Below are 57671 nucleotides of genomic sequence, written 5' to 3'. Positions count from 1 at the left end.
TCGTCGGGACCGATCCGCGCTCCCATCGCGGAGCCGACACCGACGACGAAACCGAGCTCGGCCTCGATGTCGAGGCGAACAGTCGGCCCGAACACGGGCGCGGCATCGTTCGGTCCCTTGCGCTGCCCGCAGGGACGCACCACATCGACTCCGGATACGACGACCGTCCCGGATCGCCCGTGATATCCGACGGGCAGATGCTTCCAGTTCGGCAGTAGCGGTTCGGGGTTCTGCGGCCGGAACAGGCGTCCGAGATTCGCGGCGTGGTGCTCGGAGGCATAGAAGTCGACGTAATCGGCGACCTCGATCGGCAGGTGCAGCCGCACCTCCGGCACCGGAAACACCGCGTCGTCGGCGACCCCGCGGCGCACGAGTTCGACCAGGGCCGAACGGGTCTCGTCCCAGCGGGGCCGTCCCTGCGCCATGAAGGCGTTGAGCGACGGCGCGGCGAATACGTCATCGCCCGGGAAGATCCGGCTCAGATCGACGACCGAGTCGCCGACCCGCACGCCCACCCGGGGTGCACTGTCCGGGGTGGAGAAGACGCCGTAGGGAAGGTTGTCGACCCCGAACAGCGAGCCCGCCGGGATGGGGATACTACTCACGGGCGCACGCCTCGGTTGCGATGCCAACTTCCGGCGTAACTCGGGTCCTCACAGGCGAAGGCCGCGGCACCGAGTTCGAGCGGACGAAACGTGTCGATCATGACGGCGAGTTCGTCGAAGGCTTCGACCCCGATGCTGCGCTCGTACGCGCCGGGCTGCGGTCCGTGCGCGTGGCCGCCGGGATGGACCGAGACCGAGCCCGGGCCGATACCGGCCCCTTTACGCGCCTCGTAGTCTCCGCCGCAGTAGAACATGATCTCGTCGGAGTCGACGTTCGAATGGTAATAGGGCACCGGGATCGACAGCGGGTGGTAGTCGACCTTGCGCGGCACGAAGTTACAGAGGACGAAGTTGTCCGCCTCGAACACCTGGTGCACCGGCGGCGGCTGATGGACCCGGCCGGTGAGGGGCTCGAAATCGTGCACGGAGAACCGGTACGGGTAGAGGCAGCCGTCCCAGCCGACCACATCGAACGGGTGCGTGGGCACGGTGTACCGGGTGCCGACGATGCCGGCCGAGGTCCGATGCTTGACCAGTATCTCTGCCTCGGTGTCGTCGTCGAGTCGGACGAGGTCGGTTGGTCCGTGCAGGTCACGCTCGCAGTACGGCGAGTTCTCCAGGAACTGACCGAACCGCGACCGGTACCGCTGCGGTGCCACGATGTGACTGTTCGCCTCGACGACGTAGCCGCGCAACGGCTCGCCACCCGCGGGGAGCCAGCGGTGCGTGGTGGCCATCGGCAACAGCACATAATCGCCCGCGCCGACCTCGAGGGTGCCGAAGACGGTTTCCACCGTGGCGGCACCGGATTCGAGATAGACGATCTCGTCGCCGACCGCATTGCGGTAGAGCGGTGACTCCCGCAGCGCGACCACATAGCTGATCCGTACGTCCGCATTGCCGAGCACCAGCCGGCGACCGGTCACGACATCGGTCTGCCCCCACACCTGTTCCGGGAACAGCTCGTGCAACTTCAGATGCCGGGGGCGCAGCGGGTGATTCGGGCTGGTCGTCTGATCGGGCAGCGTCCATACGGTCGCGTCCACGATCGCGGACGGGATGTGGCGGTGGTAGAGCAGCGACGAGTCGGAGGAGAATCCCTCCGCGCCCATCAGTTCCTCGTAATACAGGGTGCCGTGCTCGTCGCGGTGCTGGGTGTGGCGCTTCGGCGGAATGTCGCCGAGCCGGCGGTAGAACGCCATGATTCAGCTCCTCGCAGGTCCGCAGGTCGCTCGGAGTGTGCACACACCCCGACCTCCATGGTGCGCCTGCGGACCCGCCGATGCCGGTAACCGGGCCGGTTCCGGCTACCGCAGCACCTCCCGCAGCAGTGCGCCGAGGGTGTCCACCACACCGGGGTCGAGCATGCCGGAGTGCGTCGACGGCAGGTGGTGCTCGGTGACGGTGCCGCTCACGTAGTCGAACCATTCGGACGGGCCGTCACCGTCGGGCTCGGGCTCCAGTTCCGGGGTCACATAGACGAGGTCACCGTCGAAGATGCCGGGCCGGTAGTCGCGTTCGATCGAGGCGACGGCCGCCAGGTACATCCGGCGCACCTGATCCGGCGTCAGCGAGACCATCTCCCGCGGCACGAAATCGAGGAGCAGCGCGAACTGCTCGTCGCTCAGTGCGGCCAGTTCGTCGTCGGCGCCGAGTTCGATACCGACCTCACGCAACGTGTCGGTGAGGAAGGCCCGGAACCGGGCCGGATCGGTGCGCCTGGTGCTGTCGAGCATCACCAGTGTCGGCACCGATTCACCTTCGGCCTGCAACCGGGTGGCGATGGCGTGGGCGAATACACCACCTCGCGACCACCCGAGCAGCTGGTACGGGCCGTGCGGTTGTACCTGGCGAATCGCGGCCACATACCGGGTGACCAGTTCTTCGACGGTGCCCGCGGGTGTGTCCGGCTCACTGATCACCGGCGACTGCAATCCGTAGAGCGGCCGGTCCGGGACCTGTTCGGTCAGCGCCGCATAACTCCAGGACAGGCCGATCATCGGATGCACGCACAGCAGCGGCGACGCGCTCCCCTCGGTTCGCAGCGGTAGCAGCACCCCCAGACCGTCACCGTCGGTATCCGGCCCGGCGGCGTCGATCAGCTGCTCGGCCAGCCCCGCCACGGTGGGTGCGGCGAAGATCCACTGCACCCGTGGCCGGATCCGCAGCCGCTCACCCAGCAGTGTCAGCACGCGGCCGGCGATCAGGCTGGTGCCGCCCAACTCGAAGAAGTTGTCTCCCAGCCCGACTCGCTCGACACCCAGCACCTCGCCGAACACCTCGGCGACCGCCCGCTGCACCGCGGTGACGGGCTCCTGGTAGACCGCGGCCTCGAACACCGGTGCGGGGAGCGCCTTTCGATCCAGCTTGCCGTTCGCGGTCAGTGGCATCGCCGCCAGCTCCATGATCGTGGCGGGAACCATCGCGGCGGGCAGCCGGGCGGACAGGTGTGCACGCAGCGCTTCCACATCCAGCTCGGCACCGGCCACGGCAGGCACCGCATAGGCCACCAACCGATCGCCGGCCTGCGCATCCGAACGCACCACCGCGACCGCCCGCTGCACCGACTCGTGGCCGGCGAGTACGGACTCGACCTCCCCCAGCTCGATCCGGACGCCACGCAGCTTCACCTGGAAGTCGGTGCGGCCGAGATAGGTGAGCTGCCCGTCGGCGCCCCGCCGCACCAGATCACCGGTGCGATACATCCGGGAACCGTTGGCCGCATACGGGTTCGCCACGAACGCCGCCGCGGTCGAATCAGCGCGGCCCAGATATCCGCGGGCCGCCTGAGCACCGGCCAGATACAGCTCGCCGGGGACACCCACCGGAACCGGATGCAGGCGTGAGTCCAGTACCCAGGCCTCGGTGCCGGTCACCGGACGACCGATCGGCACCGCGCCCGCGACATCGGTGCCGACCCTGGCGTGGGTGGCGTGCACCGTGAACTCCGTCGGACCGTACAGGTTGAACAACTCGGCGGTCCCGACCCGGCGGAACGCCGCGACGGTATCGGCAGTGAGCGCCTCACCCGCCACCAGCACCGACCGCAACGACGCGATCGCTGCGGGGGCGACACTGCCGGCGAACACCGTCAGCATGGAGGGCACGAACGACGTCATCGTGACCTGCTCGGCAGATATCACTTCCGCGAGATACTGCGGGTCGCGATGCCCGTCGGGTGCGGCGACGATCATTCGGGCACCGACCGCGAGTGGCCCGAACAGCTCCCACACCGACACATCGAATGTCGCCGGCGTCTTGAACAACACGACGTCGTCGGCATCGATACCGTATTCGCCGGTGAGCCAGCGGATCTGATCGTGCACCGCCGCATGCGGTACCACGACCCCCTTGGGGCGTCCGGTCGAACCGGAGGTGAACAGCACGTAGGCGGTATTCGACGACCGCAGCGGTGCCACCCGCTCCGCGTCGGTCAGCGGTCCGCCCGGGTTGTCCTGCGGGCCGGTCGAATCGAGCTCCGCGAGGGGCACGATCGGCACGCCACCGACCGGGAACTCACCGGCCGTGTCGATGAGCACGCATGCCGGAGCCGCGGTCTCGAGTATGTAGCGGATGCGCTCGGCGGGCTGGTCGAGGTCCAGCGGGACGTATCCGGCACCCGCCTCGAGGACCGCATAGGCGGCCACCACGAAATCCAGCGACCGCTGCATGCCCAGCGCCACCAGGCGTTCAGCACCAATGCCCCGGGCCACGAGACCACGGGCCGAGCGGTGGACACGCGTCGCGAGCTCGGCATAGGTCAGCTGCTGCCCGGTCACGTGGTCCACCACCGCCACCGCATCGGGATCGGTCGCCACCCGAGCGTGGAACAGATCGAGCACGGTGCCCTGATCACCGCGTACCTGGTCCGGCCCACGCAGCACCGTTGCCTGCCGTTCACCGTCGGTGCGGACGTCGATATCCCCGACTACCCGATGCGGATCGGCGCCGACGGCAGCGAGAATGCGCTCGTAGCGTCCGGCCAGCGCGACCATGGTGCCGTGGTCGAACAGGTCGGTGGCGTAGGTCAATTCGCCGATGATGCCGACCGGGTCGCCGGCAGCGTCGAACTGTTCGGTCAACGTGAGTGACAGGTCGAACGGAGACACCCCGGTGTCGGCGGGCAACAGTTCGATCGACAGGCCGTCCAGATCCAGTCGCGGCTGTTGCTGATTCTGCAGGACCAGCATGTTCTGGAACAGCGGGCTGTGCGCCTGCGTCCGGGGCGGATCCAGGATCTCGACCAGCCGCTCGAACGGGAGGTCGGCATGGTCGAAGGCCGCGAGGTCGGTCCCGGTCACCGCGGTCAGCAGATCGGCGAACGACGCATCGGGTGCCACCGCGGCGCGCAGTACGAGCGTGTTGACGAACATGCCGACCAGATCGTCGAGTTCGGCCGCACCACGCCCCGCGATCGGGGTGCCCACCACCACGTCCTCGGTCCCCGACAGCCGCGCCAACAACACCGCGAAAGCGGCGTGCACGACGGCGAACGTGGTCGAATGCCGCTCGGCAGCCAGTGTTTTCACATCGCGATGCGATTCCGGCGACAACACGAACCGGTGCACGGCCCCACCCTGAGATGCCACCGCCGGCCGTGGCCGGTCGGCGGGCAGCTCGAGCTGGTCCGGAATTCCGGCCAGCGCCTCGGTCCAGTAGGCGATCTGGCGGGCAGCGAGGCTGTCCGGATCGTCCTCGTCGCCGAGCACCTCCCGCTGCCACAGCGTGTAATCGGCGTACTGCACGGGCAGCGGCGCCCACGTGGGCGTGTCCCCGGTGGCCCGGGCCGCGTAACGCAGCGCCAGGTCGCGCGCCAACGGCCCCATCGAGTAGCCGTCCGCGTTGATGTGATGCACGACCAGCACCAGCACATGGTCGTCGGGTGCGAGACGCAGCAGTGCGGTGCGCAGTGGCACCTCCGCCGTCACATCGAAACCGGCGCCGGCGATCTCGGCGATCCGTGTCGGCACCTGCTCGGGCTCGACGTTCTCGGGCTCCAGCGTCAACGGCACCCGAGCCGCGGCGACGATATCCTGATACGGGCCCTCGGCACCGGAGGGATACCGGGTTCGCAACGCCTCGTGCCGGTCCAGCACATCCACGGCTGCGGCGGCCAATGCCGCACCGTCCATCGTCCCACTCAATCGCACCGCCAACGGGATGCTGTAGGCGGCCGATCCGGGAGCCAACCGGTTCAGGAACCACATCCGCCGTTGCGCGAAGGACAGTGGAAGATGTTGCGGCCGAGTGATCGTCGCCAATTGCGGCCGGACCGGTGCGGGCACCGTGCAGTCGGCCCGGGCACCCAGCAAGGCAGCCGTCGGCGCCTCGAACAGGTCCCGCACTCCGAATCCGGTGCCCTGCGCGGCGTTCACCCGCGCCACTACCCGCATCCCGATCAGCGAGTTGCCGCCCAGCTCGAAGAAGTCGTCGTCCGCCCCGACCTGCTCGACACCGAGCAACTCCGCGAACACCGCGGTGATCGTGTGTTCGGCCGCCGTGACGGGCGCACGGTATCGCGGAGTCCCGATGGCCGCCTCGATCACCGGCAGCGCCCGGCGGTCCAGTTTGCCGCTCGGGGTGAGCGGAAGCCGCTCCAGCACCACGATATGATGCGGAATCATGTACTCCGGCAGTGTTTTACGTGCCCGCTCGATCAGGTCGAGGGTATCGATCGTGGCACCCGTCTCGGGCACCACATAGGCGGCGAGCAACTCGCCCGTCCGCTCCGGTCGCTGCACGGTGACCACCGCGCGCGCCACCGCCGGGTGACGCACCAGCGCCGCCTCGATCTCGCCGAGTTCGATCCGCAGGCCACGCAGTTTCACCTGGAAATCGGTGCGGCCCAGGAACTCCAGGGTGCCATCGCGGCGCATCCGCACCAGATCACCGGTCCGGTACCTGCGGGCCCCCGGCCTGCCGGACGGGTCGGCGACGAATCGTGCCGCCGTCTGCGCGCTCGCACCCTCGTATCCTCGCGCCAGCTGCACGCCGGACAGATACAGCTCTCCCGGTACCCCTGGTGGCACCGGATGCAATCGCGAATCCAGCACGGCAGCACCGGTATTGCGGATCGGTCGACCGATCGGCACCCGCCCGTCCACAACACCGGCACATCGGAACACCGTCGATGTCACGGTGGCCTCGGTCGGCCCGTAGGTGTTGTCCACCACGGCGGGATGCCGCTGCCGTACCCGGTCCAGTAGGCCGACCGGCAATTCCTCGCCACCGAGTGAGAAGTATCGAAGCGCGTCCGGGAATTCCGTTGCCTCGTCATCGAGCAGCAGCGCCAGCATCGACGGAACGAACTCGACCATCGCCACCCGGTACCGGTGCATGGTGTCCACCAGATAGGCCGGGTCCAGATGACCGTCGTGCGGAGCGATGACCAACCGCGCACCGACCGCCAACGGCAGCAACAACTCCCACACCGAGGCATCGAACGTCACCGGCGTCTTGTGCAACAGGGTGTCGGCCGGGCCGAGATCGTACTGTTCACGCATCCACGCGAGCTGATTCACGACCGAGCGGTGGGTGACCACCACTCCCTTCGGCCGGCCGGTGGACCCCGAGGTGAACAGCGTGTACGCGGCATTCGACGGTCGCAGCGGGCGCCGCCGTTCCGCATCGGTCACCGGTTCGGGCGAGTACCGCGAGAGGTCGAGTTCGTCGCACCGCACCGCATCACCGGAGGTCGTCGAGTCACCCGTGGTCAGCACGGCGGCGGGCCGCACCACATCGAGGATGTAGTCGGTGCGCTGCGCAGGATGATCGGGATCGAGCGGCACGTACGCACCACCGGCGACCAGCACCGCGTAGATCGCTGCCAGCATGTCCGGGGACCGCCGCATCGCGACCGCCACCCGCACCTCCGGGCCGACGCCGAGCGACAGCAGATGTCGCGCCAGCCGATTCACCCAGCCGGCGAATTCACCGTAGCTCCAATGCTGTTCACCGAAGACCACGGCGGGTGCATGCGGTGTCCGCGACACCTGAGCGAGAAAGCCGTCCAGCACGGTGCCGGATGTGGGCTGCGGTCCGGCCAGCGCGGCCAGCAGGGCATGTTCGTCCGCGGTGAGCAGTGCGATATCGCCGACGGCGACCGTCTCGTCGCGGCCGATCTCGCTCGCAATCGCGACGAAACGACGTGCCATCGCGGCCACGGTGGCGTGGTCGAACAGGTCTGTGGCGTAATCGATCACCCCGGCCACCTGCCCGTCGGGCTGTTCGGTGAGCGTCACCGAGAGATCGAGTTTGGCGACAGCGACATCGAGCTGCAACTGCTCGATCGACACCTGCGGCAGGTCGATCCGCGGCTGCTCGAAGTTCTGCAGCATCAACAACACCTGGAACAGCGGCGCCCGGTTGCTGCCGCGCCGGACCAGGTCCACCACCCGATCTATGTTGAGTTCCGCGTGCTCCATCGCGGCCAGATCGGTCTCGCGGACGCCGTCCAGGAATGCGCCGAACGGTTGAGCGCCGTCGACGTCCGTGCGCAGCACGAGCGTGTTGCCGAACATGCCCACCACGTCGTCGAGTTCGGCGGCGCCACGTCCGGAGATCTGTGTCCCGATCGCGATATCGGCACTGCCCGACAGCCGGGCCAGCAGCACGGCCAACGCCGCGTGTACCACCATGAACAGCGAGGCGTCGTGCTCATCGGCGACTCGGCGCAGACCCGCGGTGACCTCGGCGTTCAGCTCGAAGTCGACGGTGGCACCCCGGCCGGACCAGACAGGGGGGCGGGGGCGGTCCAGCGGCAACTCCAGTCCGTCGGGGACTGCCGCCAACTGCTGCTGCCAATACCGGGCCTGGGTCGCGGCGAGCGAATCCTCGTCCGTCTCGGGCCCCAGCACCTCACGTTCCCACAGCACGTAGTCCGCGTAGGTGACCGTCAACGGGCGCCACTCGGGAGCGGCGCCGGTAGTCCTGGCCTGATAGGCCGCCACCACGTCACGGGCCAACGGCGCGAAGGAGGTGCCGTCGCAGGCGATGTGGTGCATCACCAGGGCGAGGACGTACTCGTTGTCGGCCGGCTGGAACAGGCTCGCCCGTACCGGCAGGTCCGAGCGGAGATCGAACCCGGCGGCGGCGATGGCCGTGAGGCGTTCCGGGATCTGTTCGGCAGCAACGGTTTCCACGACCAGTTCGGGCATGGCGTCGGGGACCGGCAGGACCACCTGGACCGGTTCACCGTCGTGATCGGAATACAGCGTGCGCAGCGGCTCGTGCCGCTCGATCACATCCGCTACCGCCGCCCGCAACGCCTGCACATCGACCGCACCGGTCAGGCGCAGCGCGAACGGGATGTTGTATGCCGCCGAGGCGGTGTCGAACTGGTTGGTCAACCACAACCGCTGCTGTGCCGCCGAGACCGGCATCGGGTCCGGCCGCGACCGTGCGATCAGCCGTGGTCGTTCCGCCACCGTCAGCCGGCTCATCGCGTCCGCCAGCTCGGCCACGGTATCGGCGGTGAAGAAGGTGCGTGGCGGCACCCGCACTCCGAGTTCACCGCCGATCCACGCGGCGGCGCGCACCGCCAGCAGTGAATTGCCGCCCAACGCGAAGAAGTCGTCGTCGAGGCCGACCCGCTCGAGACCGAGCAGTCCCGCAATCGCCGTTGCGACGACCTGTTCGGTGCCTGTCTCCGGTGCACGGTACTCCTGTACCTCCAGTGGCGGTTCCGGTAGCGCCGTGCGATCGAGCTTGCCGACCGGAGTCAGCGGAAGTTGCTCCAGCAGCATGATCACCGGCGGCACCATGTGGACCGGCAGCGTGCGCGCCGCGAACTCGCGCAATTGTTCCGGGTCCGGCGCGGCACCCGGTTCGGGCACCACATAGCCGACCAGCAGCGTTTCGCCCGACGGCATCCGGCGGCCGATGGTGACCGCGAAGTGAATCTCCGGATGGGCGACCAAAGCACTGTCGATCTCGCCGAGTTCGATTCGGAAACCACGGATCTTGACCTGGAAATCGTTGCGGCCCAGATATTCCCACAGGCCGTCCGCTGTGGTGCGGGCGAGATCTCCGGTGCGGTACATGCGGCTGCCCGGCGGGCCGTACGGGTCCGCGACGAACCGGTCCGCGCTCAGATCCGGTCGGCGCAGATATCCGCGCGCCAGCCCCGGCCCGGCCAGATACAGTTCGCCGTCCTGTCCCGGCGCCGTCTGCGCCAGCCGGTCGTCCAGAATCCGCGAGGTCATGCCCCGGACCGGACGGCCGATGGTGACCGGCGCGCCCGGGGCCAGCGGGTCGCCGACATGGGTGACGATCGTGGCCTCGGTGGGCCCGTAGGTGTTGTAGAACTCGCGGCGGCCGCCGGGAATCTCGGTCGCCCACCGGGTGACCAGCTCGGGTGGGCACGCCTCGCCGATCACGCCGATCACACGCAACTCGTCCAGGCCGGTGGGGTCGACCGTGGTGAGCGCGGCGGGGGTCATCGTGACATGGGTGACCCGCTCCCGCCGCAGCAGTTCGGCGAGCTCGGCGCCGCCGAATACGTCGGCGGGGGCGATCACCATCGTCGCGGCTGCACCGAAGGCGAGCAGGAATTCACCGACCGACACGTCGAAACTGGGCGACGCGATGTGCAGGGTGCGCGACCGATCCGTCACGGCGAACTGGTCACGTTGTTCGACACAGTAATTCGCGAGCCCGGCATGGGTGACGACGACGCCCTTCGGCCGCCCGGTCGACCCGGAGGTGTACATGACGTACGCCGGATGCGCACCGTGCAGCCGCCGCACCCGATCCGCGAAGTTCACCGGTTCGGCCGACCAGTGCGACAAGTCCGCCTCGAACTGGTCGGTGTCGACGGTCAGCCAATCCGGCTCCCCGGCCATACTTTCCGCACTGCCGGTGACGGTCAGTCCCAATACGGCCCGGGAGTCGGAGAGCAGGTAGGCGATCCGGTCGCTCGGGTATCGCGGATCCACCGGCACGAACGCGGCACCGGTCTTGGTCACCGCCCAGGCCGCCGCCACCGACCAGCGCGACCGCGGAATCCCCACCGCGACCATATCTTCCGGACCGATCCCGCGATCGATCAGCAACCGCGCCACCCGGGACGACCACCGATCGAGCTCGCGATAGGTCATCGACACCGCGCCGTCGACCACGGCCACGCCGTCCGGATTCTGCGCTGCGGCCGCCGACAGCAGAGTGGGCAAGGTCCGGACGGGCGCCGTTCGGGACGGGCGCGCGCGGCGGGGACTCCTTCGGCCCGAGCGCGCGCTATCCGGATTTTCGCCAAAGGACACTACAACTCCTGCCAAACATATGGACGGCACCGACCATCTACCGTCTACATCTCCAGCGAGAGCGGCGAGGCCACAGAACCTTCCTTACTATCATCTGTCGGCCGGACTCCCGGAAATGAGGACAACATCTCCCACTGACCGGAAACACCTTGCGAACCCGGGCACAGGTAGGGAGCATGCGCCGTCGCGGGCGCACGCCGCTGTGTGCTCCGATGGCCGACCATGACAGCCGTTCTACCGGAATCGGCGAGTACCCGCCGAACCCTCAGGCAGCGTCGGGGCGCGGGGTCACACCGGGAGGCCGTACGGTCCCGAATCCGGGCCCGCCCCCGACAGGCATCGAGGCGGACCCGGTCCGGCGGCAGCGAGGACCGGTCTGCGGGTTCAGTCCTCGCCACCCCTTCCCACCGCCAGCGCCGTCGTAACGACCCTCGATAGTGGTGGAAGTTCCCGGCCCGGCGCGGGCGCCACGATCCAGTGACAGCCTTCGCGGGTCCGGCGACCCAGGCCGGTGGGCATCATGATTTCGCCACCGGGCGACGGAATGCCGATCTTCAGGCGGCTCAGCAACTCCGAGACCTGTGCACCCGGCCGGATATCGGGAGCGACCAGGAAGCTCCAGCGCGCCCGGCGGGCCAGGACCGGACCACAGGCACCGTGCTCGGTGAGCGACCGGTACACCGATTCCGACTGTTCGGTGGGCACATTCAGCACACCTACGGTGCCGGTAATCGGCAGCGTGACGAATCCACCACGCTGAATACATGTCAGACCAGCTCGATGGCGGTAGAACATCACCCAGTCGTCGGCGGTCCTGAGCTTCTCGACATTCACGGCTTCACTGCCCCACGGCATTCGGCGTCACTGCCCCAATGGCATTCACGTTTCAAGGGTCCCGCCGCTGTGCGGTCCTGGAAATGCCCCCACACGCGCTCTTCACTGCCCTTTCACTGCCCCTGTGGCCGGGACCAGCGCCTTTCCCGATACCAGCTCGATTTCGGTTGTGGCTGCGATCACGGTCCGCTCGTACTCTGGAGAACAGTTCGCGCGGAAGGGATGACATCGTGGTCAGGCAGTGGTCAGGTAGAGAAGCCCGCGCCCTTCGCGATGCCAAAAGGATGAGCATCAGGGAATTCGCGGCCCATTTGGGTGTCCACGAACGCCTGGTGTCCAAATGGGAGGCCGGGGGCGCGAAAGTGCATCCCCGGCCGGTCAACCAGGCCGCGCTGGACACGTCACTCGCCAGGTCCGACGACGTCGTGCGGGCACGGTTCGCGGTCATGATCGATCAACCCGTCATCGATCGGCCGGAACCGGATTCAGAGGTGCGCTACCACCATTCGGCGCACAGCAAGTATTCGAGCGACGCTGAACTCTTGGCACTCGTAGACGCCGGTGCGATGCGAGGTGATGCGTTGGCCGAAATTTCGGAGAGGGATCTCATCATGGCGGCTGCCCACGAAGCCAGCGAGCACGCCGGTCGCGCCGAGGCAAGTAATGTCGGCGCCTCCGCATTGGAACAACTCGACGCCGATGCCACCCGCATCGCCAGGGAATACGTTCACGTGCCGCCGGTTCCGATGATGGTCGAGATGCTGCGGGTGCGCCGGCGCGTATATCGCCTGCTCGAGGGGCAGCAGAAGCCCGCGGATACCAGCCATCTGTATCTGCTGGCAGGAACGTTGTCGGGCCTGCTGGCCAATGCCAGTACCGATCTCGGCCATCTGGATGCCGCGGGCGAACAGGCGCGTGCTGCCTGGGCCTATGCGGAGTTATGCGGGCACAACGGTTTACGGGCGTGGACCCGGGGTATGCAGGCGCTGATCGAATACTGGTCCGAACATCCGCGGCACGCGGTGGAGCTGGCACAGAACGGGCATCTCTATGCGGATTCGGTGACGGCCAAGGTGCGGCTGCACAATATCGAGGCGCGTATCTGGTCCAAGCTGGGCAGCGCCACCGACGCCGCGCGCTGCATCGAGGCCGCACATACCGCCCGCGCCGAATCGGGCACCGATGTCCTGCACGACGAGACCGGTGGTGTCTTCGGCTTCCCGGAGGCCAAGAGCCACTACTACGCCGGTGCCACCTATATCCATCTGGGCCAGGCCGAATCGGCGCTCGCCGAGACCGCCCGCACCATCGAGTTGTACAGCGCCGGCCCGGTGGAACAGCGTTCCTACGGCGCCGAGGCGCTGGCCCGGGTCGACAACGCGGCCGCTCAGCTCATCAACGGCAGCCTCGACGGCGCCGGGGACGCCCTGCGCCCGGTGCTCGAGCTCTCCGAGAATTGGCGGATCGCACAGCTCGGGGAGCGGCTGACGGGTCTGCGGCGCCGCATCGCCACGCCGCGATTCCAGGGTGCGGTCGAAGCCCGCCACCTCGACGAGCGGATCGAGGAATTCTGCGGAACCACCGCCTCGACCGGCATGCTGCCCGGCCCCGGCCCCGCCTGAGCTGGTGTGACGGCCGCAACTTCGCAGCAAGGACGGTATGGGCCACGAATATCGTCTTGCGGTGCGGTGGCACCATTGAACAGGTGAGCCCTACCAGTCAGTCACCGCATCAGCCCCCACGGGTTCTGGAACAGTCACGCAAGCTCCAGAACGTGCTCTACGAGATCCGCGGGCCGGTACACGCACATGCGGCACGACTGGAGGCCGAGGGCCACCGCATCCTCAAACTGAATATCGGCAACCCGGCGCCGTTCGGCTTCGACGCCCCGGATGTGATCATGCGCGACATGATCGCCGCGCTGCCGGTCGCGCAGGGCTACTCCGAATCGAAGGGCATCCTGCCGGCACGGCGTGCGATCGTGACCCGTTACGAGCTGGTCTCCGGCTTCCCGGAGTTCGATGTGGACGACGTCTATCTGGGCAACGGCGTCTCCGAGCTGATCACCATCACCATGCAGGCTCTGCTCGACAGCGGGGACGAGGTGCTGATCCCGGCGCCGGACTATCCGCTGTGGACGGCGATGACCAGCCTGGCCGGTGGCACTCCGGTGCACTATCTGTGCGACGAGTCCAACGGCTGGCAGCCCGATGTGGCCGATATCGAATCCAAGATCACCGACAAGACCAAGGCTCTGCTGGTGATCAATCCGAACAACCCCACCGGCGCGGTGTACTCCGCGGAGGTGTTGCAGCAGCTGGTGGACCTGGCGCGCAAACACAACCTGTTGCTGTTGGCCGACGAGATCTACGACAAGATCCTCTACGACGACACCAAGCACACCTCGCTCGCGACCCTGGCCCCCGACCTGCTGTGCTTGACGTTCAACGGGCTGTCCAAGGCCTACCGGGTGGCGGGATATCGCTCCGGCTGGCTCGTGATCACCGGCCCCAAGGAGCATGCTGCCGGATTCCTCGAGGGTATCGATCTCCTCGCCTCCACCCGTCTGTGCCCGAATGTGCCCGCGCAGCATGCGATCCAGGTGGCACTCGGTGGGTATCAGAGCATCGAGGATCTGATCCTGCCCGGTGGGCGACTGCTCGAGCAGCGCGATGTGGCGTGGGAGAAGCTGAACATGATCCCCGGCGTCTCCTGTGTGAAACCGAAGGGTGCGCTGTACGCGTTCCCGCGCCTGGACCCCGAGGTCTACGACATCCACGACGACGCCAAGCTGGTACTGGATCTGCTACTGCAGGAAAAGATCCTGATGGTGCAGGGCACCGGCTTCAATTGGCCGCAGCACGACCATCTGCGGATCGTGACACTGCCGTGGGCGCGGGATCTGTCCGTGGCGATCGAACGGTTCGGCAACTTCCTCGCGAGTTACCGGCAGTAATGACCCGTCCGACTAGGTAAAACAGACCAGAAGTTCGGAAAACAAGACTTTTGAAGACTTTACTGGCGCAAACTTCGAACTTTTGTGTACAGTAGTCCTCGGCACTCACAGTGCCCGGTCGAGCCGCCTACCCCCCCTGGGCCGCTCGGCCCTCGGATTCGGCCGCCTACCCCCCTGGGCCGCCGGATCCCTCCGGGCGGCGGAGACATCCCCCTGCTCTCCGCCGCCCCTCCCCCCTCGAAGCCCCCGAGCCCGACACCGGTTCGTGCACGTCGGGCCGGCAGGTCGGCGACTACACCTCTTCCACCAATTCCGCTGCCAGTACTGCCGCCACACGCACGGCGTAGTCGACGACCATCGCCGGGTCGTCCCCGGCATCGACTCGACGCACGCACGCGTCGGCCACCGCCTGGAACGACTCCGCCACCAGGGCGGCATTGTCGACGGCCGCGGCATTCAGCAGCCCACTCAGAATGTCGGACAGTTCGGTGTGCAGCGCGGCCACCCGCTTGCGCGCGGACGGCGACAGATTCATCCGCGACAGCGAGGTCCGCCAGGCGTGATCCCCGCCGACAGCCTGCTCGACATTGGCACGAACGTAGGCGACGACACCTGCGGACGGCGTCGACTCGGCCTCGACAGCCGCACGAACCGCGCTCGTCCAGCGCGGAAACCCCCTGGTGACCACCATCTCGATCAGATCGTCGACGGAGTCGACATAGCGGTAGATGCTGTTGCGCGCGATCCCCGCCTGCGCCGCCACCGCACCGGCGGTCAGCGTGGTGACACCCGAGGTCAACAAGAACTCGGCGCCGTCGACCAGCGCCGCGAGCACCCGCGCCCGGTGCTCACGAACACTGTCCGCCTTGATCTTCGGCATGCCCCCAGTCTGCTCCGCGGCACCTGATTGTCCCCGCCCAGGCCCGTGTTATGGTCTGCGTCGACTTCTTGGAGACACCCTGTCTCCAAAATGTGACTCGGCCGGTACGCAACATCCGGACGCCGCAGCACAAGTCGACGACTTTCAAGGCATGAGTACGAGGGCGATGAACGGATACAGCGGAATCGACGGCTTCCTGGGCACGAGGGCATCGTTGGCCATGGACACGATGGTGACGTTGATGGTGCTGGTGGTGCTCGCCCTCGCATGGAGCGTGTATCAGGTCAGGGTCGGCCGGCGCTTTCAGCTGCATCGCGCCTTCCAACTGGGTCTGAGCTGTGCACTTCTGGTCGCCATCGTGTTGTTCGAGATGGACGTCCGCTTCAACGGATGGGAAGAACGCTCGGCCGGTGCTGTGGATGGCACCGCGTCCACCGCGGTATGGACGGCGCTCGGCATTCATTTGATCTTCGCGGTCTTTTCCGTGCTGTTGTGGCCGGTCGTGATCGTGCGGGCGATGCGTAACTTCGGCAGGTCGCCGCGCCCGGGCGCACACAGCGCGTGGCACCGGCGCTGGGCTCCGATCGGGGCGATCGGCATGACACTGACCGCGGTGTCGTGCTGGGTCTTCTACTGGCTCGCCTTCGTCGTCTGAGTCTCGGGCCGATCGCGCTCGCCACAACCTGATGTTGAAAATGACATCCGTTAGGCTCGGCGCGGTGAGCGACCACCACCATCACCACCACGATCATTCGGGGCCTCTGGCAATCGGGGCGACCGCGGCTCGGGTTGTCGTGGGGGTGTTGGTTGCTGTCGGGGTGATCGTGCTCGGGGCCATGATCTGGCTGTGGCCCAGTAATCAGCATGTCGATATCCCCTTACCCATGCAGAACGCCGGCGGCGGGGCGATGGTGACGGAGTCGGGGACCGTGACCATGCAGGACATCGGGGCGTGTGGAAGTGCTTCCAACGGGAAGGTATTCGCCGACCAGCCGACCCTGCCGCCGACCGATGCCTACACCTGCCAGCGCAGCATCGTCGCCATCGAATCGGGACCCGACGAGGGCGGCAGCACCCTGCTCGAGCTGGCACCGGGGCCGGGGCAGCCCGATCTACATGCCGGCGATCACATCCGGCTGGTGCGCCAGGCCGATCCCAGCGGCACCACCATCTATTCGTTCGACGACTACTCGCGCGGCATGCCGCTGCTGATCCTCACGCTCATCTTCGTGGTCGTGATCGCGGCGGTGGCACGCTGGCGCGGATTGCGAGCGGTGCTGGGGCTGGTCTTCGCCTTCGGGGTACTCGTGGTGTTCCTGCTGCCCGCGCTGCTGGACGGGAAACCGGCGATCCCCGTGGCCATGGTCGCGGGATCGCTGATTCTGTATGCCGTGCTGTATCTGGCGCACGGGGTCAATCTGAGAACCAGTTCCGCACTGCTCGGCACCCTCACTTCGATGGTGCTGGCCGCGGTCCTGTCCTGGGTGGCGCTGGAAGTCACGCATGTGACCGGACTGTCGGAAGAACAGAACACCAATGTCGCGACCTACCTCGACCATGTCAGTATCACCGGGCTACTGCTGGCGGGTTTCATCATCGGCTCACTCGGTGTCCTCAACGATGTGACGATCACCCAGGCCGCGGCCGCCTTCGAACTCGCCGCCCTGGATGAAGACGCCACCCGCCGCGAGATCTTCGCCGCCACCATGCGGGTCGGCCGCGACCACATCGCCAGCACTGTGTACACCCTGGTCCTCGCTTACGCGGGCGGTGCACTCCCGCTGCTGCTGATGTTCTCGGTGGCCGGACGCTCCATCACCAACGTCCTCACCGGTGACGCGGTAGCCATCGAAATCACCCGCTCCGTGGTCGGCGGTATCTGCCTGGCGCTGTCGGTTCCACTCACCACCGCAATCGCCGTCATGCTGGCCCGGCCGTTCAGCCGGCGCGCCGAGATCGAACCGGAGCCGCCGCGCCGCACGAAGACAGCGGCAGCGCGCCGCGAACCCGCCACCGCAGGTGCCCGGCGCCGCACCCCCGCACGCGCCGAAAATGCGGGCGCGGGCCGGGCTTCCGAGCGGAACGGCACACCAGAACGCGGGGCCGACGACGAGCAACCGAACGGGCCCGGCAACGGACCGCGCACCAGGCCCGCGAGCGGGCCGCGCACCGGCGGCGAGCGCATGCGCCCCCGGGACGGACAACGCACCCGACCTCGGGACGGACAAGGCATCCAACCCGGCGACAGGCAGCGCGCCCGACCGACCACCGGCAGCCAACCACGCATTCCGGACCGAGCCGACACCGGGGAGCGCCGCCGGGGCGACCGCCGAAATGCCGGAACCACCGGCGGACAACGCCGCCTACCCCCGCACCCGGAAGCCGGTCGGCCGAACGGCAACTGGCCCACCCGTGCTCCCGGCACCGAAACCAACCCCGGGATGCGACCCCGCCCGCGGCCGACCAGCGGGACATCCTGGCCGACAAAGGGTTACGACGAGTAATGCGGTGCGGATCAGCCCCCGCTGGGCTTGGACCGCCGTGTCGGGCGGGTGACAGGTACGGACTACGCCACCTCGAGGCGGACGTCATAGCTTGGTGATAGCTCGAGATGTCGCCCCCAGCCCATCGGGCCCTTCGCCACCAACCCTGCGCGACTTGCGTGGACCGGGTTGTCGTCCCGGTGGTAGGGCCGCTACAGTTCGTGCATTCCACCGTCACGGTGGCGGTGGGGTTCTGACAACGGGGGTGGGCCGAATGGCAATCCGTAAAGCAACGATTCAGAAGCAGATGGCCGAGAAGCTGGGCGAATTCGCCCCGCCCGGCGAGCAGATCCAGGTCGCGTTCCAGGCGATCACCGGACCGAGCCCGTGGGTGGACAGTATCCCCTACGTCCGCTTCGCCACCATCTTCATCCGCAAGTTCTACTGCATCGTGCTGACCAACACGTCGGTCGTCATCGTCGAATGCAGCAGATGGACCGGCAGGCCCCAGACCTTCGTCTGCGCCGAACATCTCAGCACGGCCTTCTTCACCGACATGCAGCTGAACACCCTGTGGTCCAAGGTGTTCTACCGAATGCCCACCACCGGAACCGCGGAACGGCTGAACGTACACCGCCAGTGGCGCGAGGAGCTCGACGCGCTCGTGTCACGGTTGCCGCAGCAGCCCGCCATGGTGGGGTGAGGGTCAGCGCCGGCATCGTCGCGAATTCGGCTGGAGGACCACAACTGTGGATTCTCCCGCCGAATTCTCGCGGGTGCTCGGTTGTTCTGGTCGTGGGAGCTCGCAGTACCCCTCGCGTACCCAGAACGGAACCACGTGCGGGTGGTGATCCGGGGATATCGTGGTGACAAGGTATTCCGCCTCACGGCGCGTGTAGGGCCCCCACACCGCGGACGGACAAGCATGGGAATGCTTTTCACAGGAATCCCCAATTGTCACTATCGCCCAGTATGAGAACAATTCCGCATTCTTCATCGGCTGTTCTCCGGAGCAACATCAGGGGCAGATGAGCCCGGCGTGGACGCATACCCGTCCCAGAAGTCACGCCGAACCCGGTCCCACAACACGGCAAGATCCGGTCGAATCTCTCGCGCGCCGACCAGATCCACACCCGACGGCAACTCCTCGTCGAAAGTGCGAGACAGATTGTGCACGTTGAGTATTGCAATCCCATCGCGTTGCCGAACCCACGTCGCGCGCAATCCTCCCACCTGCGTCATATGCACCGTCATGCCACACCACACCGATCACGGCACCACCGCAAACCGAGATCCTCGAGATCGAGCCGCTCCCGAATACGATCCACCCCGATCGGCGCCGGCACATCCACACCGTGCAGCATCGGCAACGGAACCCGGCGCGGACAGGACTGAGGTAATGCGGCACCAACCCCAGCCCGGACGAGAATGATAATTCCGGCACACAGGGCAACCAAGACAAAGAGATTCATCTTCCCAACTCCTTTGTATAGCAGTTGATTTCATGGAGGTGATGCATGCCTGGGACCGCGCTTGCGAGTTCGAATACCGACTCAACCGGCTAACGACCGCTATCGGAGAAGAACTTCCGCCCCAGCGAACACGCCCCCATGACACACCCTGCGAGCGAGCACGGCACTCCGAAACGGAGTCTCCGAATCAAGTTCTCTGAATCCCCTGCACGTCCTCCGCCGCAGGTGGGAGAATTTCTCCGAAACGGGGAATCTGCCATCACCGAAACGGGGTCACCATGGCTGATGCACAACGCACTGCAGGCTCAACGCTCCCCAGAAGGCAACTGGGTCGGTACCTCGTCGAATGGCGAACCAGGGCCGGGTACACCCAGGTGCGCGCGGCGCAGCTTCTGGAGATGGGTGCGACAAGCCTGAATCGTCTGGAGAAGGGAGAGGTGGGCCGGATCAAGTCGATTGTCATTCAAGCTATTTGTGAGCTTTACGGCGTCCCGCCGGACCTCACGGAGGCATTGAAGGGGCTCGCACAGCAAGCCAATGTGAAGTCTTGGTGGCACCAGTACGGAGACCTGATCCCCGATAATTTCAATGTCTACGTAGGCCTCGAGACTGCTGCCACTCGAATAGTCACCTATCAACCGGACCTGATCCCTGGTCTGCTCCAAACCCCGGACTACAACCGCGCTCTCGTCCAGTTGATCTGGCCGGACGAAACTCCTGAGCAGTGGCAGCAACGGGTACAGATCAAGTCTCAGCGGCAGGCCATCGTGACCCGTAAGACGCAACCAGTGTCGCTCGATGTCGTCATCGGTGAAGCAGCCCTCCGCCGCGTCTCCGGAAACCACCCGATTATGAGCGCACAACTTCGACATCTCGCAGACCTCAGCACGCGCGACAACGTCAACGTACGGGTACTCGGATACGACGCAGGCTTTCCCGGCGGCATGTCTATGCCTCCATTCGTCGTTCTCACCTTCGGCGAGACACATATCGGTGAGCACACTGAGCCTCCTGTGGTCTTCCTCGAAGGCACCGTTGGAGACATGTACCTTGAGAAGGAGGATGACGTGCAGCTTTACTATCGGCGGTACGAGAGCATCAGGGCTGCGGCCCTGGACGAGACGATGAGCAGAAGCCTGCTTCGGCGGGTAGCAAGGGAGCATGAGCAACGTGAGCGTTGACCTGTCTGGCGCAAACTGGTTCAAGAGCAGCCGTAGCCAAGGCGGCAAGGAGTGCGTCGAAGTCGCCTTTCTCGACGAAGGCATGGTCGGCGTCCGTGACAGCAAGAACCCTTCGGGACCGGCACTGGTCTTCACCCCGAACGAGTGGAACGCCTTCATCTCCGGTACCGAAGAGGGCACATTCGACAGGGCGTAACCTCGAGCTGAGCCGCAGACCTCGATGCGTGAGGAGCACCGTATGTCCGAAAACCCTTCCAATGCACCGTGGTTCAAGAGTAGTCGAAGCGCCTCCGAGGTCAGTGCGTAGAGGTCGCATTCCTTCGCAACCGCACCGTCGGAGTGCAGGATTCAAAAGCCCCGTCCGGCCGGCTTTGGTGTTCAGCCCGGACGAGTGGGATGCGTTCACCGCGAACGTGATGCGTGGCAGGCTCGACACCCAGGTGTAACCGCTTCCGATTGGTGCGGCGACTACAACCCTGATTGTGCTGACGCCCACCGCCCGAGCGCGGTAGGCGTCACTGGTCGATCGACAGCTGGCGAGCACCGCATCGATTCGGTGCGTCCGGCGCGCCACCCGACCGATCAAACCCATGATCTGGGCCCACATTCGAGCGGAATCGTCTCTCCAACCTCGCGCACTACCAGCAACGCTGCCTTACGCTGGAACGAGGGTGGCGAGGAGGTTGACGAAGTGCAGCGTCGAGAGCTTATGAGAGCCATCGCCGTCATTACGGCAGCAGCGCCGGCCATTACTGCGGCGCTCAATATCGACGAGGTCGAACGTACGATCCGCGCAGTCGCGACACCGCGCCGTGCCGATGCGGCAGTCTTGGACAATGTCGAGGCGATGCTGAATCAGGCGCGGTTGCAGGATGACCTGCTTGGCCCGCAGGCAGCGATACGGACGACCCTTACCCAAGTTGATGTCGCGGAAGCCCTGTTGGCGGGACCGCGTGATCCGCTGGAGCGGCGTTTGAAGTCGCTGCGGAGCAAGATCTCGACGTCTGCTGGATGGCAGTTGTTCGATCTCGGACGGACCAGCTTGGCGGAGGAGCATTTCGAGACTGCGCGGGACGTAGCCGACGAAATCGGCGACGATGCCGCGGGAGCAATGGCCATGGCGGAATGGTCAGGAATGACCGAGGAGATCGGAAAGCCCGCGGTAGCTGCCGACCAGGCGGCAGCGGCCGAAACGCGGGCGGCGCGTTCCGGCGATCCGCTGTTGCAGGCGCACACGGCAGGTATCGCCGCGCTCGCGCAGGCGAAAGCAGGCCACCGGACCGACACGCGGCAGGCACTCACACGGGCGGAGCGTTACGACGTCGACACTCCGCGCACGCCCGCCGAGTCACTGGCATATTTCTGCACTGCGGGTCACCTCGCTCGAATGCGAGCCAAAGCGCTGCACCAGATCGGGGACATCGGCGCAGCGATCGACGCCGCGCACGAGTCATTGAAGTTGCAGGCGGTTCGCGACCGGGCTGCCTCGCACATCCTGCTCGGAACCATCTACGTCGACGCCGGTGATCTGGATGCCGGACTCGGTGCGATCCTCCACGGCGTGGAGGCTGAGGCGGCGAACGGATCAGCTCGGGTGTCGAGCCAGTTGCAGAATGCGCGCACATTGGTTCATATTCGGGCGCCGGGATCGGAAGCGGCTCGAAAGTTGGACGCGCGCATGGCCGAACTTCAGTTGCTCTGATGAGAGCTGTAGTCAACGTTCGCACGAAAGGTGCACTCGCTCGGCGTTACCGGGTCCAACGCGGAGCCTACGACACCAGATAGGCGCGCACCGCGTCGGCGATCAGAACGATGCCGAAGATGAGAAACAGTATCCGAATGGTTTTCGGGCCGAAGCGGCTGAGTAGTCGCACCAGGGCGCGGTAGAAACGCTGTGCTCGTGGGGATCTTCTGGTGGCGGTGAACAGTACCAACGCCGGTGGGATCAGGGCGATGGCGCAGTAGACGACCACGATCACCGGCCACCAGTGCGGGCGCGGGTCCCGGGTCGTAATCATGGCCAGCGCAGCGAGATACGGCACCGCGGTGGGTGCCTGTCCGAGCCCGATTCCGACGCCCATCAAGCCGAGTAGCCAGGGCCTGCGGCGCGCTTGCACAGCCCACGGTGGCGGCTGCGGGCCCCCACCCGACAAACTCACCGTCCCCAGCAACACGAGCACGATCCCGATCGCCAGCTCACCCCAGAACCGCATGGTCGGCGTGAATTCGAAATCGATCAGAGAACCGATGAAATTCAACCCCAGCACGGTGCAGATTCCGAAGGTCGTCGTCACGACGAAAACCCCGGCGATGAAACTCACCCCGCCGGGCACGGGCGATCGCCGCCCCAGCCGACTGTCGAGCACCACCGCGGTCGTAATCCCGACCAGCAACACATCCAGCGAATCGAGGAGCGCAAACCCCGCCAGCGCCAACAGAAAGATCATCATCTCGCCGACGAATTTACGGGAGGCCCGTGGGCCGGGATTTCTGTGGGTCGAAGCGGCTCAGCAGGCCACCGCTCGGCGCGGGGTGATGCGCTCCAGGGCGTCGAGGTCTTCCCGTTCTCGCACCAGGTCGTAGTGGGTCTGCAGGTTTATCCAGAACTCCGGAGTCGTGCCGAAATAGCGGGCGAACAGGAGCGCCGTTCGCGGTGTGATCGCCCTGTTGGCGTGCACGATCTGGTTGATCTGACGCGGTGGGACCCCAATCGCCCGCGCAAGTGCATTCTGACTGAGCTGCAACGGCACCAGAAACTCTTCGGCAAGAATCTCGCCAGGAGAGGTAGGGGGCAGCGGTGTTGTATCAGCCATGAGACTCTCCTTTCAGTGGTAGTCGACGATCTCGACGTCGCGCGGTCCGGCCACATCCCAAACAAAGCAAATCCGCCATTGGTTACTCAGGCGCGGCCTGGGCGGGGAATCCCGGCAGTAGGGGCGGCAGTGTCGGGACCACCAGGGGTGGCAGGCCGGGGACCACGATCATCGGCGGGGGTGGGGTGGGCGCGGGTGCCTCGGTGTCCGGGGGCTGCCATGCGGGTGGTGGGGGCGCGACGGCGGCGTTGGTCGGTTCCGGCGGTTTGGCGCTGGAGGGGGCGGAGACGGGGCGATCGGCCGGGACCGGAGCCGAGGTGGAGACCGAGGTGTTGCTCTGCGAGCTGCCGCCCACGACCGACTGTCCCCAGCCCAGACCGATCCCGAGAGCTGCGACGACAGCCAGGGCGCCCACCGCGATGCCGGCGCCGCTGAGCTGACGACGGCGGCCCTCGGGCGACGCGGGCCTACGCACCTTGTCGCCCAGCGACTTCGCTATACCGCGCCGCGGATTCTTCGACAACCAGACCGGGGCCAGCTGAACGGTGTCGTCACCGGCCTTCAGGTCGGTGGGCGAGGGCGAGGGGGCCGCATTGGCCATCCGGCTGGGGCGGGCGAGCAGTGCGGCACCACGCACGATCACGGTGTCCGGGTCCGCGGGGACCTGCACGGGCATCCCCATCCAGCGCTCCAGAATCCGCGCGATGAGGGGGATGCGGGCACAGCCGCCGATGACGAACACGGCCTGCACGGCCTGTTCGGAGCGGGTGATCACATCGCGGGTCATGCGGGCCGAGGATTCGACGGCCAGCATGATCAGCGCTTCGAAGTTCTCCTGCGACAGCAGCACCAGGCCGTGTTCGGAGGGCACCGCCACCGCACCGGTCTGCGACAGCTTCTCCTTGGCCTGCCGGCACACGTTGTCCAATGCCGCCAGGCCCTGCGCGTTCGCGGGATGTTCGATACGTCCCGAGGCGATCTGCTGTTCGCGAATCAGCGAGTCCAGATAGTCACCACTGATGTCACTGGTGCGTTCACTATGGCTGACCTGGCCCGATTCGACATCGACCACGCTCACGGTGAGACCGGAGCTGCCCAGGTCGTAGAGCGCGACAGTGCGGTAGTTGTGCAGTTCGCCGGTGCGGAGCAGGAATTCCCGGGCCGCCGCGACCTCGGGGATCGCCTCGTAGTCGACCAGCTGCCGGCGGGCCAGGGCCCCGCGCAAGGTGTGTGCGTGCGGTTCGTTGCGGTAAGTGATGGCGGTGGCGGTGATGCCGGCGGTGGATCCGTGTACCGCGCCGACGGTTTCGGCGGCGGCATCGTCCATCGACTGCTGCTCGCCGACCGGCACGGTCTGCACATCGAATCCGGTGGGTGCGAAACGCTCGGCGGAATTACCGGGATGTGGAATCGCAACGCGAACGGCGCCGGCCCCCACCGAAACTCCCAGAACCGAACTCATCTTCCGCCCATCTCGTTCCACGCTCTCCATCCGGTACTGCCCAGCCGTCCTCCCGGCGACCTTCGCGGATGTCGTTCGAGGGTACTCGGACCACCGTGAACCGGTCTTGCACTCCTCCCGCAGGGTGGTGTCACTCTACCGAAACCACCGGCCAGCAGCACATCTACGATCGCAGAGTGCGGAAACGGTGGGTTCGTGGCGCGGCCGGTGTGCTGGTTGTGCTCGCCGTGGCCGTCGCGGCCCTGTGGCCGGTGTATGTGCGGCCGCGCACCGACCGCCCGCAGCCCGCCGACGCGATCGTGGTGCTCGGCGGCGCACACGACGGACGTGAAGAACTCGCGCTGCGGCTGGCCCGCGACGGGTACGCACCGCAGGTGGTCTTCTCCGACCCCTATGAGCATTCGCCGCTGATCAATCGGATCTGTCACGGCGGTTACAGCTTCCGGGTCAGCTGCTTCGACCCCGATCCGCGAACGACCAGGGGCGAAGGCCGAGAGCTGGCCGCCCGCGCCGAGGCCGAAGGCTGGCACCGCGTCATCGTGGTGACTTTCACCCCGCATATCTCCCGTGCCCGGTACATCCTCGGAAAATGCTGGAGCGGAGAAATTCTCCTGCTCGATGCCCGGCCGTCGATCGGTATCGGCCGGTGGGCCTATCAGTACCTGTATCAGACAGCGGCATATGTCGAAGCGGCATTCGAGAACTGTTGACCCCGTCCACAGCGCACGAATCCGCATCCGTGGGCGGGTATCTCACCCCGGCGCGCCACCGCCGCCCGGCACACCACCTCCCGGCAGCGGCGGCCCCGGCACCCGGCCGATCCGGGCCAGTTCGTCCAGCCGATCGCGCAGGTGACGAATGCGTTCCGCCACCGAGACACGCGGTGCCCACGCCGACACCGACAGCCTGTACAGGGCCGCGGACTCCGGATCAGTCGGCCGATCCCGCAACGCGACGATGAGCTGGGAGCTGTACCCCAGGTCCACTGCCGCCCGGTCGGCCCGGAACTCGATCCGGCGCACGATCGGCACCAGCAGATACGCCGCAACCTCCGGCGCCAGGCGCAGCGCCAGGGCCGCCGGAAGCCCGACGATCACGGTCGAGGCGGCGATCACCGGGCAAGCCACGAGTACCCGGCTGATCGCATCCCAGCCGATGCCGAAGACGCGGGCCGCCGGTGGCGCCAGCCGCGCGGTGATCCAGCTGCCCACCGCCGCCGGACCGGACATGAAGACACTTTCCAACCAGGTCAGCGGGAGGTTGTACAGCCACAGCACGAATTGCAGCAGTGAGGTGCGGCCCTGAGTGCGATGGCCCAATTTCTGGGCGAGCACCGCCTCCAGTTCCGGCCCCGGCATGGCGAGGGAATCCGGTGTCACCGCGATCATGCGGTTGGGTAGCGCGAACTGACGCTCGGCGACGCGAATCCACAGCGAGTAGCTTTCGGCGCTTATCCCCGCGCGGCGGGCGACCCGCCCCCAGTCGGCCTGTAGGACGGGACGCTCCGCCTGGCTCGGCGCCCGCACCCCCAACAATGCCGCCGACCAGCCCCGTCCCGCACCGAGGAAGCAGCCGAGGCCGACCAGGACGCAGACCACCAGCCAGGCGATGGCGATAACGCCGATCGTCGCGAAACCCATCGCGAGTCCCAGCCCGTAGAGCAGTACCGTCAGCACCGCCGCCGAAGGCAGGGCGGCCAGCAGTAGTCCGCCCCAGGAGCGGAGTCGATCGCCCGGTGAGCATCGCACAGCGGCGCTCGGACCGGGTCCGTTCACCTTCGCGGTCACGTCGGAGGTCATGCACTACGGTAAACGGAGCCGACGTAAGACCACGTCACCGGGTGTTACTCAGCAGTAACAGGTGATGCTTGCGCGTCGTCGGGCCGCGGGAAGTTCAGATACGCCCGCGAGGGTGTGGGCCCGCGCTGACCCTGATATTTCGAGCCCGCGGCCGCGCTACCGTACGGATTCTCCGACGGGCTGCTCAGCCGGAACAGGCACAGCTGGCCGATCTTCATTCCCGGCCACAGGATGATCGGCAGATTCGCCACATTCGACAATTCCAGGGTGATGTGACCGCTGAATCCCGGGTCGATGAATCCGGCCGTGGAATGGGTGAGCAGCCCCAGCCGGCCCAGGCTCGATTTACCTTCCAGGCGCCCGGCCAGATCGTCGGGCAGGCTGCACACCTCGAGCGTGGAACCGAGTACGAATTCGCCCGGATGCAGCACGAACGGCTCGTTCTCCCCCGGTTCGACCAGGCTGGTCAGCTCGTCCTGCCGCTCGGCGGGGTCGATATGGGTGTAACGGGTGTTGTTGAACACCCGGAACATCCGATCCAGCCGCACATCGATACTCGACGGCTGCACCAGTTTCTCGTCGAACGGTTCCAAGCCCAGCCGCCCGGCGGTGAGCTCGGCACGAATATCGCGATCGGAAAGCAGCACGGCGGTCAGCCTAGTAAGCGCGTCGCGGGCATCCGCATCCGCACAGCATCCCGGAATGGGTTCGTTCCATCCGCGGCGGGGAGCAAGGCGAATTCCGTACCGCGAACAACGAGCCGCACGACCGCGAGGTCGTCGGAGAGGGAATGGATGCAACCGATGAAAAGTATGAAGCGCACCGTGGTGGCCGCAGCCCTGCTGTCGACCACGGCCCTGCTGGGAGTGTCGGCGTGTTCCTCCGACGACAACTCCGGCTCCGATTCGTCGACCAGCATGTCGGCCGGAATGACGTCGAGCATGACGACCGGCGGGGAGATGGCGCCAGAAAACTCCGGGGATGCGATGGCGGGCCTGGTCGGCCCCGGCTGTAAGGCCTATGCCGAGCAGGTGCCCTCGGGCTCCGGTTCGGTCGAGGGAATGGCGCAGGATCCGGTGGCGACCGCCGCATCGCACAACCCCATGCTGACCACGCTCACCTCCGCGGTGTCGGGGCAGCTCAATCCCCAGGTCAACCTGGTCGATACGCTCAACGGCGGGCAGTTCACCGTCTTCGCCCCCACCGACGACGCCTTCGCGAAGCTGCCGCCGGAGACGATCGACAAGCTGAAGACCGACAGCGACATGCTCACCAAGATCCTCACCTATCACGTGGTGCCCGGGCAGATCGCGCCCGACGCCATCGCCGGCGATCACGAGACCGTCGAGGGGCAGACCGTGACGGTGACCGGATCCGGTGACGCGTTGAAGGTCGGCGACGCCTCCGTGGTCTGCGGTGGTGTGAAGACGGCCAACGCCACGGTCTACATGATCGACTCCGTGCTGATGCCGCCCGCCTGAGAGCGGTCCCGCTTCCCGCGCGTTCCGGCGGATGGGTGCGAAAACCGGTAGGAATTCGCACCCATCCGGCACTCTGTGCATGTCGAAACTCTTCTTATGCGAGTAGGGACGGCGATATGACAGGTGATCCGGAATCCAGCCCGATACGCCTCGCCGACGGCATCGACGCACCGTCGTGCCCGGCGAGCGGTACCGGCGACAAGGCGGCGGCACAGCGCGAGCTCGCGACCCTGCTGAGCGCTGCCGCGACCGGCAACCGGGACGCGTTCACGCGGTTCTATCGCGCGACCAGTCCGCGGGTGTTCGGTCTGGCGTTGCGCATTCTGCGCAGCCACAGCGCCGCCGAGGAGGTCACCCAGGAGGTCTACCTGCAAGCCTGGACCTCCGCCGCGAAGTACGATTCCGCGCTGGCCAGCCCGATCGGCTGGCTGATGATGATCACGCACCGTCGTGCCGTGGACCGGGTGCGCACCGAGGAATCGTCGACGACCCGGGACAAGGTCTACGGTCATGCTCATCTCGGGCGCGACCACGACGTCGTCTCGGAGACGGTCGGCCAGCGGTTGGAGGAGCAGGCGGTGCTGCACTGCCTGGACACCCTGACCGCGACGCAGCGGGAAGCGATAACCCTGGCCTACTACAGCGGGCGCACCTATCGAGAGGTCGCCGAACATCTCGATGCTCCGCTGCCCACCATCAAGAGCCGTATCCGGGATGCGCTGAAGCGGCTCCAAACCTGCCTTTCAGGGGTTGCCTCCCATGCCTGACACATCCGACCACGATCTACTCGATCTGGCCTATCCCTACGCGCTGGACGCGGTGAGCGAGGCCGAGCGCACCGCAATCGAACAACGGGTGACCGTGGCCGATCGCGAGATCGAGCAGGCGTTCACCAGCGTGGTGCGCGATGTGCACGACGCCATGGGTGAACTGTCGATCCTCGACGCGACCGAGCCGGCACCGGAACTGGAAGCACGAATTCTCGCGGCACTGGACCGAGCTCGCCCCGGCGATCCCGCAGCGGCGGTGCCGATCACCCGGGCCACCCGGCGGCCACGCATCCGCTGGCTGGCCGCGGCCGCCGCGGTGGTGGCGGCGGCCGGAGTCGCCGGCGGGATCATCGCGCAACAGCACGGCAGCCAGATTCCGAGCCCGCCGAGCGCCTCGCAGATCATCGCGGACCCCGATTCGCACACGGCGCAGGCACCGCTGGACAACGGCGGCATGCTGATGGTGCACGCTTCGCCCGAGATGGGCGCTGCCACAGTGGCATTCGACAACACCCCACCCGCTCCGGAGGGGCGTGTGTACCAGCTGTGGGTGGTTCCGGCGAACGGCGACCCGCGCTCGGCAGGCGTGATGGACCAGATGCCCACCGACTCCGCACCGATGGTGGCGACCTATACCGGCGGTGACACGCTGGCGGTCACCGTCGAACCCGCTGGGGGCTCGCCCGCTCCGACGACCAACCCGATCGGCAGCATGCCGATGAGTTAGCAGGCGGCGGCGCCTGCCCGGGTCGGTCCATGCCGGCGGACCGGGTACAACCGAGGTGGGTTCGAGCCGTCCGGACCGGCCGGTGGCACGAATTCCTCACCCGACCAGGGTGGAATCGAGGAGACATGGCCGATACCGACACCGATACCGGGCAGCCGGCGCACGAGGCGCACGCGTGGAGCCAGGGCCGATCCGGGCTCGCAGCGGCCGCCCTCGCCGGGGTCCTTGCCGGGGCGGCGGTACTCGGCATCGGCGAGCTGGTGGCCGCGCTCGTCGATCCGGACGCCTCGCCGTTCTTCGTGGCCGGTTCGACCGTGGTAGACCACACGCCGCAGGGGCTGCGGGAGGCGGCGATCCGGCGTTTCGGCACCCACGACAAGGATGTGCTGTTCGCCTCGATGGGGATCGTGATGCTGATCCTCGCCGCACTGAGCGGAGTGCTGGAGCGGCGGTGGCGGATCGGAAGTGCGTTGTTCGTCGTACTCGGCGTCGCGATAGGTGTGGCGGCACTGCAGCGTCCGGCGGCCACCGGATGGTTCGTGGTGCCGACGATATTCGGAGTGGTCGCGGGACTGATCGCGTTGCGATTGCTGGTCCGAAGTCCCGTGACGGACAGCCCGGCATCTCGATCGACGCCCGGTTCGGGTGCTCCACCGGAACTGCCGCAACACGATACGACGCCGCCTGCCGAGGTTGCCGCGACACCGGCATTGTCGCGTCGCCGGTTCATGGGCATCGCCGTCGGGGTCGGAGTCGTCGCGGTCGGCGCCGCGGCCGTCGGGCGATACCTCTCGGCCACGTTGCGCTCGGTGGCCGAGGAACGCGGTAAATTCCTGGTCCCCCAGGCGGTCTCGCCCGCGCCCGCACCGACTCCCGCGATGACCCGCGCGGTGCCGGGCCTGACGGAGTTCGTCACCCCGAACGACGAGTTCTACCGGATCGATACCGCGCTGCAGGTCCCCGCCGTGAGCAGTGCCGACTGGAGTCTGCGAATCCACGGAATGGTGGATCGCACTGTGGAATTCACGATGGAAGATCTGCGCCGCCGCCCGGCGGTCTCGCGCATGGTCACCCTCACCTGCGTCTCCAACGAGGTCGGCGGCGACCTGGCGGGTAATGCGGTGTGGACCGGTTACCGCCTGGCCGATCTGCTGCGCGAGGCAGGCATCCACGGTGATGCCGATATGGTGCTGTCGCGCAGTGCCGACGGTTTCACCGCGGGCACTCCTCTCGAGGCACTCACCGACGGTCGCGACGCGCTGCTCGCCGTCGGCATGAACGGTGCACCGCTGCCGCTCGACCACGGCTACCCGGCGCGGATGGTGGTCCCCGGACTCTACGGCTACGTGTCCGCGACCAAGTGGGTGGTCGACCTCGAGGTGACGAGATTCGATCGCGCCCAAGCATATTGGACCACACGGGGCTGGTCGGAGCTCGGACCGATCAAGACCGCCTCACGGATCGACGTCCCCGCCGGTTTCGCCACCCTGACACCGGGCCCGGTCACGGTCGCCGGCGTGGCATGGGCGCAGCATCGCGGGATCGAGAAGGTGGAGATCCAGGTGGACGACGGCCCCTGGCAGCCCGCCGATCTCACGGCCGAATATTCGACCGACACCTGGCGGCAGTGGACCTACCGCTGGGACGCGACACCGGGCACGCACACCCTCCACGTCCGCGCCACCGATACCACCGGGGCGACCCAAACCGAGCAACGCCGCCCACCCGTACCGGACGGCGCCACCGGATGGCATTCCCGCACGGTGCGAGTGCGCTGACCGTCGTTCCACCTGCTCGCGGCGAACGTGGTTTCATTCTCCGTACGCGGGTAGCCACCACTCGATGCCGGGACACCGGCACCGGATCACGTCGTACGAGGAGTGGTGCGCGATGACATCGACCAATGTCCAGCCCATGAGCGCCTCCGGCCCCGATGCGGAGCCCTTCGAAACGGTCGACCCCTACACGGGGCACACCCTCGCCGAACTGCCGTATCTGGAAACCGCGCAGCTCGACGCCCTGCTCGAGCGCGCACATGCGGCATACCGGTCGTGGCGTGACACCCCGGTGGAGCAGCGGGCCCGGATCGTCGCCGACGCCGCGGGACTGATGCGTGCCCGCAAGAACGACCTCGCCCAGCTGATGACCCGTGAGATGGGGAAACGGCTCTCCGAAAGTGAATGGGAAGTCGACCTGGCGGCGAGCATCCTGCAGTACTACGGCGACAACGGCCCGCGATTCCTGCAGCCCACCCCGCTCGAGGTCGACGAAGGCGAGGCACAGATCGTCAACGCGCCACTGGGTGTGCTGCTGGGCGTGGAGCCGTGGAACTTCCCGCTGTACCAGGTGGTGCGCTTCGCCGCACCGAACCTGGTGCTGGGCAACACAATCCTGCTCAAACATGCCAAGAACTGCGCCCTGACCGCCCTCGAGATACAGAAGATCTTCGCCGACGCCGGCACCCCGGAAGGGGTCTACAACAACCTGTTCCTGCGGCACTCCGACGTCGAGCGGGTGCTCGCCCATCCGGCGGTGCAGGGGGTGTCGCTGACCGGTAGTGACGCCGCCGGTGCCACGGTCGCCGAGATCGCCGGACGGCACGTGAAGAAGTGCGTCCTCGAGCTCGGCGGCAGCGACCCGTTCATCGTGCTCGACGGCGACAACCTGGACGCCACCCTCGATGCGGCGACGAGCGGACGCCTCGCCAACACGGGTCAGAGCTGCGTCGCCGCCAAACGCTTCATCGTCCCCGACGATCTGTGCGACGACTTCGTGGCCGGCCTGGCGCAACGCTTCGCCGCGCTGCGCCCCGGCGATCCCGGCGATCCACAGACCTCCCTGGGCCCGCTGTCCTCGGCGAAGGCCGCGCAAGACCTGCTCGAGCAGGTTCGCGACGCCCGCGACAAGGGTGCGACGGTGGTGACCGGCGGCGGGCAGCCCGACGTGCCCGCGCCCGGAAAACGAGACGCATTCGTCGAAGCGACGGTGCTCACCGACGTCACCCCGAAGATGCGCGCCTACTCCGAGGAACTGTTCGGACCGGTGGCGGTGGTCTACCGGGTCGCCGACGAGAACGAGGCCGTCGACCTGGCGAACTCGTCGAAATACGGTCTCGGCGCCACGGTCTACAGCAGCGATATCGAGCGTGCCCGCGCGGTCGCGGAGCGGATCGACAGCGGGATGGTGTGGATCAACCAGCCGACCTCCACGCAGGCCGATCTCCCCTTCGGCGGCGTGAAGCAGTCCGGATTCGGCCGTGAGCTGTCGGAGTTGGGGATGTTCGGCTTCGCCAACCGGAAGCTGATCCGCACCCTGCCGGATCAGAGCACGTCCGGCGCGGTGGCGGGCTGAGCCGCGTTCACCAGCGCGGTCGGCTTCGTCAGCGGGCCGGCCGGCTCATCGAGGATGGGAGGCACCGCATGCGCGCAGCAGTTCTACGAGAGTTCGGTGATCCGGAGGAGTTGGGCATCGAAGAGGTCGAGGCACCGGTACCCGGGCCCGGCGAGGTGCTGGTGCGAATCCGTGCCTCCAGCGCGAACCCGGTCGACGGCCTGATCCGCAAGGGTATGGCCAATCCCGCCCTGCCGCTTCCGACCATCATCGGCAGCGATGTCGCCGGAGTGGTCGAGCAGGTGGGTGACGGTGTCACCGATGTGGTGGCCGGCGACGAGGTGTACTACACGTCGGAACTGGCCACCGGTGGTGGCGCGTATGCGCAGTACCACGTCGCCGCCGCCTCGATCGTCGCCCCGAAACCACCGTCGCTGTCCTTCGAGGAGGCCGCCGCGATACCGCTCGCGGGCGGCACCGCCTGGGAAGCGATCGTGCGGCGGCTCGAGGTGCGGCCCGGCCAGACCGTGCTGGTACACGGTGGCAGCGGTGGCGTCGGCAGCTTCGCGGTCCAGTTCGCCAAGGCCGCCGGGGCGGCGGTGCTGTCCACCGCGGGGCCCGACCATCAAGAGCTGCTGCGTGAACTGGGCGCAACCCCTGTCGACTACCAGAGCGAGGACTTCGTCGAGGTGGCCCGCGCGCATACCGACGGTCTGGGCGTGGACGCGGTACTCGATACCGTCGGCGGCGCCAATATCGGCGGCAGTTCGAAAGCCACCCGCGACGGCGGGCGAATCGCCACCATACTCGCCCCCGACGGCCGACTCGACGACCTCTACCAGCGCAATCAAACCCTCTACGGGATCTTCCTCACACGGGAACGGCGCCGCCTCACCGAGATGACCCCGATATTCGAACGCGGTCTCGCGGAACCGAAAATCGCGGCAACCATGCCGCTCGACGACATCGTGAACATTCACCGCAGACTCGACAAGAGCCACAACGCCGGCAAACTCGTCATCGCGGTGCCGTGATGAGCGAACTGCCGGCGCCACCCCCGACCACACGCCCCCGCACCATCGCCCGCCTCGCCCTCGCGGGCGGACTCGTCTTCGCCGGACTCAGCCATATCTTCTGGGGCCGCACTACCTTTCGTGCCCAGGTGCCGGACTCCATCCCGCTCGACAAGGACGGCGTGGTGATGGCCTCCGGTGGTGTGGAGATCATGCTGGGCGCCGGTCTCGCCGTCCTGACACGCGATCGGGTCCTGCTCGGCAGGATCGCGGCGGCGTTCTTCGTCGCCGTCTTCCCGGGCAATATCGCGCAATGGCTAAACAAGCAGGACGGGTTCGGCCTGAATACCGATGGGCGGCGGTTCCTTCGCCTGCTGTTCCAGCCGGTGCTCGTAGTCTGGGCGCTGTGGGCCACCAGGGTGCCGCGCGGGCCGAGCCGGAGGTAAACATATGACACAACCGAACGACTTCACATTCGAGAATGCGTACCAGGGCGGGGATGGCCCGTTCCAGGACGCCAAGCCGCCCTGGAGCCTGGGCGAGCCGCAACCCGAACTGCGGGCGCTGATCGAGCAGGGCAAGTTCGGCCGGAATGTGCTCGATGTGGGGTGCGGCGAGGCAGCGATCTCGCTCTACCTGGCCGAACACGGCCATACGACGGTCGGGCTCGACTCCGCGCCGACCGCCATCGAATTGGCCCGCGCCGAAGCAGCCCGGCGTGGCCTGACCAACGCCTCCTTCGAGGTCGCCGACATCGCAGCCTTCAGTGGATACGACGGCCGGTTCGACACCATCGTCGACAGCACCCTCTTCCATTCGATCCCGGTCGACCAGCGCGAGGGATATCAGCAATCGATCGTCCGCGCCGCCGCCCCGGGCGCCTCCTACTTCGTACTCGTCTTCGACCGCAAGGCCCTCCCGAATCCACCGGAGGGGTTCGGCCCCAACCCGGTCACCGAAGACGAACTGCGCGAGGTGGTGTCGAAATACTGGGTCGTCGACGACATCCGCCCGGCACGCATCCACGGCAACAACCTGCCCCGCGACGACCAGGCACCGTTCCGCTTCGAGGACGTCCGTGACGAGCCGGGTGGCCGAACCTCGGTGCCGGGCTGGTTGTTACAGGCTCACCTGGACTGAGGCTCTAGTCCCGGGCAGGCGCCCCGGTCCATCGCGGCCGGCGGCGCTCCCGGAATGCGGCGACCCCCTCGGCGGCGTCCGGCGAACCCATCACCTGGTGGTGCATCTCGGTCTCCCGCTCGGCGACCTGCCGTGGGGTGTAACCGCGAATCGTGGTGTCCCACAGTAATCTTTTCGTCAGCGCCGCCGAGGTCGGCGCCACGTTCTCGGCGAAATCGCGGGCCAGAGTCATGGCCTCGTCCAGTACCGCACCGTTGTCGGCGATCCGGGTCGCGATCTTCAGCTCGAGTGCTTCTCGCGCGGTGAAGGTGCGGCCGGTCAGCAACACTTCCGTGGCCGCCGCGACACCGGCGAGATGAATCAGCGTCCAATGCGACATACAATCCGGGACGACGCCGCGACGCACTTGCGGCACAGCGTATTTGGAGTCGGCTGCCAGGATCCGGAAGTCGGCCTGCAAGGCGATGGTCAGACCGATACCGATGGCGTGGCCGTTCACCGCCGCGATGACCGGAGTGCTCAATTCGAAGGCCGGCGGATCGATCGGGGAGGCAGTGAAATCCGCGCCGGTGGCGTCGAACGGTTCGGAGCCGACGCTCAAGTCGGCGCCCACGCAGAAGCAGTCACCGGCCCCGGTCAGCACGATCGCGCGGATATCGTCGCGAGCATCGCAGTCGCGGTAGGCGGCGCTGAGTAGTCGGCCCATGTCGGCGGTGTAGGCGTTGCGATGTTGTGGGCGGGAGAGGGTCAGTACGGCGACGCCGTCGTCGATGTCGACTGTCAGATCGGGGCTCACCGTTACTCTCCCGCCGCGTGCAGCGCCGCGATCAGTTCGCCGATATCGTCGAGGGCGGGATCGTATCCGGGGAAATAGCAGCAGACCTCCGCGGCCACGGCTCCGAAACGGTCGTAGATCTGGTGCGCACATTCCTGCGGCGTCCCCGCCACCCCGATCGTGCGAACCATCGGTTCGGTGACCAGTTCCCGCATCCGCGCGAACTGCCCCGACTTGGTGCAGGCGTTGAGCTCGGCGTGCACGCCGTCCCATCCTTCGACCTCGAGCACCGGGAGATACGCGGGCGTCGATCCATAGAAGCCGATCAGCGAGGCGACTCCGTCGATCGCGGCCCGCAGTGCCGCGTCCGTCCGGCCCATCGCGACCATGACCTGGGGAATGACCTCGAAGTCGGCCATATCGCGCTCGGACCTGCGCAGCCCCTCGGCGACGGCGGGCAGGGTCCGCTCGGCGAGATGACGTGCACTGTTGAACGGCATGACGAGCAGCCCGTCGGCCACCTCGGCCGCGGTCCGCGTCATGATCGGCCCCAGCGCGCCCAGCAGCACCGACGGCGGCCCGAACGGGTTCGGCCCCGGATCGAATGTCGGCGGCATCAGCGTGTGCGTGAAGAACTCCCCTCGAAAGTTCAACGGCTGCTCGCCCTCCCACGCGGTCAGGATCGCTCGGACTGCCGCCACGGTCTCCCGCATCCGGGCCGCCGGCTTACCCCAGGTGGCGCCGTAGCGTTTCTCGATATGCGGGCGGATCTGCGACCCCAGCCCCAACCGGAACCGCCCCTCGCTGTACACCTGCAGATCGTAGGCAGCGTGCGCCAGATGCAGCGGACTACGCGGACCCGCGATCGCCACATTGGTCATCACATTCGCCGAGGAATTCCCCGCGGCCACCGTCAGCGGCAGAAACACATCGTGCTGCCCCTCGAAGGTGAACAACCCGTCCGCGCCCGCCCCACTGAGCACCCGAGTGTCGTCGAGCACCTTCCGCGGATTCGCATCGACCTGCAGATTGACTTTCACCGGCAACTCCTCGAAGGTGTCGAGCCGAAACTGTCCCACCTCGATAACACCATCACGGGGCAGCGCACGACCGCCCGAGTCCCGGCCTCCGGCATAGACGGAGGTAGCAGGCGCCGGATCGCGCCGACAACCAGCCGGCCCGGCAGCTTCAACCTCTCGATTTGCTGCGGCAACTACCCTTGCGGCCAGTAGGTGATCGCGCAGTACACGGCCACCGACAGCAAGATCGCGAGGATCAGAAGACCGACATCCGATGCCCCCTCGGTGCTCGAGGTCCGGCCACTTCGCGAACGACAGCCGCGGCAGCACCGTCTCCACATCCACCAGGGCCATCACCGCGTTGAGCGTGAGCGCGTCCAGGTGCGTAGTCGACGGGGTCAGCACGGCGTCGACATCTGCCTCGCGCACCAGATCTGGGAGTGGCAGCAGGCTGGCGGCCGGCCAGACGAGTTCATAACCGAGGTACCGCGCGAGGCGCCGCAATTGCGCCTCATCCCAACGCGGCGAGTCGCTGACCTCGTCGGAGATCCAGCCGAGAGCTGTTGGTCTTGCCCTCATCGTCGACCTCCCAGGTCCGAGAGTGGTTGGGTTCGCGCTCGGCGCCGCAAAACTTCTTCCCAACCTGGCGTCGGGACGTAGCGCAATGATGCACCTCATAGTCACCACTGTCTAGTCAGACATATTGGTCTGACGATAGTATCGACATTCCACACCACCCCGACGAGAGGTTTCGACGGTGAGCGTTACCGGGGACGTCGTCCGGCAGCGAAGGAAGGCGTGCGACTATTCGCAGGCCCAGCTGGCGAAGCTGGTCGGCACCGACCAGAAGACCGTTTCTCGTTGGGAGACAGGCGAATCTGAGCCGACTGTGTCGGAGCTGGTTCGCCTGTCGGACGTGTTGGATGTTTCGCTCAACACCCTGGCAGGCAAAACCCCGAGCGGCCTCGACTTCTCCGGAGACTGGTGGTACTCGGGACAAGCGTTCGGCGATACGGCCGAGCGAATCGACTCGCTGGAGCTGCGTATCGAACAGGATGGGCAGTGGCTCCAACTCGCCGGCGCCCGCGCCCGTCCGGTGGCCGAAGGCTCATACGCGTGGACCGGCGAGATGAAGCTGTACGACTCCGAAGCATTCATGGGCTGGTATGTCGCAGCGGACGGTTCGGTGCGGTCGAAGGGGACTTTGTACTTCGAACTGCATCCTCACGGGCAGATGATGCGCGGAATGTGGGCCGGACAGTCCTATGTCGGGTCGGTCGTTCACGGCTGGTGCGCTGTGGCGAGAGAGCGCGCCACGAGCGAAGCCCTGATCCGCGACATGGCCCGCACTCAGGGACACTTGAAGACATGGCCGAACCTGAACAAGTCGTAGATGTTTCGATCACCGCCGGCGATCCGGAGCTCCTGGCGCGCCTGGTCCGCGACATGGTGGATTCCGGGCTGGTGGCGTGCGGCAACATCATCCCCGGGGTACGCAGCATCTACCGGTGGGATGGTGCGGTGCAGGACGATCCGGAGACGCTGGCGGTCCTGCACACCCGCCGGTCGCGGGTGGACGACATCCTCGCGTTCATGGCAGAACATCACCCGGACGAAACGCCACAGGTGATCGCCACCGCGGCCGTCCACACGCATCCGGGTTATCAGCAATGGGTGATCGACAGCACCCGCTGACCGGCAGAACTCTATCCCAGCTCCCCTTCCGATCAGCGGAAAGCGGGCCGGGCCGTACGCTCGTTCCGACTTACCGTCGGTCCTGCACTGTTCGTCAAACGAAAGGCGGGACCGTGAACGACGGGACATCCGCATCCGCCGGCATCCTCGACGTCGTTGTCGTCGGTGCAGGGTTCGCCGGCATGTATGCGCTGCATCGGCTGCGTAGCGACGGTCTGCGGGTACGCGTGTTCGAGGCCGGGGGCGGGGTCGGCGGGGTCTGGTACTGGAACCGGTATCCGGGTGCCCGCTGCGACGTCGAAAGTGTCGACTACTCGTACTCGTTCGATCCGCAGCTGGAGCAGGACTGGGACTGGAGTGAGAAGTACGCGACGCAACCCGAGATCCTGCGTTACGCCGAATATGTCGCCGACCGCTACGACCTGCGCCGCGATATCACCTTCGGCACCCGGGTCACCGATATCGTCCTCGACGAGGCGAGCACCCGGTGGACGGTGCACACCGATGCCGGCGAACGGATCGACACGCAGTATGTGATCACCGCCGTCGGTCCGCTGTCGAATGCGAACGTTCCGGCCATTCCGGGACTCTCGGATTTCGTGGGCCCGATTTATCACACCTCGCAATGGCCGCACGACGGTGTGGACTTCACCGGGCAGCGGGTGGGCGTGATCGGGACCGGATCATCGGGCATTCAGACGGTGCCGAAGGTCGCCGAGCAGGCCACCCATCTCTCCGTGTTCCAGCGCACCCCGAATTTCAGTGTGCCGGCGGGGAACCGGCCGCTCACCGCCGACGATCGACGGGCCCAGAAACAGGACTACGCGGAGCGGCGGCGCGCATCCTTCGCCAGTGGCGGCGGATCCCCGCACAACGCGATCCCGACGCCGACCCTGGACGTGTCGCCGGACGAGCGCCGCGCGGCCTTCGAGAAGCGCTGGGAACTGGGCGGTGTCCTGTTCTCGAAGACGTTCGTCGACCAGCTGACCGACCGCGCCGCCAACGACGAGGCCCGCGCGTTCTGGGAGGAGAAGGTGCGCGCGGTCATCGACGATCCCGAGGTCGCCGCGCTGCTGATTCCTACCGACCATCCGATCGGGGCGAAGCGGATCTGCACCGACGACCACTATTTCGAGACGTTCAACCGCGACAACGTCTCGCTGATCAACCTGCGCGCCACCCCGATCACCGCGATCGAACCGTCCGGCGTGCGGACCGGTGACACACTGCACGAACTCGATGCTTTGGTGCTGGCAACAGGTTTCGACGCCATGACAGGTTCGCTCGACAAGGTGAACATCGTAGGCCGTGGTGGCGTCACACTGCAGCAGGCGTGGCAGGCCGGGCCACGCACCTATCTCGGCCTGGGCACCCACGGGTTCCCGAACTTCTTCAATCTGACCGGTCCGGGTAGCCCCTCGGTGCTGGCCAATATGGTGTTGCACTCGGAACTGCACGTGGACTGGGTTGCCGACGCGATCGCTCACATCGCCGCGCACGACGCGGTGGGCATCGAGGCAACCGAGGAGGCCGTCGAATCCTGGGTGCGGGAACTGTCCGAGCGGGCCGCGGGGACCCTGATGCCGGCCGCGAACTCCTGGTATCTGGGCGCGAACATCCCTGGCCGCCCACGGGTTTTCATGCCCTTCGTCGGAGGATTCGGGGTGTACGGGCAGATCATCGCCGATGTGGCCGACTCCGGCTACAAGGGGTTCGAGCTCATCTGAGGTAGGTCCCGCCCGATCACTCGGGCGGGACCACCCGTTTCGACCTGTCAGGCCGAAACTAGTTCCTCTGCAGCATGTTTCGCTGCAATGTAACCGTAGACGATGCCCTGACCGATGGTCGCTCCCGCACCCGGGTAGCTGGCACCGAAGGCGTTGGCCGCGGTGTTCCCGATCGCGTACAGGCCCTTCAGTATCGCGCCGTCCTCGGTGTGCACCCGGGCATGCTCGTCGGCCACCAGGCCGCCGCAGGTCCCCAAGTCGCTGAGCACCATTCGCACCGCGTAGAACGGCGCCTTGCGCAGCGCACCGAGATTCGGGTTCGGCGCCACGGTCGGATCACCGTAGTAGCGGTCGTAGGCGCTGTCGCCCCGGCCGAACTCCGGATCGTGACCGGCATCCGCGTATTCGTTGATCCGGCGCACCGATTCGATCAGGTTCTCCGCCGGCACCCCCATGGCGCGTGCCAGGTCGGCGAGGTTTTCCGACCGGTGTGCGAACCCGGCCTCGTACCAGGACCGGGGGAGATCCTGGCGGGGGTAGACCGAGCCCGCCAGCACGTAGCTGTCCCGGTACTGCTGATCGAACACGATCCACATGTCCTGCACCGGATCACCGTCGCGTTCGCGAGCCAGTACGGTTTGGCCGAACGTCATGTAGTCGGTGGCCTCGTTGATGAACCGGGTTCCGGTCTGATCCACCACGAGAGATCGGGGCAGTGAGCGCTCGGCGAGCATCACCGCCGGGGGACGACCGGACTTCTGCGCGAAGGCCGGGAACCACCAGGCCTGATCCATCAGTGCGGTCGCGGCGCCGAGTTCGTGGGCGACATTGATGCCGTCGCCGGTATTGCCCTCGGCACCCAAGCTGGCATCCGCGGGCAGCCGCTCGGACTGGTACCGATGCCGGGCCTCGGCGTCGTGGTCGAATCCGCCGGTGGCCAGGACGACGCCACGCCGAGCGGTGACCGTGACCTCGCGGCCGTTCTGATTCAGGACGGCCCCGGTCACCCGATCGCCGGTGTGGATCAACCGCACCAGCGAGGTCTCGGTCCAGACCGGAATCCCCGCGGCGAGCACGCCTTGGAACATGCCGGCCGCCAATGCCTGACCACCCGCCAGATACTCCCGGCCGATCACCATGCCACCAAGGCCCTGGACCAGCCGCTTGGCGATGCGGGGCAGCGCCTTGGCGGGCTTGCGCGCCAGCAGGTTCATCCATTTGTAGTCCGCGCCCGTCACCGGCATCGGAATCGGTGAGGCCATGACTCCCGGGCGCAGCCGGGGTCGCTCGTCACCGAGCACCGAGGCGTCGAACGGACGGCATTCGCAGGTACGGCCCTCACCACGCCCACCGGCTTCCTCGGGGTGGTAGTCGGAGTAGCCCTGCGCCCAGAAGAACTTCATCGGGGTCGTCCGCCCGAGCATGTCGATGGCCGCCGGGCCGTGCGCGAGGAATGCGCGGCTGCGTTCGGCGGGCGCGGAATCGCCGACCACCGATTTCAGGTAGATCTCGGCGGCCTCACGCGCCGCGGGCCCCTTCTCGCGCAGGGCCGCATTGCCCGGGACCCAGAAAGCGCCGCCGGACCGGGCCATCGACCCGCCGACGTAGCTGGTCTTCTCCACGATCAGGGCCGACAGGCCGCGTTCGTGCGCGGCGAGCGCGGCGGCCATGCCGGTGCCCGCTCCGATCACGAGCAGGTCGACGGTCTCGTCGTGGGCCGGCACCAACGGCGGCATCTTCTTCTTCATCGGAACTCCACTTCGGGTTGGGGGCGAAAGGGCCGGACTATCCGGCAAGTACCTCGCGCGTCATCTGCCACAGGCGTTGCCGCGCCGGCTCGGTGTGTGACAGCGACGGGAAGGTCAGGAATCCGTGGAACAGTCCGTCGAACCGGTGCGCGTCGACCGCTACTCCGGCCGCGGCGAGCCGGCGGGCGTAGTCGTCGCCGGCCGCGCAGGGCGGGTCGAGTTCCGCGGTGACGACCACCGCGGGCGGCAGCCCGGCCAGCGAGTCGGCGCGGGTGGGAACGAGGTACGGATCGTCGGTGCCCGCGGGTGCGTACTGAGCCCAGTACCAGCGCATGGCCTCGGTGGTGTTGTAGTACCCCTCGCCGTAGCGCCGGTAGGACTCGGTGTCCAGATCGTCGTCGATCACCGGATAGATCAGGATCTGCGCGGCGATCCGCGGCCCGCCGCGATCACGTGCCGCGAGACTCACGGTGGCGGCCAGGTTGCCGCCGGCGCTGTCACCGGCCACTGCCACCCGGTCCGGGTCGCCCCCGTAGTCCGCGGCGTGCTCGACGGCCCAGTTCAGCGCGGCGTACATGTCCTCCATCGCCGCGGGACCGGGATGTTCGGGCGCGAGCCGGTAATCGACCGAGACGACCACCGCCTGCACCGCGTCGGCCATCGACCGGCAGAACTCGTCGTGGCTGTCCAGATCGCAGAACACGAATCCGCCGCCGTGGCCGAAGACGATCACCGGCAGCGGCCCCGGCTGTTGCTGCTCCGGCGCCAGAATCCGGACGGCGAGGTCGCCACCGGGGCCGGCGATGACCCGATCCTCGGCCACTCGCATGGCGGGCTGCCTGGTCAGCGGGGCCCTCCTGGATCGGATGAGCTCCCGCAACTCCGCCGCCTCGTACCGGGTCACATCCGGGAAAGCTTCCAGTGATTTCAGCATTGCTTCGACTTCCGGGTGCAGATCGGAACGACGTTGTCCGCCCATGGGGTTCCCTTCCCAGCGCTGATCCGACGGGACCGGCCGTGCCGTATGCGGTGCGTCGTCCCGTACTCCTCGGCGTAGAGGGTGCCCGTCCGCACCCCCCTGCGCGGGGTGCCCTTCTGGTGAGCGGGACACCGAATTCCACGGGAGGCCTTTCACCGTGACCCACATCACCGCTATAGTCGAATACCAGAATTGATTTCAGTTTCTGTGGAAGAGGTGTGTGGCATGGTCTCGACGTCGAGCAGCAATGCCCAGTCCGTGATCGAGCAGCAGACGCTGCCCGCCTCGATGGTCGAGCGGATGACGTTGATCCTCGATCTGTTCGACCGGCCACACATCTGCCTACCCCTCGAACGGGTGGCCCGGCTCACCCATCTCCCCCGGTCGACGGCCCATCGCATCCTCGACCAGCTGGTTCGCATGCAATGGCTCGAACGGGTCGACGACAGCTATCGCCTCGGCCCCCGCTCACTCGCACTCGGCGGACGGGAGATCGGGCACGGGGCCCTGCGTGCCGCGGCCGCCCCCGTGCTCCACCAGCTCGCCATCTACACAGGGCTCGTCGTCCACCTCGCGATTCTCGACGGCACCGAGGTCTACTACCTCGACAAAATCGGCGGCCGGCGCGCCCTGCACGTTCCCTCCCGAGTCGGGGGCCGCGTCCCGGCACATCGGACAGCACTGGGCAAGGCCATTCTCGCCTGGCACCTACCCGAACATGTCGATCACGAATACGCACATGCTCCCGACCACACCCGGCCGCTGAACCTGACCCGGTTGCACACCGAACTCGGCCACATCCGCCGCCACCACGGCATCGCCTACGAAACCGGCGAAACGTACCCCGGGATCATCTGTGCCGCCATCGCGCTGCGCAGCCCGGACCAGCCCGTGGCCGCCATCTCGCTCACCAGCGATACCGATGCCCCACTCGCCCGGCTCGCACCCCAGCTGGCCGGCGCCGCCAATGCCATTTCCAACCAGCTGTTCGCCGGCCCGCGGGCAACGGCCCACCGGCCCGGCACCCCGCGGTCAGGACACGCCGTGCCCATATCCACGACGGCCGTTTCCGACGAGGCACCCGCCTGGACCAGGCTCGATGTCGGATAGCGCGACAGCGGGGCGAGGCTCGGGCCGAGTCAGCTGCCGCCCGCCTCATCGGCGCCGGAGAGCGCCCCGGCCGGAGCGCGCCAGCACGAACACGAGGTCAGCAGCAGCCGGGCAGCGGCTCTGATTTCCTTCTCGGCGTCGGCATTCGAGACCTGCTCGTCGATCATCGACACGAGAACGCCCCACCAGGCGAACTGCAGCAGCTTGGCACGGTACAGATCCTCGTCGTCCGGTTCGGCGACGCCGATCGTGCCCAGGATGCAGTCCCGCACCCGAATCTGCATCAGCGTGACGTCGGAGATGACCGGCGGCGCGTACCCCACGGTGGCACTGTGCACCATCGCGGCAGCCAGTCGAGGTCGTGTGATCAGTTGCTGCGCCAGCGCCACGAGCAGATCCCCGACTTCCGCGAGTCGGTCCGGTCGCTGCGTGGGGAACCACACCTCGGTGAACCGCTTGATCTCCTCATGGAGAACCGTGGCGAACAGGTGCGTCTTGGTCGGAAAGTAGCGGTAGAGCGTCGCGATCGCGACCCCGGCTTCCTTGGCGATCTCGTTGGTTTGCACCGCCTCGAAACCGTCACGCTCGCCGAGTTCGGCGGCCGCATCCAGCAGCCGCCGGCGCCGCAGTTCCTGCTGCCGATTCGTCGGCTGAGCCGCGACTTTATCGGGGCTCGGTAACCTTCCCACGGCTCTCCCCTGCCAAGTACTGAAATTAATTACAGCGTGTAACTATATCAGCGCGTCCACCGGAAACGGGTGGGCACGTGCTGCGCTCCGCCCTCCTCCGGCTCGTCCGGATCAGTTCGCCGCGCCGGCCGTCATCCCGCCGTCGACGACGAACTCGGCGCCGTTGCAGTAGCTGGATTCGACGCTCGCCAGGAAGACCACCACATCGGTCACCTCTTCGGGAAGACCGAACCTCGCGCGCACATTGTCACCGCGGTCGACGGTGCCGGTATCGGCGTGACCCGTCATCGGCGTCATGATGCCACCGGGATGGACCGAGTTGACCCGCACTCCGTGTGGCGCCAGTTCCAGTGCCGCCGACTTGGTCAGGCCGCGCACACCGAATTTCGACGCGGTATAGGCGTGATAGGGGGAATGCCCCTGGATCCCGGCCGCCGACGAAATATTGACCACCGCGGCCGGCCGGGCGGCGACCAGCGCGTCACGCGCCGCGCTCAACCCCAGGAACGGCCCGGTCAGGTTGATGTCGAGCACGCGCCGCCACTGTTTTTCGGTATAGGTTCCCAGCGGTCCCCCTTCCAGGACGCCGGCATTGTTCACCAGCACATTCAGTGAACCGAACCGCTCTTCGGTCGCCCGCACCGCGTCGGCCCAGTCCTCGGCCCGGGTGACGTCGAGGTGCACATAGGCCGCGGCGTCACCGAGGCTGCGGGCCAAGTCCTGCCCGGTGTCGTCGGCGATATCGCCGAGCATCACCTTCGCTCCGTGTTCGACGAAGGCCCGGGCGTGGGCCGCACCCATCCCCGAAGCGCCACCGCTGATGAGAGCAACCCGGCCGGCCAAACGTCCGCTCATATGCTTCGTCTCCGATTCTCTACTGGTCGTGGATCCATGGAAGAGGCAGTCCGGCAGGGGTCCGCGGCGGCACGCGGCCCGAGCGCGGAACGGCAGCCGAAACGGCTGTGAGCGACGAAGACCAGGCGCCGGCAGCGCCGGTGATCGCCCTGCTTACACCTGTTCGGAGGCTATACCGGGCGGCAACCACGGGCGTTTTCGTTTCCGGTGACCGGAACGGGCGACGCCGAGCCCCGCGCCCCGGTCGGTACAACAGGATTTCCGGCACGCCGAGTTCAGGAGACCGGCGGCAACAGCACGCACGGGGTTCAGTACACGGAGCAGGAGTGAATATGGGCAGGGCCACCGACAAGACGGTCATCATCACCGGCGGCGCTCGCGGGATGGGTGCGGCGTTCGCGCAACGGCTGGTCGAGGAGGGTGCCTCGGTGGTGATCACCGATGTCCTGACCGAGGAGGGCCAGCGGACCGCGGCACGCCTGGGGGACTCGGCGCTGTTCGCCACCCATGACGTCACCGATGAAACATCCTGGAACACTGTTGTGGCACAGGCGGAATCGACCTTCGGTCCGGTGTCCGGCCTGGTCAACAATGCCGGAATCGTGCATGTGGATCCGATCGAGACGCTCGCCGAGGCGGACTACCGCAAGGTGATCGACGTCAATCAGGTCGGCGTATTCCTCGGTATGAAGGCCGTCGTGGGATCCATGCGCCGGGCCGGCGGCGGGTCGATCGTGAACATCTCCTCCGTCGGCGGCATCATCGGCTTCTCCAACATTCTCGGCTACGCCGCCTCGAAGTGGGCCGTGCGCGGAATGACCAAGACCGCGGCGCAGGAGTTCGGGCCGATGGGGATCAGGGTCAATTCGGTCCATCCGGGTGTCGTGGTGACCGAGATGACCGCCGATTCGATGCGGTCCAATTCCATGTTCCACGATCAGGCGTTGGCGCGTCCCGGCAAGCCCGAGGAGTTGGCGAATCTGGTGCTGTTCCTCGTCTCCGACGAGTCGAGTTACAGCACGGGGTCGGAGTTCGTCGCCGACGGCGGTTTCACCTCCCAGTGATCCGGCGTCCACCGAGCGGCTATAACGCCTGGTAGACCCCTCGGAAAAAGTTCTGTTCCACTCACCAGGAGACGAACGTCACAGCGTCGTCAATACTTGCCAAGCTCTATTCGGTACGGCGAATCCAGCGTTGTGGTAGCGACCTTCAGCCCGCTCACCCAGCAGGTCGCAACCGACCCGTACCCCTCTCGACAGTTCAGGAGCCCCTATGCCGAACCCAGTACTCGACAACATCGTGGCGATCGCCGACGAGATCCGCGCCGGCGCCCAGGAGGGTGAGTCGCTGGGTCGGCTCCCCGACGACATGGCCAAGAGCCTGAAGCAGGCCGGCCTGATTCGTCTGCTGCAGCGCAAGAAGTACGACGGATACGAGGCCCATCCGCGCGAATTCGCGGAGACGGTCATGAAGACCGCGAGCCTCTACGGCTCCGCGGGCTGGGTCGGCGGCATCGTCGGGGTGCACCCGTGGCAGCTGGCCTTCGCCGATCCCAAGGTGCAGGACGAGATTCTCGGCACCGACACCAACACCTGGCAGGCCTCGCCCTATATGCCCGGCGGTGTCGCGGTGCCCGGCGACGGCGGTTACATCTTGAACGGCCGGTGGCAGTTCTCCTCCGGGACCGATCACTGCGACTGGATCTTCCTGGGCGCGATGGTCGGTGGCGCCGACGGTAAGCCGCTGATGCCGCCGCAGGCCCTGCACGTGATCCTGCCCCGCTCGGATTACGAGATCGTGCCCGACTCCTGGGACGTGGTCGGCCTGCGCGGCACCGGCAGCAAGGACATCGTGGTGCGCAACGCCTTCATCCCCGACTACCGGGTGATGGAGCAGGACAAGGTCATCGACGGCACCGCGGCCAAGGAATACGGTGTCACCGAAACCCTGTACAAGATGCCGTGGTCGACCATGTTCCCGCTCGGCATCACCTCGGCCACGATCGGCATCTGTGAGGGCCTGCTCGCCGCCGGTATCGACTACCAGCGCAACCGGGTCGGCGCCACCGGCACCCTGGTCAAGGACGACCCGTACGTGCTGCATTCGCTCGCCGAGTCCGCCTCCGAGATCGACGCCGCCCGGCAGCAGTTGCTGGCCAATGTGGACCGCATCTTCGACAAGGTCGACCGGGGCGAGGAGATCGACTTCGCGACCCGTGCGCAGGTGCGCCGCGACCAGGCACGCGCCGCCTGGCGTGCCGTCCGTGCCGCAGACGACATCTTCGATCGCGCCGGCGGTAACGCCCTGCGCATGGACAAGCCACTGCAACGCTTCTGGCGCGATGCGCACGCCGGTCTGCATCACGCGATCCATGTCACCAGCACCACGTATCACGCGGCCGCCATGTCGTCGCTGGGCGTGGAGGTCCCCGAGGGGCCGCTGCGCATCATGATCTGAGCCCCGACGCAGCCGAACAACAACCCACGACAGCCCATCGAATATCTGCTCCGAGGAGGGCGCAATGACATCGCTGCAATCAGACCAGGACATCCGTGAGATCGAAGCGGCGGCGGCGCCGGTCCGATTCGCTCGTGGCTGGCACTGCCTGGGACTGCTCCGCGACTACACCGACGGAAAACCGCACACGGTCGAGGCTTTCGGCACCAAGCTGGTCGTCTTCCAGGGCGCCAGCGGCAAGATCAATATCCTCGACGCCTACTGCCGCCACATGGGCGGCGACCTCTCCGACGGTGAGGTCAAGGGCGACGAGATCGCCTGCCCCTTCCACGACTGGCGCTGGGGTGGTGACGGCAAGTGCAAGCAGATCCCCTACGCCCGCCGCGTTCCCCCGCTGGCCCGCACCCGCGGCTGGACCACGCTCGCCCAGGACGGTCTGCTGTTCGTCTGGCACGATCCGGAGGGCGGCAAACCCACCGACGAGGTGACGATTCCCCGGATCGAAGGCGCGGACAGCGACGACTGGACCGACTGGCACTGGTACACCACGGTGGTCGACACCAACTGCCGCGAGATCATCGACAACGTCGTGGATATGGCGCACTTCTACTACATCCACGGCTCGATGCCGTCGTACTTCAAGAACGTCTTCGAAGGTCATATCGCCACCCAGTACTTCAACGGTGTTGCCCGGGAGGACTACCCGGCACCCGAAGGACAGCCCAAGATGCTCGGGTCCACCTCCGTGGCGTCCTACTACGGCCCCTCGTTCATGATCGACGACCTGACCTATCACTACGAGACCGGCGACCAGCACACGGTTCTGCTGAACTGCCACTATCCGGTGAGCTCCAACAAGTTCGTCCTGATGTACGGCATCATCGGCAAGATCTCCGAGGATCTGCCCCGCGAAGCCGCCACTCAGGCCGCCATCGCGCTCGGCGACTACATCAAGCTCGGCTTCGAACAGGACGTGGCGATCTGGAAGCGCAAGGCGCGCATCGACAATCCGCTGCTGTGTGAGGAAGACGGGCCGGTCTATCAGCTGCGTCGCTGGTACGAGCAGTTCTACGTCGACGCCGCCGACGTCAAGCCGGAAATGGTGGATCGATTCGAATACGAACTCGATATCACCAAGGCCCAAAAGGTCTGGCGTGCAGAGATTGCCGAGAACATCGCCAAGCAGGCTCAGCAAGCCCAACAAGCCTCCGGATCCGCGACATGAGTGCGCCCCGGACCGACAATCGCCTCGATGACGTACCGATGACATCGGTCGCCTGCGAGGCCTGCGCCGCCCGGGTGCTGGTACGCAAGGCCAGCCCGGACCAGACCAGCATCCAGTGGAATGCCGACGCCCGCGCCGCCTGCCACGAACTCGCCACCTCACCCCTGCCGGGCCCCACCCTCGCGGGGTGCTCCCGGCTCGACGCCGCCGTGCACGACGCGGTGCTCGACGGGAAGCTGACGATCGTGCAGGCACAGTCCGCGATTTCATCGGCCTGACAACAGCATTCGGCGGCCCGCCGCCACAGAGAGGACAGTAATGAGCGATATTCATTCGCTGGGGTACGTCAAGATCGAGATCACCGATATCGACGCCTGGCGTAAGTTCGCGATCGACACCGTCGGCTTCGGCACGGGCAGTGGATCGGATCCGGATGCGCTGTACCTGCGCATGGACGAACACGGTCACCGGTTGGAGCTGACCCCGGGAACCGTCGATCAGGTATTGGCGGTCGGCTGGCAGGCGCGCGACGGTGCGGCCCTGGACCGGATCGCCGCCGCCGTCACCGCGGCCGGCACCACCGTGAAAACCCTGTCGCAGGCCGAAGCGGACGCACGCGGGGTCGAAGCGGTGATCACCTTCGAGGACCCCTGCGGCACCCCGCTCGAGGTGTTCCACGGTCCGAAGCTCGACCACAGCCCGGTCGTGACCGCGCACGGCCACCGATTCGTCACGGGCAGTTTGGGTCTCGGCCACATCGTCATCCCGGTGGGCGACGTCGGCGCGGCGAGCGACTTCTACACCGAGGTGCTGGGATTCGCTTCCCGCGGTGCCTTCCGTATGCAGGCGCCGCCGGAGGCCGGACCGATGCGGATCCGCTTCCTGAGCAGCAACGCCCGCCATCACACCCTCGCCCTGATGCCGCTGCCCGATCCGGGCGCACCGCGCCTGATCCACATCATGGTCGAGGTCGACGAACTCGACGATGTGGGCCGGGCGCTGGACCGGGTGGTCGGTAGTGGGTACCACCTGTCCTCCACGCTCGGGCGGCACACCAACGACAAGATGATCTCGTTCTACGCCCGCACGCCCGGCGGCTGGGATCTCGAATTCGGCACCGGCGGCATGATCGTCGACAACGCCACCTATTCCGCCGAGGAGATCACCGCCGACAGCTACTGGGGCCACGAATGGTCGTGGGCCAAGGGCTGATAACCCTCACCGACAACAGCGACTCCGGACCCCGCCGCTGCATTCTGCACGGCGACGGCTCCGGAGTCGCGGTGTTGCGACGGCTGTTTCGGTCGACCCCCCGGGCTCGACCGAAACAGCCGCAATTCTGTGCTGCGGGTACTACTACCGCGCCTGCAGCGGATCGGGCAGACCGAACTCACCGCGGAAGAACACCAACGGTGCATCCGAAACGTGCGTCCGGAGATCGGTCACCTCCGCCACCACGATCGTGTGATCCCCGGCCTCGTGCTCGGCGACCACGTTGGCCTCGACATAGGCGAGCGCGCCGTGCAACTCCGGAGCACCGTTCCCGCCGGCCGACCACTCGATACCGTCGAACTTCTCCGCCCCGCTCTTGGCAAACGACAAACAGAGATCGCGCTGGTCGTGCGCGAGCACATTGATGCACAGCCGTTCCAGCGGCCGGATACGCGGCCAGGTGGTCGACGACTTCGCCGGACAGAACGACACCAACGGCGGCTCCAGCGACACCGAAACCAACGACTGGCAGGTGAAACCCAGCGGCTGCGTCCCGTCCCACGCCGTCACCACCGCGACACCGGTGCAGAAATTGCTCATCACCGCACGTAGCGCTGCACTATCGACCACGGACACCGGAGTATCGGACATCTACTTCTCCCTCGACAATCGGAACGCCGAGTTCCATCCCAACATCGACCACCGGGGCTGTCGCGGGATCCTCCCGACGAGTGGGAGGCGCCGAGCTATGGCAGCACGACCAGACGTTTTCCACGTAGATCGGTGCGTTGCCACCCGGCTTCGATGTCACTCAGCGGGATCGCGGCCAGGTCGAAGACGAGCTCGCCGACCCGGGCCCACTGCACGATCTGCTCGTACACGGCGCCGATGAGCTGCGCGTCGAGCCCCTTGGCCGCGCCGTAGATCTCGACTCCGGAGGTGCGCAGACTGTCGGCGGCGAGGGTGAGCTCGCGACCGGCGGACTCTCCCACCTGGACCAAGCGGGTCGGTTTGCCGAACGCGAACGACTCGGGCACCAGGGTGCGCAACAGGATCTCGGTCGGCCGTCCCCACAGGTAGTCGACCACGACGTCGTAGCCGTCTCCCGCCTCATCGGTGAACGCACGCGCCAACTCGTCGTCGCCGACGGCGGTATTGATCACGGCGTCAGCTCCGAGAGCCCGCACACTGCGTAGTTGATCGTCGTCCCGGCCCGTCGCGACGATCCGCCCCGCACCGAGGAGACGGGCCACTTGGACCGCGAGCCGGCCGGCGACACCGGTGGCCCCTTGGATCAGGACCGTCTCGCCGGGAACGAAACCGGTCTCCTACATGTAACTGCTCAGTCCTCGGAAATTGGGATGGGATCGGCAATGATTCCTGTGCTGACTAGGTGTGGACCAGGTTCGGCCTGCGCGCACTGGTCGGAAAAAGATCGGATCATCATTTTGTCGGAGCGCCGGCCCTGAATTTTTTGATATCCGAGCACCATGATCGCCGCGACAGGCTCGCCGGATATGTTGATCAATTGGACGAGGGCGGGCACCGCAGTACCAGTGTCGGCGATTTGCCACCCGCATCGCCAAGATTCCACGCAGTCGAGCAAGCGGGTGTAGTCGTCATCAGCGACCGTCATCAGCAATAACGGGCGGACCGAGCCCGTTGTAGCGCCACCGCTCGCGTGAACGACATCGAGGGCCTGAATGAAGAGTGGCTCGATGCCCGCAGCGGTCGAGTCGACCCAGTGGTGGAGCCATTGCTCAGCCAGATCGATCACATACGAGGAAACGACGATGCTCGGCAACGATGGCCGGTTGGCGGCTGCGATCAGGGCGGACAAATGGGTGGCGCCGGCTAGATCACCGCGCATAGCGCACGCTAGGCCGGTGGCGATCATGTGCCGGTAGCGCTCATACTCCGTCAACGGAAACAGGGCGACAAGCTCACTCAATGATGCCATGAGCGGGACGGACGCACTGTACCCAGCATGGATGGTGCGCATGGGGATTTCCATGGCCACCACGAGCAGTCGTTCGGCAACCCCCAGCACGAGATCGGGTTGCTGTTCGACCAGCTCACGGATGTCCGCGACCACGTCACATGCCTCGGCATACCGGAGCACGCGGGCCAGAGCATGCACGAGTTGGGTTCGAGAGATAATCCCGTTGTATACATCTCGGGGATCGTGGGCGACCACGTAGCGGTGTGCGAAGTCGACTTCGTCGTCACGAGCATCGGATTCGAAACGATGTTCCAGCTCACGATTCATCTCGAACAGGTCGACGTAGGGTGCCACACAGTCAGACGAGAGCGCCTGCCGACCGCGTTCGACGAGCCCGTCATACAGTTCGGTGGGCTGGTCTCGTTTAGCTGCGGTGCGCTGCATAACATCGGCGACGGTGGTCGCCGCGATCCGTGCCTTGGTCAGCGTCTCGGCTGAGACATACCCTGCCGCTGAGTCGGCGATGTCCAGGCAGGAAGTGACGGCATCGATGATCTCGTGTTCTGGCGAGTCGTTTTGCATCCGGAGTTGGGCTAGTTGGGCCACCGATTCCAGTAGGTTTTGTGGTTCCATTTGGTGGTGCATCAGCAGCCGGACCTCATACTCCAGCAGAGGGATCGCATCCTGTGTCTGGCCACGAACTTGGTGGAGGTGAGCAAGGTTGCCGAGCAGCGGGGCGATCTGCCACGGAGCGGGCCCGCTGTCCCCGATATGACGCAGCAGGGTGGCCGCGTGGTGGGCGACGAGGGCAACAGAGACGTAGTCACCGTCGCGGGCGAGCACCCAGAACCAGGTACCCAAATGCACCGCAGTCGTTTTCATCGCCTGGTCGTGGTCATATCTCGATCGCACGATCTGTTGAATGATGTCGTTGATTTCCAGACGCAACCGTAGTTCCGGCGGCACGTGCGCCCGAGGACTGCGGTAGTAATCGACCAACGACACCGACTCGAGCACCCTGCGCGCTGCCGCATGAGGAGCGGCAGGATCGCGCCTGGCGGGCAAGACCGAGCCTTTCGCGTCGGCGAAGGCGTCTTCTTCACTGCTGATCGCGCACACATACGTCAGGTGCGCAGGAAGGTCGCGCGGTGCCAGAATGCTGGCGACCGATAGCATGTTCCGGGCCACGGCCGCCGGACGGTGGTTCGCCGCGAGGCTGTCGATACGGTCCAAGCACATACCGATCGCTGCCAGCAATGGACGCGGATAGTGGGGAATTTCCAGGCTGATATCACCGATGGCATAGGTTTTGATCTCGGATACATAGCTGCGCACAGCGTCGGTGATATCGCTGTTGGATCCGAGGTAGGCGCTGGCAACCTCGAGTGCCAATGGCCAGCGACCCAGCTCGCGTGCCAGAGTATCCAGCAGTTCGATCTGCTCGGCATCCAGTGTCTCGATTTCGAAGCCGAGGCGGGTACTGAGAAGGTGCCGGGCCTCATCGCCTTCCATAATGTCGACATCGATTGGAGCAAATTCGGGCCAGCCGCCACGATCCAGGGTGGTGACCAGAACATGCCCCCATCCGGCCGTCGGCAGCCACTGTTGCACTGCTCGAGCTGATCGGGCGTCATCCAGGACGATCAGCCACGTCCCGGGGAACCTGGCCAGCGCAGCGCGGAACTCGGTAGCCAACCGTTTCCGAGCCCACGAGCCCGGGTCGTCGAAGCCGAGCAGTCCGCCCTGAGCCAGGATCGAAGCGGATACTGCGTCGTCGTCGACAGCGTTGAGCCACAGGATCCTGTCGTAGGCGTGGCGGTGTGCGTGGGTATAGGTGGCCGCCAGCCGGGTCTTCCCGATGCCGGATCGCCCTCTCACGACACACCGCTGTACCGTCTCGGTGCACACTCCGGCGTTCAACGTGGCAGTCAGCTTTTCGAAAAGGGCGCCCCGCATCGTCGTCCCGGGCGGTGGTACCTGCGCGATTCCTTCCCCGCTATCGACGACTCCAGCCACCTGCGCAAGCACGAACGGCCCTGTCGCCAGGAGGTCGCTGAAGTCCTCGCGGCGCAGTTGAGACTTCGGCGACCGAGCGGCAAGTCCGAACACGGCCGCGATGAGCCTTCCCATCAACACCTCAGCCGACCGTTCCCCCAGCGATAGACCATGCTCGCGGCGCCACTGGCGCACCCGATCCTTGACGCGATCGTGGAATTCGTCCAGATCTGCGTCCACCGTCACGATCCGGCACCGCCGCAGTCGAGCCAGACTGCTCGCATCGGCTGCTCGAAGTTGTCCAGCAACATCGACCGACCGCGCCGCTACAGCCACGAGTGCGCCCCGGAATTCAGCATCGTCGATGGTGGACTCCAGCACCGCGTTGACTGCCTCCATATCAGCGGTCGGCGCGGTGTTGACGACGAACTCGTACTCAGACGCGTCGCCGAATTCGACCATCCGCAGCAGCCCGCTCAGCAATTTCCCGATGCCCGTACTGCGGCTGGACGTGTACTTCACCTCAACGAGCCGCAAGTCAGTGTCAACAGCGGCGTCGCGGACCGTGAAATCCATTGCCCGACGCACAGAGTCGACCTCACGGATATCCTCGACCGCTACGATGCGGTCTCGGGACTGACCGTCCGATCGCACCATATCCAGTAGAACCGAGAGCGTGTAGAGGTACTGGAACTGAAGGCCAGCCGCAGCAGCGGCACCCCCTATTGCTGCCATCAGTTCATGGTGCCACAGGCCAGCACGAACCGAACGAAATTGATTGCATCCCTGGCCTATCAGTCGGTTCTAGACACCTCGATCGAAGCGGGCTGGATGCCAGGTGGAGTCGGGATACAGATGTCGAGACATCGTGTCGGGAACTGTGAGTGCCCCTTGTAGCTGGATTCCAACCAGATACGTTCCGACCCAAGGACCATCGATGTATGAACCGTCATCGCGTACGTCGTCGATGCCCTGCATGTGCGGTGATGCTGCCCGCTAGCGCACATCCGCGGCGCCGGTACTGCTCGTCGGCCTGCGTCGCTCGCGCCTACCGATTCAGGAAGCGGTTCGGCACACCCTGCGAGCGTCTACGCACCACCGGTCAGCGTTTGGATGCTGGTGCTGGGATCGTGTGCCCGGGGTGTGGCAACCAGATCTTCCCTGGAGCACCGGGCATGCGCGCAGACGCCCGGCACTGTTCGCCCACGTGCAGACAACGCGACTACCGCCAGCGCCACGACGAAAGACTTCGTGATCATGACGGATAGCCGTGACACGGTCACGCATCCCGTCATGATCAGCGGCGACCTTGTCGGTCCCCGCCTTCACACTGGATTCGAAACCAGCGCCGGAAGACGCAAACCGAAGGGGGACAGCAATGTCGAGCCACCCATGGTTGGAACGCGCGATCGAGCCGGAGACGGGCACGACCGCGCTGTATGCATATCTGCCATACGAGGGCAGTTCGAATCGGAGATGGCTCAGGCGGGCACTGGGCAGTAACCGAATCCACCTCAAGCCCGTTCAACGCCACGGCCTGACCGTGTGGAGACTTGGCCGCAGACACATGCTGCCGCTCGCGGCGGCGATGGCAGACAAGTACGGTGAGATCGAGATGCGGATCGAGTTCTCACGAACGATGGTGTGCGACACCAACTGCCAAGATGCCGATCCCAGCTCGGTCTTCAAATGCGTCTGCAAATGTGGAGGTGAAGACCACGGCGGAATCGGCCAACACAGCGACTGGTACCGGTCCGGGCGAACCACTCTCGTTCGGACCGAAAAAACCGAGGTCCAGCAAGTAACCATCACTCGCGGCCAGATCCGCCTACGCGCCCCCGACGGTGAAGCACCGGAACCCACCACCGAACGGACGCAACCACCGACGCCCCGCCCCCAGCCACTGGATTCGAAGCCAGCACCCCAACTGCAGCAGCCACATGCACCGGAACCGGTTTCCGGCCCAGTAGTAGTCCCGGCCGAGCACCGGTTCGGTGACGTCGGACGTACTCCCAGCCAATTCGTCGCGCAGGCCTCCAGCCAACCGCCCAGGCCAACGCCGGCACCAGGAAGGTCACGCGTCGGCATATGGGTGACGGCGGCCCTGCTGGCGGTCGCCGCACTGGGTGGCGGCACATGGCTGGTGACACACACCAACCAGCACGCCGACGTCAGCCAGGTGACAAATCAGGAGACACCGCAGCCTTCATCCTCGCCCGAACCGTCACCCGCCGCCTTACTGCCCCCAACCGAGGAGGCGGCAGCACCGACATCGCAGTTCCCAGCAGGGTGCTACCCGTTCCAGCCGGACTGCTGACATCGAGAGGGAGAAGCTATTCAGCCAGCCAGCCCACACCAAGATGACCGAAGAGGTTTCGATCCCGAATGACTGCAATTGCACAGCAGATGGTCGCCATCCTCGGCGTTGTCATCGGAGCCGGCGCCACCTATGCAGCGACGATGATCACCGAGCGCACGAAGTGGAGGCGATCCCAGGCGGCGAGGTGGGATGACAAGCGGCTTGCCGCGTACAACGACTACGCGCAGGTCCTGAGGCGATACTCCGATGTCGCCTTCCGACTCTCGGCTGCGCGGGGTTACCAGACCATCAGCCAGCCACTGGATCCCGATGTTGGGGCGTCACGCCTCGCGGGACTTCCATTCCGAGCGGGCGGCTTGCGGGAGGCCGTGATGCTGCTCGGGTCCCCTACTGCGGTCACGGCCGGACGAGCGTGGTTCGACAAACTGGTCCAGCTGGGGCACATCGCGCAGGGCCGGGAGGCCAGCCATACCGAGTTCGCCGGTCTGGTGGTGTCGATAGGCATTCATCGGGGCGCGTTCTACGCAAGTGCCCGCGACGATCTGGGCGTCACGAGCGGAGAGCTGCCCTCGTCGGCTTTCACCCGCAAGCCTCCGAGCATGATCACTGACGGTGCAGCATCGGATCGGCCTGACGAGGGGTCCGAGGTCTTCTAGATAGACCGGTTGTAGACCGGCTGTCTCGAAGCCTTGGTTTCGAGACGGGAGTTCGGTGTGTT

The 57671-nt window shown here is 66.4% G+C and carries 45 protein-coding genes and 2 pseudogenes (1 of these 47 running past the window's edge); 28 read left to right on the top strand and 19 right to left on the bottom strand.

Features of this window, described 5'->3' with window-relative positions; genetic code table 11:
* From fahA to NV2_RS24130, 4 genes are all read right to left on the bottom strand, one after another.
* Nucleotides 1-605: the 5' portion of a fumarylacetoacetase gene (gene fahA, locus NV2_RS24145; RefSeq protein WP_067878851.1), read on the bottom strand. 583 nt of this gene lie to the left of the window's left edge; only the first 605 of its 1188 coding nucleotides appear in the window; the start codon lies at nt 603-605; the stop codon falls past the left edge of the window.
* Complete coding sequence (locus tag NV2_RS24140) at nt 602-1807, bottom strand: homogentisate 1,2-dioxygenase (protein WP_067878848.1); 1206 nt, start codon at nt 1805-1807, stop codon at nt 602-604. The genes fahA and NV2_RS24140 overlap by 4 nt, the downstream gene beginning before the upstream one ends.
* Nucleotides 1808-1912: 105 nt before the next feature.
* Nucleotides 1913-10774: a non-ribosomal peptide synthetase gene (locus NV2_RS24135; protein WP_067878845.1), complete on the bottom strand. Its 8862-nt coding sequence runs from the start codon at nt 10772-10774 to the stop codon at nt 1913-1915.
* A gap of 474 nt (nt 10775-11248) precedes the next feature.
* Nucleotides 11249-11719, bottom strand: coding sequence for a hypothetical protein (locus NV2_RS24130; RefSeq protein ID WP_210749505.1), 471 nt, complete (start codon nt 11717-11719; stop codon nt 11249-11251).
* A 263-nt stretch (nt 11720-11982) separates the two neighbouring features.
* Here NV2_RS24130 and NV2_RS24125 point away from each other — a divergent pair, with 263 nt between their 5' ends.
* Both NV2_RS24125 and NV2_RS24120 read left to right on the top strand, forming a co-directional pair.
* Nucleotides 11983-13320: an NsdA family TPR-like regulatory protein gene (locus NV2_RS24125; protein WP_084475362.1), complete on the top strand. Its 1338-nt coding sequence runs from the start codon at nt 11983-11985 to the stop codon at nt 13318-13320.
* Between the two features lie 74 nt (nt 13321-13394).
* Nucleotides 13395-14654: a pyridoxal phosphate-dependent aminotransferase gene (locus NV2_RS24120; protein ID WP_067878932.1), complete on the top strand. Its 1260-nt coding sequence runs from the start codon at nt 13395-13397 to the stop codon at nt 14652-14654.
* Between the two features lie 292 nt (nt 14655-14946).
* Here NV2_RS24120 and NV2_RS24115 read toward each other — a convergent pair whose 3' ends face one another.
* The gene (locus NV2_RS24115) at nt 14947-15534 is read right to left on the bottom strand and encodes a TetR/AcrR family transcriptional regulator (RefSeq protein WP_067878835.1); all 588 of its coding nucleotides are present in this window, start codon (nt 15532-15534) and stop codon (nt 14947-14949) included.
* Between the two features lie 151 nt (nt 15535-15685).
* Between NV2_RS24115 and NV2_RS24110 the strand changes: the two genes are divergently transcribed.
* The 7 genes and pseudogenes from NV2_RS24110 (at nt 15686) to NV2_RS24085 (ending at nt 22372) form a co-directional block, all read left to right on the top strand.
* Complete coding sequence (locus NV2_RS24110) at nt 15686-16189, top strand: DUF420 domain-containing protein (RefSeq protein ID WP_168436150.1); 504 nt, start codon at nt 15686-15688, stop codon at nt 16187-16189.
* A 40-nt stretch (nt 16190-16229) separates the two neighbouring features.
* Nucleotides 16230-17504 (top strand): annotated as a pseudogene (locus NV2_RS24105) (YibE/F family protein); the annotation flags it as partial.
* A 787-nt stretch (nt 17505-18291) separates the two neighbouring features.
* A complete protein-coding gene (locus NV2_RS24100; protein ID WP_157103057.1) occupies nt 18292-18720 on the top strand; it encodes a hypothetical protein in 429 nt (142 codons plus the stop codon).
* 1047 nt (nt 18721-19767) lie between these two features.
* Nucleotides 19768-20670, top strand: a complete 903-nt coding sequence (locus tag NV2_RS24095; RefSeq protein ID WP_067878830.1) for a helix-turn-helix domain-containing protein — start codon at nt 19768-19770, stop codon at nt 20668-20670.
* Nucleotides 20660-20866 (top strand): DUF397 domain-containing protein, encoded by a 207-nt coding sequence (locus NV2_RS24090; RefSeq protein WP_067878822.1) that lies wholly within the window; start codon nt 20660-20662, stop codon nt 20864-20866. Before NV2_RS24095 ends, NV2_RS24090 begins: the two co-directional genes overlap by 11 nt.
* Before the next feature lie 131 nt (nt 20867-20997).
* Nucleotides 20998-21087 (top strand): annotated as a pseudogene (locus tag NV2_RS32395) (hypothetical protein); the annotation flags it as partial.
* Nucleotides 21088-21226: 139 nt separating this feature from the next.
* Complete coding sequence (locus NV2_RS24085) at nt 21227-22372, top strand: NsdA family TPR-like regulatory protein (RefSeq protein ID WP_157103056.1); 1146 nt, start codon at nt 21227-21229, stop codon at nt 22370-22372.
* A 67-nt stretch (nt 22373-22439) separates the two neighbouring features.
* Here NV2_RS24085 and NV2_RS24080 read toward each other — a convergent pair whose 3' ends face one another.
* The 3 genes from NV2_RS24080 to NV2_RS24070 form a co-directional block, all read right to left on the bottom strand.
* On the bottom strand, nt 22440-23120 hold the full coding sequence (locus NV2_RS24080; RefSeq protein ID WP_067878818.1) for a GAP family protein: 681 nt from the start codon (nt 23118-23120) through the stop codon (nt 22440-22442).
* Between the two features lie 57 nt (nt 23121-23177).
* Nucleotides 23178-23483, bottom strand: coding sequence for a HigA family addiction module antitoxin (locus tag NV2_RS24075; RefSeq protein ID WP_067878816.1), 306 nt, complete (start codon nt 23481-23483; stop codon nt 23178-23180).
* 82 nt (nt 23484-23565) lie between these two features.
* Nucleotides 23566-24945, bottom strand: coding sequence for a DUF7159 family protein (locus NV2_RS24070; RefSeq protein WP_084475358.1), 1380 nt, complete (start codon nt 24943-24945; stop codon nt 23566-23568).
* A gap of 176 nt (nt 24946-25121) precedes the next feature.
* Here NV2_RS24070 and NV2_RS24065 point away from each other — a divergent pair, with 176 nt between their 5' ends.
* Complete coding sequence (locus NV2_RS24065) at nt 25122-25655, top strand: YdcF family protein (protein WP_245662758.1); 534 nt, start codon at nt 25122-25124, stop codon at nt 25653-25655.
* Nucleotides 25656-25697: 42 nt separating this feature from the next.
* On the opposite strand, the gene NV2_RS24060 is transcribed toward NV2_RS24065, so the two are convergent.
* Nucleotides 25698-26744 (bottom strand): M48 family metalloprotease, encoded by a 1047-nt coding sequence (locus NV2_RS24060; protein ID WP_067878812.1) that lies wholly within the window; start codon nt 26742-26744, stop codon nt 25698-25700.
* A 44-nt stretch (nt 26745-26788) separates the two neighbouring features.
* Nucleotides 26789-27391 carry a dCTP deaminase gene (gene dcd / locus NV2_RS24055; RefSeq protein WP_067878809.1) on the bottom strand — a complete coding sequence of 201 codons (603 nt, stop codon included), beginning with the start codon at nt 27389-27391 and terminating at the stop codon, nt 26789-26791.
* Between the two features lie 156 nt (nt 27392-27547).
* Here dcd and NV2_RS24050 point away from each other — a divergent pair, with 156 nt between their 5' ends.
* The 8 genes from NV2_RS24050 to NV2_RS24015 all read left to right on the top strand — a co-directional run bounded on the left by NV2_RS24050 (nt 27548) and on the right by NV2_RS24015 (nt 35205).
* The gene (locus NV2_RS24050; RefSeq protein ID WP_067878926.1) at nt 27548-28225 is read left to right on the top strand and encodes a fasciclin domain-containing protein; all 678 of its coding nucleotides are present in this window, start codon (nt 27548-27550) and stop codon (nt 28223-28225) included.
* 116 nt (nt 28226-28341) lie between these two features.
* Entirely contained in the window at nt 28342-28992 is a 651-nt protein-coding gene (sigK, locus tag NV2_RS24045) for an ECF RNA polymerase sigma factor SigK (RefSeq protein ID WP_067878806.1), read from the top strand.
* A complete protein-coding gene (locus tag NV2_RS24040; protein ID WP_067878803.1) occupies nt 28985-29722 on the top strand; it encodes an anti-sigma factor in 738 nt (245 codons plus the stop codon). The genes sigK and NV2_RS24040 overlap by 8 nt, the downstream gene beginning before the upstream one ends.
* A 125-nt stretch (nt 29723-29847) precedes the next feature.
* Nucleotides 29848-31500 carry a molybdopterin-dependent oxidoreductase gene (locus NV2_RS24035; protein WP_067878801.1) on the top strand — a complete coding sequence of 551 codons (1653 nt, stop codon included), beginning with the start codon at nt 29848-29850 and terminating at the stop codon, nt 31498-31500.
* A gap of 112 nt (nt 31501-31612) precedes the next feature.
* Nucleotides 31613-33073: an NAD-dependent succinate-semialdehyde dehydrogenase gene (locus NV2_RS24030; protein WP_157103055.1), complete on the top strand. Its 1461-nt coding sequence runs from the start codon at nt 31613-31615 to the stop codon at nt 33071-33073.
* Between the two features lie 68 nt (nt 33074-33141).
* A complete protein-coding gene (locus NV2_RS24025; RefSeq protein ID WP_067878797.1) occupies nt 33142-34086 on the top strand; it encodes a zinc-binding dehydrogenase in 945 nt (314 codons plus the stop codon).
* A complete protein-coding gene (locus tag NV2_RS24020) occupies nt 34086-34511 on the top strand; it encodes a DoxX family protein (RefSeq protein WP_067878794.1) in 426 nt (141 codons plus the stop codon). Before NV2_RS24025 ends, NV2_RS24020 begins: the two co-directional genes overlap by 1 nt.
* A 4-nt stretch (nt 34512-34515) precedes the next feature.
* The gene (locus NV2_RS24015; protein ID WP_067878792.1) at nt 34516-35205 is read left to right on the top strand and encodes a class I SAM-dependent methyltransferase; all 690 of its coding nucleotides are present in this window, start codon (nt 34516-34518) and stop codon (nt 35203-35205) included.
* A gap of 4 nt (nt 35206-35209) precedes the next feature.
* Here NV2_RS24015 and NV2_RS24010 read toward each other — a convergent pair whose 3' ends face one another.
* Nucleotides 35210-36001 (bottom strand): enoyl-CoA hydratase/isomerase family protein, encoded by a 792-nt coding sequence (locus tag NV2_RS24010; protein ID WP_067878790.1) that lies wholly within the window; start codon nt 35999-36001, stop codon nt 35210-35212.
* A gap of 2 nt (nt 36002-36003) precedes the next feature.
* Nucleotides 36004-37020, bottom strand: coding sequence for a TIGR03617 family F420-dependent LLM class oxidoreductase (locus NV2_RS24005; RefSeq protein WP_067878924.1), 1017 nt, complete (start codon nt 37018-37020; stop codon nt 36004-36006).
* 736 nt (nt 37021-37756) lie between these two features.
* On the opposite strand from NV2_RS24005, the gene NV2_RS24000 reads away from it, so the two are divergent.
* The 3 genes from NV2_RS24000 (at nt 37757) to NV2_RS23990 (ending at nt 40421) form a co-directional block, all read left to right on the top strand.
* Nucleotides 37757-38392 carry a helix-turn-helix domain-containing protein gene (locus NV2_RS24000; protein WP_067878788.1) on the top strand — a complete coding sequence of 212 codons (636 nt, stop codon included), beginning with the start codon at nt 37757-37759 and terminating at the stop codon, nt 38390-38392.
* The gene (cutA, locus tag NV2_RS23995) at nt 38368-38694 is read left to right on the top strand and encodes a divalent-cation tolerance protein CutA (RefSeq protein WP_067878787.1); all 327 of its coding nucleotides are present in this window, start codon (nt 38368-38370) and stop codon (nt 38692-38694) included. The genes NV2_RS24000 and cutA overlap by 25 nt, the downstream gene beginning before the upstream one ends.
* Before the next feature lie 113 nt (nt 38695-38807).
* Nucleotides 38808-40421, top strand: coding sequence for a flavin-containing monooxygenase (locus NV2_RS23990; protein WP_067878786.1), 1614 nt, complete (start codon nt 38808-38810; stop codon nt 40419-40421).
* A 47-nt stretch (nt 40422-40468) separates the two neighbouring features.
* Here NV2_RS23990 and NV2_RS23985 read toward each other — a convergent pair whose 3' ends face one another.
* Together NV2_RS23985 and lipP1 are read right to left on the bottom strand one after the other, a co-directional pair.
* On the bottom strand, nt 40469-42169 hold the full coding sequence (locus NV2_RS23985; RefSeq protein ID WP_067878784.1) for a 3-ketosteroid-delta-1-dehydrogenase: 1701 nt from the start codon (nt 42167-42169) through the stop codon (nt 40469-40471).
* 37 nt (nt 42170-42206) lie between these two features.
* The gene (lipP1, locus tag NV2_RS23980) at nt 42207-43148 is read right to left on the bottom strand and encodes a LipP1 family hormone-sensitive lipase (protein ID WP_067878782.1); all 942 of its coding nucleotides are present in this window, start codon (nt 43146-43148) and stop codon (nt 42207-42209) included.
* Nucleotides 43149-43373: 225 nt separating this feature from the next.
* Here lipP1 and NV2_RS23975 point away from each other — a divergent pair, with 225 nt between their 5' ends.
* A complete protein-coding gene (locus NV2_RS23975) occupies nt 43374-44258 on the top strand; it encodes an IclR family transcriptional regulator (protein WP_210749503.1) in 885 nt (294 codons plus the stop codon).
* A 29-nt stretch (nt 44259-44287) separates the two neighbouring features.
* Here the strand turns inward: NV2_RS23975 and NV2_RS23970 are convergent, their stop codons facing one another.
* Nucleotides 44288-44947 carry a TetR/AcrR family transcriptional regulator gene (locus tag NV2_RS23970; protein ID WP_067878780.1) on the bottom strand — a complete coding sequence of 220 codons (660 nt, stop codon included), beginning with the start codon at nt 44945-44947 and terminating at the stop codon, nt 44288-44290.
* Between the two features lie 111 nt (nt 44948-45058).
* A complete protein-coding gene (locus NV2_RS23965) occupies nt 45059-45802 on the bottom strand; it encodes an SDR family oxidoreductase (RefSeq protein ID WP_067878777.1) in 744 nt (247 codons plus the stop codon).
* Nucleotides 45803-46134: 332 nt separating this feature from the next.
* On the opposite strand from NV2_RS23965, the gene NV2_RS23960 reads away from it, so the two are divergent.
* The 5 genes from NV2_RS23960 (at nt 46135) to NV2_RS23940 (ending at nt 50696) form a co-directional block, all read left to right on the top strand.
* Nucleotides 46135-46866, top strand: coding sequence for a glucose 1-dehydrogenase (locus tag NV2_RS23960; protein WP_067878773.1), 732 nt, complete (start codon nt 46135-46137; stop codon nt 46864-46866).
* A gap of 208 nt (nt 46867-47074) precedes the next feature.
* A complete protein-coding gene (locus NV2_RS23955) occupies nt 47075-48259 on the top strand; it encodes an acyl-CoA dehydrogenase family protein (protein WP_067878770.1) in 1185 nt (394 codons plus the stop codon).
* Between the two features lie 64 nt (nt 48260-48323).
* Nucleotides 48324-49484, top strand: a complete 1161-nt coding sequence (locus tag NV2_RS23950; protein ID WP_067878768.1) for a 3-ketosteroid-9-alpha-monooxygenase, oxygenase component — start codon at nt 48324-48326, stop codon at nt 49482-49484.
* Nucleotides 49481-49762 (top strand): ferredoxin, encoded by a 282-nt coding sequence (locus tag NV2_RS23945; protein WP_067878766.1) that lies wholly within the window; start codon nt 49481-49483, stop codon nt 49760-49762. Before NV2_RS23950 ends, NV2_RS23945 begins: the two co-directional genes overlap by 4 nt.
* Nucleotides 49763-49802: 40 nt before the next feature.
* Nucleotides 49803-50696 carry a VOC family protein gene (locus tag NV2_RS23940; RefSeq protein ID WP_067878759.1) on the top strand — a complete coding sequence of 298 codons (894 nt, stop codon included), beginning with the start codon at nt 49803-49805 and terminating at the stop codon, nt 50694-50696.
* 144 nt (nt 50697-50840) lie between these two features.
* Here NV2_RS23940 and NV2_RS23935 read toward each other — a convergent pair whose 3' ends face one another.
* The 3 genes from NV2_RS23935 to NV2_RS23925 all read right to left on the bottom strand — a co-directional run bounded on the left by NV2_RS23935 (nt 50841) and on the right by NV2_RS23925 (nt 55368).
* Nucleotides 50841-51347, bottom strand: a complete 507-nt coding sequence (locus NV2_RS23935) for a flavin reductase family protein (RefSeq protein ID WP_067878756.1) — start codon at nt 51345-51347, stop codon at nt 50841-50843.
* Nucleotides 51348-51442: 95 nt separating this feature from the next.
* Nucleotides 51443-51991: a zinc-binding dehydrogenase gene (locus NV2_RS23930; RefSeq protein WP_281198557.1), complete on the bottom strand. Its 549-nt coding sequence runs from the start codon at nt 51989-51991 to the stop codon at nt 51443-51445.
* Between the two features lie 47 nt (nt 51992-52038).
* A complete protein-coding gene (locus NV2_RS23925) occupies nt 52039-55368 on the bottom strand; it encodes a tetratricopeptide repeat-containing protein (RefSeq protein WP_157103053.1) in 3330 nt (1109 codons plus the stop codon).
* 1650 nt (nt 55369-57018) lie between these two features.
* On the opposite strand from NV2_RS23925, the gene NV2_RS23920 reads away from it, so the two are divergent.
* A complete protein-coding gene (locus NV2_RS23920; protein ID WP_067878742.1) occupies nt 57019-57609 on the top strand; it encodes a hypothetical protein in 591 nt (196 codons plus the stop codon).
* Nucleotides 57610-57671 lie beyond the last annotated feature (62 nt).

Source organism: Nocardia vermiculata NBRC 100427 (genome assembly GCF_001613265.1).
Lineage (GTDB): Bacteria > Actinomycetota > Actinomycetes > Mycobacteriales > Mycobacteriaceae > Nocardia > Nocardia vermiculata.
Note: the sequence above shows the minus strand (reverse complement) of the source record. Positions and strands in the feature narration are given on the sequence as shown.

Bases quoted from the DNA above. Each gene is read 5' to 3' on its own strand.
- NV2_RS24140 (WP_067878848.1), bottom strand. From the start codon at position 1,807: ATGGCGTTCTACCGCCGGCTCGGCGACATTCCGCCGAAGCGCCACACC.
- NV2_RS24130 (WP_210749505.1), bottom strand. From the start codon at position 11,719: ATGCCGTGGGGCAGTGAAGCCGTGAATGTCGAGAAGCTCAGGACCGCC.
- NV2_RS24125 (WP_084475362.1), top strand. From the start codon at position 11,983: ATGAGCATCAGGGAATTCGCGGCCCATTTGGGTGTCCACGAACGCCTG.
- NV2_RS24115 (WP_067878835.1), bottom strand. From the start codon at position 15,534: ATGCCGAAGATCAAGGCGGACAGTGTTCGTGAGCACCGGGCGCGGGTG.
- NV2_RS24110 (WP_168436150.1), top strand. From the start codon at position 15,686: ATGAGTACGAGGGCGATGAACGGATACAGCGGAATCGACGGCTTCCTG.
- NV2_RS24100 (WP_157103057.1), top strand. From the start codon at position 18,292: ATGGCAATCCGTAAAGCAACGATTCAGAAGCAGATGGCCGAGAAGCTG.
- NV2_RS24095 (WP_067878830.1), top strand. From the start codon at position 19,768: ATGGCTGATGCACAACGCACTGCAGGCTCAACGCTCCCCAGAAGGCAA.
- NV2_RS24080 (WP_067878818.1), bottom strand. From the start codon at position 23,120: ATGATGATCTTTCTGTTGGCGCTGGCGGGGTTTGCGCTCCTCGATTCG.
- NV2_RS24075 (WP_067878816.1), bottom strand. From the start codon at position 23,483: ATGGCTGATACAACACCGCTGCCCCCTACCTCTCCTGGCGAGATTCTT.
- NV2_RS24070 (WP_084475358.1), bottom strand. From the start codon at position 24,945: ATGAGTTCGGTTCTGGGAGTTTCGGTGGGGGCCGGCGCCGTTCGCGTT.
- NV2_RS24060 (WP_067878812.1), bottom strand. From the start codon at position 26,744: ATGACCTCCGACGTGACCGCGAAGGTGAACGGACCCGGTCCGAGCGCC.
- NV2_RS24050 (WP_067878926.1), top strand. From the start codon at position 27,548: ATGAAAAGTATGAAGCGCACCGTGGTGGCCGCAGCCCTGCTGTCGACC.
- sigK (WP_067878806.1), top strand. From the start codon at position 28,342: ATGACAGGTGATCCGGAATCCAGCCCGATACGCCTCGCCGACGGCATC.
- NV2_RS24040 (WP_067878803.1), top strand. From the start codon at position 28,985: ATGCCTGACACATCCGACCACGATCTACTCGATCTGGCCTATCCCTAC.
- NV2_RS24035 (WP_067878801.1), top strand. From the start codon at position 29,848: ATGGCCGATACCGACACCGATACCGGGCAGCCGGCGCACGAGGCGCAC.
- NV2_RS24030 (WP_157103055.1), top strand. From the start codon at position 31,613: ATGACATCGACCAATGTCCAGCCCATGAGCGCCTCCGGCCCCGATGCG.
- NV2_RS24025 (WP_067878797.1), top strand. From the start codon at position 33,142: ATGCGCGCAGCAGTTCTACGAGAGTTCGGTGATCCGGAGGAGTTGGGC.
- NV2_RS24020 (WP_067878794.1), top strand. From the start codon at position 34,086: ATGAGCGAACTGCCGGCGCCACCCCCGACCACACGCCCCCGCACCATC.
- NV2_RS24015 (WP_067878792.1), top strand. From the start codon at position 34,516: ATGACACAACCGAACGACTTCACATTCGAGAATGCGTACCAGGGCGGG.
- cutA (WP_067878787.1), top strand. From the start codon at position 38,368: ATGGCCGAACCTGAACAAGTCGTAGATGTTTCGATCACCGCCGGCGAT.
- NV2_RS23985 (WP_067878784.1), bottom strand. From the start codon at position 42,169: ATGAAGAAGAAGATGCCGCCGTTGGTGCCGGCCCACGACGAGACCGTC.
- lipP1 (WP_067878782.1), bottom strand. From the start codon at position 43,148: ATGGGCGGACAACGTCGTTCCGATCTGCACCCGGAAGTCGAAGCAATG.
- NV2_RS23975 (WP_210749503.1), top strand. From the start codon at position 43,374: ATGGTCTCGACGTCGAGCAGCAATGCCCAGTCCGTGATCGAGCAGCAG.
- NV2_RS23965 (WP_067878777.1), bottom strand. From the start codon at position 45,802: ATGAGCGGACGTTTGGCCGGCCGGGTTGCTCTCATCAGCGGTGGCGCT.
- NV2_RS23960 (WP_067878773.1), top strand. From the start codon at position 46,135: ATGGGCAGGGCCACCGACAAGACGGTCATCATCACCGGCGGCGCTCGC.
- NV2_RS23955 (WP_067878770.1), top strand. From the start codon at position 47,075: ATGCCGAACCCAGTACTCGACAACATCGTGGCGATCGCCGACGAGATC.
- NV2_RS23950 (WP_067878768.1), top strand. From the start codon at position 48,324: ATGACATCGCTGCAATCAGACCAGGACATCCGTGAGATCGAAGCGGCG.
- NV2_RS23945 (WP_067878766.1), top strand. From the start codon at position 49,481: ATGAGTGCGCCCCGGACCGACAATCGCCTCGATGACGTACCGATGACA.
- NV2_RS23940 (WP_067878759.1), top strand. From the start codon at position 49,803: ATGAGCGATATTCATTCGCTGGGGTACGTCAAGATCGAGATCACCGAT.
- NV2_RS23935 (WP_067878756.1), bottom strand. From the start codon at position 51,347: ATGTCCGATACTCCGGTGTCCGTGGTCGATAGTGCAGCGCTACGTGCG.
- NV2_RS23925 (WP_157103053.1), bottom strand. From the start codon at position 55,368: ATGGCAGCAATAGGGGGTGCCGCTGCTGCGGCTGGCCTTCAGTTCCAG.
- NV2_RS23920 (WP_067878742.1), top strand. From the start codon at position 57,019: ATGACTGCAATTGCACAGCAGATGGTCGCCATCCTCGGCGTTGTCATC.